This window comes from Aminobacter sp. UC22_36 (assembly GCF_044056035.1).
In the GTDB taxonomy this organism is placed as follows: Bacteria; Pseudomonadota; Alphaproteobacteria; order Rhizobiales; family Rhizobiaceae; genus Aminobacter.
Window position 1 is genome coordinate 5,102,242 of sequence record NZ_CP171996.1, and the last position, 55,835, is coordinate 5,158,076.

Below are 55,835 nucleotides of genomic sequence, written 5' to 3' on the forward strand. Positions count from 1 at the left end.
GCAGGTCGAAACCCTGCCGGGCCGGCTGCGGCTGATCTTCACCGATGGCAGCCAGCGCGAGGTGCCGTTCGACGAAACCTTCCTGCGGATCGGCGAGCCGGACTTGAAGTGATGCAGCCGCCGCCTCATTTTTGACGGGTGCGGCGGCAGAATGTCATCGAAACCATCGGGGAGATCCATGTCCGAAATCGCCCACATCGCCGCAACCCTGTTCAAGCGCGCCCACCATGCCGAGCGCTTCGTCATCGGCATCGCCGGACCGCCCGGATCGGGCAAGTCGACGCTGTCCGCCGCCCTGCACGACGTCCTGCCTGAAGGTTCGGCCGCGGTGGTGCCGATGGATGGCTTTCATTTCGACGATGCCGTGCTGGAAAAGCGGGGCCTGAGGGCACGCAAGGGCGCGCCCGAGACTTTCGACTTCGCCGGCTTCGAAGTGCTGCTCAAGCGCCTGCGCGCCGCCGAACCCGACATCGCCATCCCGGTCTTCGACCGCAGCATCGAGCTGTCGCGGGCGGCAGCCGACATCGTCAGCGCCGACGTCAAGTTCATCCTCGTCGAGGGCAACTACCTGTTGCTCGACGAGGAGCCCTGGCAACGGCTGCATCCGCTTTTCGACTTCACCATCTTCGTCGACGTGCCGCGCGAGGAACTGGAGCGGCGGCTGGTCGAGCGCTGGCGCGAGCATGGCCGCTCGGATGCCGACGCGCGCAACTGGATCGACAGCAACGACATGCCCAATATCGATCGCGTGCTCGCGGCGCGGCGCAAGGCCGATCTGGTGATCTGACCACAAGCGGAACCGAACCGCGGCATGCCCGTTGTCTCGCAGCGGACGATTCGCAAATGCGCGTCCAGCAATTCACGAAACAGCGAGGCGACAGCAATGGCGACCAAGGCGAAGAAAGCTGCCCCGAAGACGGGCAAGGCACTTCAATCGAAGGCGGGCGCCGGCCCGGCGTTGGCCGAACGGTCCAAGGACGCAGCTAAGCCGGCATTCGGCAAGAGCGCGCCAAAGAAGGTGACGCCTGCGGCTGAAAAACCGGTCAAGGCCGCAAGTCCGAAAAAGGCCACGGCCGAGAAGCGGCCGTCGGTGGCCACTCGGATGATACGCAAGGTCAAGGGTGTAGCAACCGGCGTCGCCGGCTTTGCCGCCTCCGTCGTGACGCGCGACGGCGCCAAGGCGAAAGCCAAGGCCAGCACCAAGTAACTTGACCCTGGCTTGTTGGTTACGAACGCGCCGGAATGTTCAACCCAGCCTGCACCGCCGGACGCGCCAGGCCGCGCTCCAGCCATGCCGCGACATTCTCGAAGCTCTTGAAGCCGACGAGATCACCGGCGTCGTAGAAGCCTATCAGGTTACGCACCCAGCCAAGCAGCGAGATGTCGGCAATGGTGTAGTCGTCGTCCATGATCCACTTGCGGCCCTCGAGCCGCTTGTCGAGCACGCCAAGCAGGCGGCGCGACTCGTCGCGGTAACGCTCCAGCGGACGCTTGTCCGCGATCTCGCGGCCGGCGAATTTGTGGAAGAAGCCGAGCTGGCCGAACATCGGGCCGACCGACGCCATCTGGAAGAACACCCACTGCACGGTCTCGTAATGACGGGCGCGGTCGGCGGGGATCAGGCGGCCGGTCTTTTCGGCGAGATAGATCAGGATGGCACCCGACTCGAACAGCGCCAGCGGCTTGCCGCCGGGGCCGTTGGGATCGATGATCGCCGGGATCTTGCCATTCGGGTTCAGCGCCAGGAATTCCGGCGTCCAGCTTTCGTTCTTGCCGATGTTGATGGCGTGCGCCTCGTAAGGCAGGTCGAGCTCTTCCAGCGCGATCGACACCTTCACGCCGTTTGGCGTCGGGAAGGAATAGAGCTGGATGCGGTCGGGGTGCTGCGCCGGCCAGCGGGCAGCAATCGGAAATGGAGTGAGATCGCTCATCGTCGGTTCCTCGTGGGGTGGCCCGGCGTGAAGCGCACTGGCCAGAATGGTGGGGGCACGCAAGAGTTAGTCATGCAGACGCGCCGCATCAATATGCATGCGCGCTGTTTTATCCCGATGACAATTTAAGCCGAAGCCGGCGCGGTCAGACCGCCTTCACCGCAACGACCGCATTGGTGCCGCCAAAGGCAAAGCCGTTGCTGATCGCCACGCGCACCGGGCGCTGCCTGGCGACATTGGGGGTGATGTCGAGATCGCAATCGGCGTCGGCCTCGCGATAGTTGGCGGTCGGCGGCACCAGGCCTTCGCGCACGGCGTTGACGCAGGCGATCATCTCGAGCGCGCCCGAGGCGCCGAGGCAATGGGCGTGCATCGACTTTGTCGACGACACCGACAGCTTGTCGGCATGGGCGCCAAAGACGCGGCGGATGGCGGCGGTCTCGATCTGGTCGTTGGCCTTGGTGCCGGTGCCGTGCGCGTTGATGTAGTCGACCTCTTCCGGCGCCAGCCCGGCATCGGCAAGGCAGGCGCGCATCGCCGCGGTCGGGCCTTCGACGGTCGGCGCCACGATGTCGGAGGCGTCGCCGGACATGCCGGTTCCGGCAAGCTCCGCCAGGATCGTCGCGCCACGCGCTGTGGCGTGTTCCCAGGTTTCGAGCACGACCATACCCGCACCCTCGCCGAGCACGAGCCCCTGACGATCGGCGGAGAACGGACGGCAGGTGTCGGGCGCAACGACGCGCAAGGCTTCCCAGCCCTTGATCACGCCCCACACCAGTGGCGCATCGGTGCCGCCGGCAACGATCGCGTCGGCGCGGCCGAGCAGCAGCTGGTCCATGGCGGTTGCAAAGGCGTGGTTTGACGACGAGCAGGCGGAAGTGACGCCGAACACCGGGCCGCGCAGGCCAAGGCTCATGCTGACCTGGCCGGCGGCAGCACCGGGCATGACCTTCGGCACGGTGAAGATGCCGGCGCGGTTCTTGCCTTCCAGCAGGATGGCGCGATAGTTTTCCTCGATCGCGTCCCAGCCGCAAACACCGACGCCGACGATGGTGCCGACCCGGTGGGTGTTTTTGTCATCGACGACCAGGCCGGACTGCCGCACCGCTTCCTTGGCCGCGATCACGGCGAGAAGGCTGAAGCGGTCCATCGAAACGAGTTGCTTGCGCTCGATGCCATGTTCGGGAAGCTGCTTGATCTCGGCGCCAATGCGAATCTTGAGATCGTGCAGTTCGCCATTGGTCAGTGGCCCGATGGCCGGACGGCCGGCGCGCATGGCGTCCCAGATGGCCGGAGCGTCGGTGCCGAGCCCGCACAGCCCGCCGATTCCGGTAATGACGATGCGGGGACGCTTCATCTCAGGCAGATTTTGCAATCAGGACGCGCACGGCTTCAACCATGTCGCTGACATTCTTGAGGCTGCTCCAGGCGTCGACGGTGTTCATCTCGATCTCGATGCCGTACTCTTCCTCGAGGTCGAAGATGATCTCGGTGAGTTCGAGCGAGTGGATGCCAAGCGAGGTCAGCTCGGTGTCGAGCGTGATCTCTTCGCCGCTTTCCTCAGCATGCGCCTTGATCTTGGCGATGATGTCCGTTGCCAACTGGTCGGCCATAAGTACCCTTCCCCAGAACTCTCAAATTTGTCACGCCCGTGCCGCGCAGTTCCTGCGCCGGGCGCGAGCCAGACCTTTTAGACGATATCGCCCCCGAATTGAGCCAAAAAGGCATCCCTGTATAGAAACCGAAACGTCAGGAGGCAACAAGCTTGTATATCGACAAAAGCGCCAGTGTGGCTAACCCTTGGGCACCATGACATCAGGCACATCATCGTCCGCTCAGGCGGATGCGGCAGCGATTTCCTCGCAACGCGTCGCGGCACGCGCCCGCATCGAGGTCGAGCGCCGTGCCGGCCGCAGCCGCCTCGCCCGCCTCTACCAGGATGGCGCGGCCAAGATCAGGCTGCCCGACACCGACGCCGATCCGCTGGAAGCGGTGCTGATCAACATGGCCGGCGGGCTGACCGGCGGCGACAGGCTTGGCTGGGAGGTCTCCGTCGGCGAGGGCGCGCGCGCGGTCATCACGACCCAAGCCTGCGAGAAGGTCTATCGCGCGCTTTCTGGCCATGCCGAAGTCGACGTTCGCCTGTCGGTCGGTGGCGGTGGCTGGCTCGGCTGGCTGCCGCAGGAAACCATCGTTTACGACCGTTCGGCCTTTTCACGCACGCTCGACGCCGACCTCGCAGCGGGCGCCGAAGCACTGATCGTCGAAGCCACCGTCTTTGGCCGCAGCGCCATGGGCGAACGCGTGGAAAACGGCACGTTCCGCGACCGCTGGCGCGTCAGGCGCGAGGGCCGACTGGTCCATGGCGAGGATTTCGCCGTTGGCCCCGACATCGAAGCGACACTCGCCAGAGCGGCATCGGCGGGCGGCCGGGTCGCCATGGCGACGCTGCTGCTGGTTTCCGACCGCGGCGAAACTCTGCTGAAGCCGGCGCGCAAGATCATCGGCGACGATGGCGGCGCCAGCCTGTGGACGGTCGCCGGAACTGGCAAGCTTCTTGCGAGGCTCCATGCCGAGGACGGCTATTCGCTGCGCAAACGACTCGCCCCGCTGGTCGAACTGCTCAACGGGCAGGCAGGCCTGCCCAGACTTTGGTCACTCTAGGATTTTTGGTACCGGCATGAACCTGACGCCACGGGAAAAAGACAAGCTTTTGATAGCCATGGCGGCGATGGTGGCGCGCAAGCGGCTCGACCGCGGCGTCAGGCTCAACCATCCCGAGGCAATCGCGCTGATCTCCGACTTCATCGTCGAGGGCGCGCGCGATGGTCGCCCCGTTGCCGAGCTGATGGAGGCTGGCGCACATGTCGTTACCCGCGCCCACGTCATGGACGGCATCGCCGAGATGATCCACGACGTCCAGGTCGAGGCCACTTTCCCCGACGGCACCAAGCTTGTCACCGTGCACGAACCGATCCGCTGAGGCTTTGCCCATGCTCGAACTGCGCCCGAACTGCGAATGCTGCGACCGCGACCTGCCGCCTGAGGCGACCAACGCCGTGATCTGCACCTTCGAATGCACCTTCTGCACCGACTGCGCGACAGGCGTGCTCGCCGGCACCTGCCCCAATTGCGGCGGCAATTTTTCCACCCGGCCGATCCGGCCGGCGGCGATGCTTTTGAAGTATCCAGCCTCGACCAGGCGCGTGCTGAAAGCCGAAGGCTGCGCACCGAAGTCCGCCGCCTGATTGTCTCAAACCGAAGGTATCCGCAAATGCTCAAGCGTCTCGCCCTCGCCGTCTCCTTGCTGTCGCTCTCGGTTGCACCAGCCTTGGCCCATCTCAATCCGGAAGAGCATGGCTCGCTGCTCGCCGGCGTGTCGCACCCGCTGTTTGGCGCCGACCACATCCTCGCCATGGTCGCGGTCGGCCTGTGGGCCGCACTGCTTGGCGGCCGCGCGCTGTGGCAGGTGCCTGGCGCCTTCGTTGCCACCATGACGGTCGGCTTTGCTGCAGCCCTTTTCGGTGCCCCGCTGCCCTTCGTCGAACCGGTGATCCTCGCTTCAGTGGTGGTGATCGGCCTCGCCGCCGCGGTTGCGCTCAAGGTGCCGACCTGGGCCGGCATGGTCATGGTGGGCTTCTTTGCCTTCTTCCACGGCCACGCCCATGGCGGTGAGCTCGGTTCCGCCGGAGCGCTGTCCTTCGGCATCGGCTTTGCCCTGTCGACGGCGCTGCTGCATGCCACAGGCGTCGGCCTCGGTCTCGGCATTGGCAAGGTCTTCGGCGGCGACACCGGCCGGCTGGTGACGCGCATCGCCGGCGGTGCGACAGCGCTCGGCGGCCTGTGGCTGGCGCTCGGAGCGTGAGACCCGTGATCCCCGGCGAATTCATCACCGCCCATGGCTCGATCGAGCTCAACAAGGGCCAGCCGACCGTCACGCTCAAGGTCGCCAACATTGGCGACCGGCCGATCCAGGTCGGCAGCCACTATCATTTCTACGAGACCAACAGCGGCCTTCGCTTCGACCGCGAACAGGCGCGCGGCATGCGGCTCGACATCGCCGCCGGCACAGCCGTGCGTTTCGAGCCAGGCCAGGAGCGCGACGTGACGCTGGTGCCCTATGGCGGCAAGCGCGAGGTCTACGGCTTCCAGAAAAAGGTGATGGGAAAACTCTGATGCCGGCACAAATCTCCCGCGCCGCCTATGCCAGGATGTTCGGCCCGACGGTCGGCGACAAGGTTCGGCTTGCCGACACCGAGCTGTTCATCGAGGTCGAGAACGACTTCACCTGTTATGGCGAAGAGGTGAAGTTCGGCGGCGGCAAAGTCATCCGCGACGGCATGGGCCAGAGCCAGCTCAGCCGCGCCCAAGGTTCCATGGACTGCGTCATCACCAATGCGCTGGTTCTCGATCACACCGGCATTTACAAGGCCGATGTCGGTCTCAGGGACGGGCGCATCGCTGCCATCGGCAAGGCAGGCAATCCGGACACCCAGCCCGGCGTCACCGTCGTCATCGGTCCTGGCACCGAAATCATCGCCGGCGAAGGCAAGATCCTGACCGCCGGCGGCATCGACACGCATATCCACTTCATCTCGCCGCAGCAGGTCGACGCGGCGCTGAATTCGGGCGTCACCTGCATGGTCGGCGGCGGTACCGGCCCGGCGCACGGCACGCTCGCCACCACGTGTACGCCCGGACCGTGGAACATCGCCCGCATCATCCAGGCCTTCGATGGCCTGCCCATGAACGTCGGCGTGTCCGGCAAGGGCAACGCCTCGCTGCCGGGCGCGCTGGAGGAGCAGGTGCTGGCCGGCGCCTGCGTGCTCAAGCTGCATGAAGACTGGGGCACGACGCCGGCGGCCATCGACACCTGCCTGTCGGTCGCCGACGCCTACGACGTCCAGGTGGCTCTTCACTCCGATACGCTCAACGAAGGCGGCTTCGTCGAGGACACGGTCGCTGCTTTCAGCGGCCGCACCGTCCACTCCTTCCACACCGAAGGTGCCGGCGGCGGCCATGCCCCTGATATCATCAAGATCTGCCAGTATCCGAACGTCATCCCGGGCTCGACCAATCCGACGCGGCCCTACACGGTCAACACCGTCGCCGAGCACCTCGACATGCTGATGGTCTGCCATCATCTGTCGCCGTCGATCCCCGAGGACATCGCCTTTGCCGAAAGCCGCATCCGCAAGGAGACGATCGCCGCCGAGGACATCCTGCACGACCTCGGCGCGTTCTCGGTGATTTCGTCCGACAGCCAGGCCATGGGCCGCGTCGGCGAGATGATCATCCGAACATGGCAGACCGCCGACAAGATGAAGCGCCAGCGCGGCGCCCTGGCTGCTGAAACAGGCGACAACGATAATTTCCGCGCCCGCCGCTACATCGCCAAATACACCATCAACCCAGCCATTGCGCATGGCATGTCGCGCGAGATCGGCTCGATCGAAATCGGCAAGCGCGCTGACCTCGTTTTGTGGAACCCGGCCTTCTTCGGCGTGAAGCCCGACATGGTATTGCTCGGCGGCTGGATAGCCACCGCCCCCATGGGCGACCCCAACGGCTCGATCCCGACGCCGCAGCCGAGCCATTTCAGGCCGATGTTTGGTTCATTCGGCAAGGCACTGACCAACAGCTCGATCACCTTCGTCTCGAGGGCCGGGCTGGAGAGCAGCCTGCGCGAACGCATCGGCGTAGACAAGCAGATGGTGGCCGTCGAAAACACCCGTGGCGGCATCGGCAAGCGCTCGATGATCCTCAACGACGCCATGCCTGAGATGGAGGTCGACCCGGAGACCTACGAAGTGCGCGCCGACGGCGAGCTTCTGACCTGCGAGCCGGCGACGGTTCTGCCGATGGCGCAGCGCTACTTCCTGTTTTGACCGCGACCTGATGCCACGCCGGCAACGCTGGAACCGCTCCCGGCCAATTGTTATCTAGCCCCTGCTAGCAAAAATATCCGGCAGGACTCCCGAGCCCAAGATCGGGGGCTCCCGCTATCTTGGAAATGGAGTTCTACATGTTCGGGAAAAAAGTTCCTGCCGTCACCTTCCGCACCCGCGTGCGCGACGAAGCCGTTGGCGGCCCCAATCCCTTCCGCTGGGAAGACAAGACCTCGGCCGATTATTTCGACGGCAAGCGCGTCGTGCTGTTTTCGCTGCCGGGCGCCTTCACCCCGACCTGCTCGACCTACCAGCTGCCCGATTTCGAGAAGCTGTTCGGCGAATTCCAGGCTGAGGGTATCGACGAGATCTACTGCGTGTCGGTCAACGACGCCTTCGTCATGAACGCCTGGGGCAAGTCGCAGAACCTCGACAAGGTCAAGTTGATCCCGGATGGTTCGGGCGAGTTCACCCGCAAGATGGGCATGCTGGTTGCCAAGGACAATGTCGGCTTCGGCATGCGCTCGTGGCGCTACGCTGCCGTCATCAACAACGGCCGCATCGAAAAGTGGTTCGAGGAAGAAGGCTTCGCCGACAATTGCGACAGCGATCCCTACGGTGTCTCCTCGCCGCAGAACATTCTTGAAGCGCTCAAGAACGACGACGTCGCCGAAGCCGCGTAAGGCTCGCGCACCTTCGCCAAATCGAAGCCCCGGCCGCATCCGCGCGCCGGGGTTTTTTGTACCCCAGGCCATACACGGCCTGCTCACGGCAAATTCTATTGGCTCGAAATCCCTTTCAGCGCAGGATGCCCGCCTAGCATCCGCCATCTCGAATTTCTCCCGGAACAGCCGACCATGCCCGCATGTGATCTCAGGGGCGCCCGATGACGCCCGAACCGGCGGCTGCCGAAATCTTCCCGCATATCCGCATCGTCATGGGCATGATCATCGGCCTGGGCATGGCTCGGCTTTTGTCCGGCGTGGCCCGCATCGTCCAGCATCCCGACCAGTACAGGCTCTATCCGGTGCACCTCGCCTGGGTGGCGTCGCTGCTTTTGACGCTGGTGCATTTCTGGTGGTGGGAGTTTGGCCTCTATGCCGTCGAGAGCTGGACCTTCGGCACCTACCTGTTCATCCTCGGCTATGCGATCACGCTGTTTTTGCTGTGCGCCCTGCTCTTCCCCGACTCGATGCAGGACTACAAAAGCTACGAGGATTTCTTCTATTCGCGCCGCGCCTGGTTCTTCGGCCTTCTGGCCATGACCTATCTGCTCGACATCATCGACACATTGATCAAGGGCGAGGCGCATTTTGCCCATTTCGGCGGCGAGTACTTGATCCGCACACCGATCCTGGTGGCACTTTGCCTCATCGCCATCGCCACCGCCTCGAAGCGATTTCATCTGGCCTTTGTCAGTGCGACTCTGCTCTATCAGGTGTCGTGGATCTGGAGGCTGTTCGATACAATCGTCTGACGGATCAAACCCCATCGCCTGCTCGCAAAGGAAGAGCCCCAATGCTGCGCGCCACCGATTTCATCCGCGCCGAAACCGCTTCGACCAGCGCGCGGCCCTTCGATGTCGCCGTTCTCGCCCATGACGAACGCCATGTCAGGCGCCGCACCATCGAGCTGTCGCAAGGCGAGCGCGTTCTCGTCGACCTGCCCGAACCGGTGGTGCTCGAAACCGGCGATCTCCTTGCTCTCGACGATGGCCGCCACGCCGGCATCGTCGCCGCCGAGGAAGCGCTCTACGATATTCGCGCCCGCGACGCAGTCCACCTGACGCAGCTTGCCTGGCACATCGGCAATCGCCACCTTGCGGCAGCGGTCGAAGCCGGGCGCATCCTGATCTTGCGTGACCACGTCATCAAGGCAATGCTGGAGGGGCTTGGCGCCACCGTCACCGACATTCTTGCACCCTTCGAGCCGGTGCGCGGCGCCTATTCCGGTCAGGGCCACGACCACGGACATGGCCATTCTCATGGTCGTCACGGCCACCATGACCATCATCACGACGGTCACCACCATCACCATGACTGAGTCGGCACCGGGAAACGCCTCGCTGCTGCGCCTGATGGCCTGGCTGTCGCCGGCCTTCCCGGTCGGCGGCTTCTCCTACAGCCACGGCCTCGAACGCGCGGTGCATGACGGGCTCGTCGCCAGCCGCGACGATGTTGCCGGCTGGTTGGCAACGCTGGCCGTGTCAGGCTCCGGCTGGAACGACGCGGTGCTGTTTGCCGAGGCATGGCGGCGCGCCCGCGATGGTGGCGACCTCGCCGAGACCGCCGAACTTGCCGAGGCACTGGCCGGCTCGCGCGAACGCCACATGGAAACGATGCTGCAGGGACAGGCCTTCCTTGCCGCCGCAGCCGCCTGGCCGCATCCGGTGCTGGAACGACTTCCGCCCGACTGCCCCTATTGTATCGCCGTTGGAGCTGCCGCCGGCGCGCATGGCATTCCCCTTGAAGATGCGCTTGCGGCTTACCTGCAGGCCTTTGCCAGCAACCTGATCCAGGCAGCGATCCGGCTTGGCGTCATCGGCCAGACCGCCGCTACCGGCATCGTCGCGGCATTCGAGCACACCGCCCTTTCGACCGCCGTGCGTGCGGCAGTATCGACACTCGACGATCTGGGGTCCGCCGCCCTAACCTCCGACATCATGGCGATGCGCCACGAGACCCAACATACGAGACTGTTCCGCTCATGACCGTGCTCGCCTTCGCCCTCGCCGCCGTGCTTTATCTCATTGCCTCGATCCATGCCTATTGGGGCCTCGGCGGCGTCTGGCCGGGCACCGACGAGGCATCCTGCGCCCGCGCCGTCGTCGGCGCGCGCGGCATCGAGACAATGCCCACGCCCTTCGCCAGCTTCGCCGTCACCGCCTGTCTTATCGTTGCGACGCTGTGGCCGCTGGCGCTTGTCGGCGTCTTTGCCACGCCATTCCCCAGGGCGGGCCTGGCCGCCTCGGCACTGATGGTCGCGCTGGTGTTCCTCGGGCGCGGCATTGCCGGCTTTACCCCTGCATGGCGCCGGCTGACGCCCGAGATGCCCTTTGCCAGGCTCGACCGCCAGTATTATTCGCCGCTGTGCCTGCTCATCGGCACGGGTTTCGTCATCCTCGCCATCTCAGGATTCCAGTCATGACCTCGAAAAACGGCCCGCTTCGCATTGGCATCGGCGGCCCGGTCGGCTCGGGCAAGACGACGCTGACCGAAAAGCTGTGCAAGGCACTGCGCGAGGAATTCTCCATCGCTGTGGTCACCAACGACATCTACACCAAGGAAGACGCGATGATGCTGGCGCGCCTGCAGGCGCTGCCGGAAGAACGCATCATGGGCGTGGAAACCGGCGGCTGCCCGCATACCGCCATCCGCGAGGATGCCTCGATCAATCTCCAGGCGATCGCCGAGATGAACAGGAAGTTCCCGGACCTCGACATCGTCTTCATCGAATCGGGCGGCGACAATCTCGCAGCGACCTTCTCGCCCGACCTCGCCGACCTGACGCTCTACGTCATCTCCGTCTGCCAGGGCGAGGAAATCCCGCGCAAGGGCGGGCCCGGCATCACCCGCTCCGACTTCCTGGTCATCAACAAGAGCGACCTCGCACCTTATGTGAACGTCAATCTCGAGGTCATGGAAGGCGACGCCGCCCGCCAGCGCGGCAAGCGTCCGTTCGGCTTCACCGATCTTTCGCGCGGCAAGGGGCTGGAAGCGGTCATCGACTTCATCGTCGACAATGGCGGGCTGGTCGCGTCTCGTCCGACCGCGTAAATCAGCGTTGTAGCCCCGGCAGACGTGGCCCTAGCCAAATGTAAGCGATGCGAAAAGTCGCGCCGAAAGCCGCTCCAAGTGCTGCCCCGAAAGCCGGCCAGATCCACCCTACTACTCCCGGCGGGGAAAAGTAGTCGTCACCGTGGTCGAGCCAGACCATCAACAAGGTTGATCCCGTCGCACCGAGCAGCGCATAGATCGTGACATCCCTGATCGCAGGCAGCTTCGGCCCATAGCGGGCATGATAAATGGCTGTCGCAGCAGCCGCAGGCGCTATGACCACCAAACTCACAGTGTAGAATATCATGAAGTCCAAAACGCCGAAGCTTCTGCCCATTGCCATGCCGGCGATACAAAAAACCAACGTAAGCACGACCGGAAACACAGCTATATTGGAAAACATCAGGATAGGGCCGGATAATCTTCTCATTCGCTCATAAGATGCAATTTCCAGGGACCATTCAAGAATAATCGAGATAACTCCTGAGTGGCTTTGCGGCCGAGGTTGCAGCGCGGAACGACACGCGGCATTCTCCCTCCAGCCAGCGCGGGAGGAACAACATGGCCGTCACCCAGCTCAAGCAGACCAACCTCCCGTTCTACGAAGAGCGCGTCGACCTCGCCTGTGCCTTCCGCTGGACGGCCAGGCTCAACATGCATGAGGCGGTGGCCAACCATTTCTCGCTTGCCGTCAACGACGACGGCTCGAAGTTCCTGATGAACCCCAACCAGGTGCATTTCTCGCGCATCAAGGCGAGCGACCTGCTTTTGATCGACGCCAACGACCCCGAGACGATGAGCGGCCCCAACGCGCCCGACCCCACGGCCTGGGGCCTGCACAGTGCGGTGCACCGCAACTGCGCCCATGCGCGCTGCGTCATGCATGTCCATTCGATCCACGCCACGGTGCTGGCCTCGCTGGCCGATTCCACCCTGCCGCCGATCGACCAGAACACGGCGATCTTCTTCCGCCGCCATGTCGTCGACGGCCATTATGGCGGGCTCGCCTTCGAGGAAGAGGGCGAACGCTGCTCGCAGTTGCTCGCCGACCCCAAGGTCAAGGTGATGATCATGGGCAATCACGGCGTCATGGTCATCGGCGACAGCGTCGCCGACACCTTCAACCGGCTCTATTATTTCGAGCGCGCCTGCGAGACTTACATCAAGGCTCTGTGGACCCGCCGTCCTCTGCGCACGCTATCCGACGAGATCGCCGAAAAGGCAGCGCTCGAGCAGGAAGACTATCCCGGCCAGGCCGAGCGCCATCTCGCCGAGCTCAAGGCGATCCTCGACGAGCAGGAACCAGCGTACCGGAACTGACGTACCGCCTTACCAGCAAGTAGCCCCTCATCCGCCTGCCGGCACCTTCTCCCCGTAACGACGGGGGAGAAGGACGAAGCTTCAACGTCGACGCCCCCGGGGTAAGGGTGAGGGGCAATCTTCGGGAAAGGCGTCTCAGTCCAGCCCGAGCAGCGCCCGCACTTCCTCTGCACTATGCGCCACCAGCGCGCCGGCAGGACCCTCGATCTTGTCCTGCGGCCAGAAGATGGTGCGCATGCCGGCGGCAACGCCGGCGGCAGCACCGGTCACGCTATCCTCCATCACCATGGTGTCGGCGGGGGCGATGCCGGTCAAATAAGCGGCGCGCAGATAGGGTTCGGGATCGGGCTTGCCGAGACGCACGTCGTTGCGGCTGATCGTTTTCATCGTCGGCTCGTGCACGCCGACGGCCTGCAGATTGGCCTCGACCACCATGCGGTCCGAATTGGAGACGATCGCCTGGACCACACCCTTTGCCTTCAGGTCGCGAAAAATCTCCATCGCGCCCTCGCGCGGAAGGAGATCCGGCGCACGGCCCATATAGTGATCGTATTTGAGGGCGATCCAGTCGTCGAATTCGAGGGCGAGACCGAATTGGTCACGCAGCACTTCATAGACCGGCCGCGCCGCCTGGCCGACGACACGCGCATGCAGATCGGCGGGCGGCTCGATGCCGACGCTGCGCAGCGCCGAAACAAGCGATTCCTCGTGCAGCGGCTCGCTGTCGATCAGCGTGCCGTCCATGTCCCAATACACTGCCTTCGGCGTCATATGACCGGTCCCTGTTCACCCCATTGCTCATAGGAGCTTTGGCAGCGGAAATGAACCGTTGATATGACAGCAGGGAACACATGCGCGTGCGGAGGCTCAAACCCGCCGGCCGCAAGGGTCCTTGCCGTCGATGTAGCCGACGTCGCGCTGGAGGTGATCCGGCAGGTCGCGGAAGTCCAGTACGCGTTTGCGCGAACGCAGCCCGAAGGCTGCAGCCAGACGTGCGGTCCAGCCGATCTGCTCGCAATGGAAAAGGCTTGCCTGTGCCGTGGCCATGATCGTCATCCTTTTGAGATGCTTGAAATGTGCTGATGTCTTGACCTAGATATTGGTCTGGAATGATTGACTTTTCCAATTGAACGTCGATCACGACCCATTAAATGGCCTTATGTATCGGAGTGCGTGAAATGCCGCTTCAGCTTCCTCCTTTGACCGCAATCAGGGTGTTCGAAGCCGCCGCCCGGCAGGGCAGTTTCACCAAGGCCGCGGCCGAGCTCGGCATGACCCAGGCCGCCGTCAGCTACCAGATCAAGCTGCTGGAAGAGCGCGTCGGTGCACCACTGTTCCTGCGCAAACCGCGCCAGGTTGTGCTGACCGAGGTCGGCAGCCGCATGGTGCCGATGGTGACTGAGGCATTCGGCCTGTTGAGCGAGGCCTATCAGGTGGCGCGTGCCGGCTCCGGCGGCACGCTCGGCATTTCGACGGTCCACACCTTCGCGTCGAACTGGCTGGCCCCCCGCATCGGCTCGTTCCAGCTGCGCCACCCCAACATCGCCGTCCGCCTCGACACCTCGAGCTACCTCGTCGATTTCTCGCGCGAGGAGATGGATATCGGCATCCGCTCCGGCTCAGGCAAATGGCCCGGGCTTGCCACCCATTTTTTGCTGCGCTCGCAATTTTCGCCCATGCTCAGCCCGCGCCTTGCCGAAAGCATCGGCGGGATCAAGGAGCCGGCGGACCTGCTCAAGCTCAGAATCCTCAACCCCGCCGACATCTGGTGGAAGGACTGGTTCGCAAAGGCCAATGTGCCGGCGGACGCACTCGACAGGATGCCCGATACCAGCCTGGGTTCGCAGGCCGCCGAGGCCAATGCCGCCATAGCCGGCCAGGGCGTGACGGTTCTGACCACGGCGCTGTTCACCGCGGAACTGGCCGAGGGCCGGCTGATCCAGCCGTTCGAACTCACCGCCCATGGCGGCGACTACTGGCTGGTCTATCCCGAGGGGCGCCGCAACGTGCCCAAGATCCGGGCTTTCCGCGAATGGATCATGGCCGAGCTCGAATTGCCCCACGGATGCGACAGGCGACTGACAGCACAGGCCAGCCCGCCTCTGCTGGCATAATCCTTGGTCTTCGTGACAGCTTGCCACAACTGACACTTTCGGTCACAAACGGCGCCACGACGCGCCAAAAGGGCGGATTCCGTCGTCAAAACTTGCGATATCGACGCCAATGAGCCGCGATATCGCCACCGAAAGACGAAAACCATGTCTGCGATCGCAACCGGCGCGCAATCACCGGCCACTCCTTGGCGCGACGAACTTCGCGCCATGCTGGCGCTTGCCTGGCCGATGATCCTCACCAATCTCGCCCAGACGGCGATGACGGCGACCGACGTGATGATGCTCGGCCGGCTGGGTCCCGATGCGCTTGCCGCCGGCGCGCTCGGCTCCAACCTCTATTTCGCGCCGCTGATCTTCGGCCTCGGCCTGATGTATGCAACCTCGCCGATGATGGCGGCCGAGCTTGGCCGCAAGCGCCATTCGGTGCGCGACGTCCGCCGCACCGTGCGCCAGGGCCTGTGGCTCGCCGTCCTCATCTCGATCCCGATCTGGACCCTGTTGTGGTACGCCGAGGACATCCTGCTCGCCATGGGCCAGGAACCCAAGCTCGCCGAGCAGGCCGGCATCTACGTCCACCACCTGCAATGGGCGGCCTTGCCGTTCTTCGGCTACATCGTGCTGCGCTCGTTCATCTCGGCGCTGGAGCGCCCCGGCTGGGCGCTCGTCATCATGGCGATCGCGGTGGCGGCCAACGCGCTCGGCAACTGGCTTCTGGTGTTCGGTAAATGGGGCTTCCCCGAGATGGGCATCGCCGGCTCCGGCCTTGCCACCAGCATCGCCAGCGGCATGATGTTCGTCGGCATGGCGGCCGTCGTGATGATGGAAAAGAAGTTCCGCCGCTACCACCTGTTCGGTCGCTTCTGGCGCGCCGACTGGCCGCGCTTCAGGGCGCTGCTCAAGCTCGGCTTGCCGATCTCCGGCATCCTCGCCTTCGAGGTGACGATCTTCAACGCCGCGGCATTCCTGATGGGGCTGATCAGCTCGTCCTCACTCGCCGCGCACGCCATCGCACTGCAGATCTGCTCGGTCACCTTCATGATCCCGCTCGGTCTCGGCCAAGCGGTCACTGTGCGCGTCGGGCTGGCTTACGGCGCCAAGGACCGCGACGGCATCACGCGTGCCGGCTGGACGGCCTATGTACTCGGCGTCGGCTTCATGGCGTTGATGGCGCTGGTGATGGTGTTCTGGCCGCATCTGCTGATCTCGGCCTTCATCGACACAAGCGACCCGGCGAACGCGCAGGTGATCGGTCTTGCGGTCAGTTTCCTGGTCTTCGCAGCACTGTTCCAGGTCGTCGACGGCGCCCAGGCGGTGTCGGCCGGCCAGCTGCGCGGGCTGCAGGATACGAAGGTGCCGATGATCCTCGCTGCCATCGGCTACTGGGGCATCGGCCTGCCGCTTGGCGTGCTGCTCGCCTTCCACTTCGGCTTCGAGGGCCGTGGCATCTGGATCGGCCTGTTCTCCGGCCTCGCCGTGGTGTCTGTGCTGCTGCTGTGGCGCTGGCTAAGGCGCGACAGGCTCGGCCTGATGGACAAGCCAGTGATGTGACGAAAAGGGCCGCGTTTCTGCGGCCCTTTTTTACGTCAGCTTTCCGAGGACATCGCCCCGAGCAGCCGCCTGATGTCGCCGAACCTAGCGATCAGCCCAAACACCAGGGCCGCCACCGCAACGAAGAACACCGACACCGAGGCCATTGTTGGCGTGTAGCCGTAGCGCAAGGCGTTGAAGATCTTGATCGGCAGCGTTTCGAGCGTGAAGCCGATCGTCATGTAGGCGACGATGTATTCGTTGAGCGACAGCACGAAGGCAAAGGCATAGCCCGAAACGAGGTAGGGCCGGATCAGCGGCAGCACCACCGTCTTCAGCACCGTGCGGTCGTCCGCACCCATCGTCGCCGCCGCCTCGACCAGCGAACGGTCGATGGAGGCAAAGCCGAGCGACAGCGTTACCAGCGGCAAGGTGACGAAGAAGATCGCGTGGCTGATGACAGCCGTCCAGGGTTGGCCGTAGAAACCTGTCGTCGCCCAGAAGGTCAGCATGCCGAGCGCGGTGATGACGGGCGGCAGGATAAAGGGTGCGAGGCCGAGGATCTGGAACACGTTGGCCCAAGGCGCGATGCGCCGCCACAGGAACCAGGCCAGTGGCAGCGCGATCGCGACAGCAAGGGCGGCGGCGGTGACGGCCAGCGACAGCGAGGCGATCAGCGCCTTGCGCCATTCCGGATCGGCGAAGATCTGTGCGTACCAGGCGAGCGAAAAGCCTTTCGGCGGAAAGGCCAGGTCCTGCTTTTCGTTGACCGAAACGCCGGCAACGACGATCAGGGGTGCTGCGAGGAACAGGGCTACGGCTGCGAAATAGAGCCGGCGAAGGAATGTCTGTTTCACAGCGCGTTCTCCCTGCGTCCGACGAGCAACGTAAGCCCCACCAACGCCAGCGACATCAGCACCAAAAACACCGCCATCGCCGCGGCAAATGGCATGTTGGACTGGTAGATGGCCTGGTCGGTGATCAGCACCGACAATGTCCAATGCGACGGCCGGCCAAGGATCTGCGGCAACAGATACGAGCCGAGCGCGAAGACGAAGACCATGATCAGCGTCGCAACGATGGTGTTGCGCAACGCCGGCACGACGACGTTCATGAACGCCCTGACCGGCGAGGCGCCCAGCGTGCGGGCTGCTTCAAGAAGCGTCGGGTCGAGGCGGACCAAAGCGGGATAAAGCACTAGGATGGTATAGGGCAGCGCCTGGTAGACCATGCCGGTCAGCACCGCCCAGAAGCTCGGCAACAGCGCCACCGGTTCCTTCATCAGGCCAATCGCCACCAACAAATTGGTGATGCCGGCAGTGCGCGAAAACAGCGTCGACCAGGCAAAGCCGATGATGACCTCAGACAGCGACAGCACCGACAGCAGGCAGACAAGCCAGATGGTCTGCACCTTGCGCGGCCGCTTGGTCAGAAGGAAGGTAAAAGGGAAGGCGATGACGACGCAGCAGATCGCCACCATCACCGCCAGCATCAGTGAGAAGCCGAGTACCTTGGCGAAAAACAGGCTGAGGAAACGGGCATAATTGTCGAAGACGAAGTCGGGCGTATAGAAGCCCGAGGGATCACGCTGGAAGAAGCTGACGGCGATCATCGTCGAGAACGGCACGACGAAAAAGACGATCAGCATCAGCCCGGGAAAAAACAGCGGGCTGTAATCGGCAAGCGATTTCGGTACCTCGCGTTTCATGACTTGAGCACCACGCAGGCTTCCGCCGGCAGGATCACGCCGACCTGCTGGCCGGCCACGACCTCGGGGCGTTCACGCGGCGTGGCGACAGCGACGATCGTCTTGCCGCCGGCCTCGACGAAGGTCTCGATAGTGCCGCCAAGATCGCGCACGAAAGTCACCGTGCCTGATATCGCGTCGCCGCCGACAGGGCCGAGATGCACGTCCTCGGGACGGATCGAAACGGAGGCCTTGGTCAGGCCTTCGGGCATCGTCAGATTGGGAATGGCCTGGCCGAGCACCGAGACGCGGCCAAGCCGGTCGGCGGTCGCGTCGAGCAGGTTGGTCATGCCGATGAAGTCGGCGACGAAGGCGTCGGCCGGCTTGCGGTAGATTTCGATCGGCGGTGCGGCCTGCAGGATCTTGCCGTTGCCCATGACGACAACGAGGTCGGCCATGGTCATCGCTTCGCGCTGGTCGTGGGTGACGACGAAGGTGGTGATGCCGAGGCGCTGCTGCAGCTGGCGCAACTCGACCTGCATCGCCTCGCGCAGCTTGGCGTCGAGTGCTGAAAGCGGCTCGTCGAGCAGGAACAGTTTTGGCGACAGGGCCAATGCGCGGGCGATGGCGACGCGCTGGCGCTGGCCGCCGGAAAGCTTGGCCACGGGGCGGTCGGAAAAACCCTGCAAATGGATCAGCTTGAGCAGCTCGTCCGAGCGCTTCTTCTGGTCCTCGCGCGAGGCGCCGCGAATGCGCAGCGGATAGGCGATGTTGTCGCCGACCGACAGATGCGGAAACAGGGCGAGCGACTGGAACACCATGCCGAGATTGCGCTTGTGCGTCGGCATCGGCGTGATGTCAGTGCCGTCGAGCAGAATCTGCCCGCTGGTCGGGTCCTCGAGCCCGGCGATCATGCGCAGAAGTGTTGTCTTGCCACATCCGGACGGGCCGAGCAGGCAGACGAACTTGCCATGCGGCACCGACAGATTGGCTGTGTCGACAGCCATGAAATTGCCGAATGACTTGGTGATGTCCTTAAGCACGAGTCCGGACATGCGAGGTCCTCAGAAGTGTTGTCGGGACTGTCGGGGTTTGGCCGGGCAGTCGCCAGTTGGAAAGTGGAGCGGCGCTGCGGAAGCCTCTCTTCTCCCCGTTTACGGGGAGAAGATGCCGGCAGGCAGATGAGGGGCGGCGCAATGTTCGAAAGTGGGCGTTGCCCCTCATCCGGCCGAGCTTCGCTTGGCCACCTTCTCCCCGCGAGCGGGGAGAAGGAAAAAGGCAGATCAGCCGACGATCAGCTCGGTCCATTTCTGGTTAATCCAGTCGGCCTTGGTGGTGTAGAGGTCGTAGCGCGGGATGATCGGCGGGATGTCGGACGACACGCCGGCGAACTGTTCCGGCGTCAGGTCGAGCAGCTCGCGCTTGACCGTCGGCGCGGTCCCGACCTTGCGTGACATCAACGACTGCACGGCGGGCTGGCACATGTGGTCGATGAAGGCATGCGCCTCCTCGGTCTTCTTCGAGGCGCGCGACAGCACCCATGAACCAGAATCCTGGATGCCGCCTTCCTTCGGGAAGGTCGAGCGCACCGGCTGGCCTTCGGCGGCGGCAAGGCCGGTGACGTCGTGGTAGTACTGGCCCATCGGGATTTCGCCCGACTTCAGCGCCTGTTCGAACTGCGCCTCGTCGCGATACCACAGCCGGACATTCGGCTTGACCTCGGCGAGCTTCTCCAGTGCCTTCTGGATGCCCTCTTCGGTATCGAGCGCCTTGGTGCCGCCCATGAAGGTGGTAGCCGTCACCTCAAGCAGGAACGAGTTGGAGGCGAGCGCCAAAAGGCCGAGCTTGTCGGCGTTGGCCGGATCCCAGAACGCCGCCCAGCTGTCGGGTGCGGTCGGGAAGACGTTGGTGTTGGTGACCAGCGTGATGTACCAGGCCACCGCGCCAATGCCGGCGACGCGGCCATCCGGGTACTTGTTGACGAAGTGGTCGATCAGGTTCGCGCTGTTCTTGATCTTGGCGAGGTCGAGTGGCGCCCACAACTCGGTCGACTGGCCCTTCAGCATCGAAGTCTGCGACATCATCGAAAGGTCGGCCGGGGCCTGGCCAGCCTTGGCCGCCTGTTCGAGCTGCACCAGCCAGGCTTCGCCAGTCGGCTCGGCGACCGATTCCACCGCTATGCCGGTCGACTTGGTGAATTCGGGGAAGATGTGCTCGTCGAACGACTTCTTGAAGTAGCCGCCATAGACGCCGATCTTGATCGACTTGTCCTGGGCGCGCAGGATCGACGGCATGGCGAGCAGGCTCGCCGACGCGACGCCGGCACCCAGCACGGCGCGCCGGCTGATCGGATGGTTCAGGATCTTGGTCATTGTCATTCTCCTCATTTATTGCCGGCTTTGTGCCGGCTGTTCCCTTGGATTTTTATGACGGAGTGTCGTTCAGCGTGCTGCGGCGCGGGCCTCCAATGAACGGGAATATTGGGTCAGCGGGTAACAGAGCACGAAGAAGATCAGCGCCACCAGCCCGTAGACGGTGAACGGTTCGAACGTCGCGTTGTTGATGGCGTTCGAGGTCCTGAGCAGCTCCTCGAAGCCAATGATCGAGGTCAGTGCGGTTGCCTTGATCAGCTGGACGAGGAAGCCGACGACCGGCGCACGGGTGATGGCGAAGGCCTGCGGCAGGATGATCAGGCGCAGCTCCTGGACATAGTGCAGGCCAAGGCTGGCACCGGCATCCCACTGGCCGCGCGGCAAGGCATCGACGCCACTGCGCCATATCTCGGCAAGATAGGCGCTGGCAAAGAAGGTCAGGCCGAGCACTGCGGCCGTCCACGGCTCGATGCGGAAACCGAGCATCGGCAGGCCGAAAAACATCAAGAAAAGCTGCATCAGCAAGGGCGTGCCCTGGAACAGCGCGATGTAGCCACTGGCGAAGCGGCGTGCCCACTTGGCCTTGGAGATGCGCAAAAACAGGATGGCAATGCCGACGACGCCACCGCCGACGAAGGCCGCGATCGACAACAGCACGGTCCAGCGCGTCGCGAAGATCAGGTTGCGCAGGATATCCCAGAAGGTGAACTCGATCATGACACACCCGCCGAAAGCGTGCGGCGACCAATGCCGACGAGAAGACGGCGCAGAATGATCGACAGGCCGAGATAGATCATCGCCACGACGAAATAGGTCTCGAACGGACGGAAGGTCCGCGCCTGCAGCATATCGGCTTCGTAGGTGAGTTCACTCACTGCGATCTGCGACACGACTGAAGACTCGAGCATCATGATCACGATCTGGCTGGTCAGCGCCGGGAAGATGACCTTCAGCGCCTGCGGCAAGACGATCTTGACGAAGACCTGGCGTGGCCGCAAGCCCAAAGCAAAGGCAGCTTCGCGCTGGCCTCTCGGCACCGCGTCGAGACCGGCGCCAACGATCTCGGTGGTGTAGGCGGCCATGTTGAGCGTCATCGCCAAGATAGCGGCGACGATCGGGTCGAGCCGGATGCCCAGGCTCGGCAGGCCGAAGAAGATGAAGAACAGCTGCACCAGGAACGGCGTATTCCTGATCACCTCGACATAGACCGTGATCGCACGCTTCAGCCATGGCGGGCCATTACGGCGTCCAGCGGCGGCCAGCACGGAGATCACCGTGCCGGCAATCGTCGTGATGACGATCAACAAGACCGTCATGGCGGCACCGCGGGCAATCGCGCCCGCAGCCCCTTCAAGCCAGCCGAAGTCGAGGCTGTAGCTCACCGCCTAGTCCTTGAGGTTTTCGGGGTTAAGCGGAACCTTGAGCCATGCCTCGGACGATTTGCTGAGACGGCCGTCGGAGAGCATCGCCGCCACCGTGTCGTTGATGACCTTCTTGAGGCCGTCCTCGTTCTTGTTGAGGCCGATATGCGACGGCGAGGTCAAAAGCTGGAACTTTTGCTCCGGCTTCAGCGCTTCCTGGCGTGCCAGCACCTGGGCGCCAACGTCGTTGCCGACAACCATCAGCTGGGTCTGGCCCGAGATGAAGGCCTGGATGACCGCGTTGTAGTTGTCGAAGCGCTTGATGTCGGCGCCGTCGCCTACGGCCTCGCTCAGCGAGGTGTCTTCGAGCGTGCCACGATTGACCGCGATCGACTTGTCGGCGAGGTCTTCCTTGCCGGTGACCTTGAGTTCGGCGGGGCCGATCACTGCGATGTAGTAAGGTGCATAAGCGGCGGCGAAGTCGATGACCTGCTCGCGCTCCTTGGAGTAGCCGACGCTCATCAGCAGATCGACGCGATGATCGGTCAGGTAGGGAATGCGGTTCTGGCCGGTTACCGGCACCGGGTTGAGCTTGACCTTGAGCGCGTCGGCGATCGCCTGCGCCACGTCCATGTCATAACCCTTGAGGCTCATGTCGGCGCTGGCCGAGGAGAAGGGCGGGAAATCGGCGAAGACGCCGACATTGATCTGGCCGGCCTTGGCGATGTCTTCGAGCGCGTCGGCATTGGCCGGCTGCACCGCGAAGATGGCGGTGCCTGCGACGAGCAGGGCCGCTGCCGTCGATTGCAGGAGCGTCTTGATGTTCATGTCGGTTCCCTCTGGAATGTTTGTTGTTGAACAGTCGCGTTAGCATCTGGCCGCCGCTTCCCAAACAGCGGCCAGTCGAAATTGCTGTTGGTTAAGCACCCTTGTTGGTGACGAAGGGGCTGAACAGCATCAGGCTCAGGATCTCGAACAGCACCTGGGCGCCGGCATGTGCCGTGTTGGTGGTCGAATCATATTGGGGCGCGACCTCGACGACGTCGCCACCGACAAGGTTGAGGCCCTTGAGGCCGCGCACGATCTCCAGCACCTCGCGCGTCGTCAGCCCGCCCACTTCGGGCGTGCCGGTGCCGGGCGCGAAGGACGGGTCGAGGCTGTCGATGTCGAAAGACAGATAGGTCGGGCCGTCGCCGACGATCTTCCTGGCCTTTTCGATGACGGCCGGGATGCCCATGCCACTGACCTCTTCGGCGTGGATGATGGTCATGCCGGATTCGTAGGAGAACTCCCACAGATATTCGGCCGAGCCACGGATGCCGATCTGGATGACGCGGCTGGGGTCGAGCACGCCGTCGAGCACCGCGTTGCGGAACGGGCCGCCATGGTGGAACTTGGTCAGGTCGTAGGCGCCGCCGGTGTCGCAATGCGCGTCGATGTGGATCATGCCGACCGGGCGGTTCTTGCCGACCGCCTTGAGGATCGGATGGGTGATCGAGTGGTCGCCGCCGACCGACAGCGGCACCACGCCGGCATCGACGATCTGGCCGATGCGGCGCTCGATGTCCTCATGGCTGAGCTCGAGCCGGTAGCGGCTGCGGAACGGCACGTCGCCGATGTCGGCCACGCGCAGCTCCTGCACCGGGGCGCAATCGAGCACGTGGTTGTAGGGTCCGATGCGCTCGATGGTGCGCAGCGCACGCGGGCCGAAGCGCGAGCCCGGACGGTTGGTGACGCCGAGATCCATCGGCACGCCGATCATTGCCACCTGCAAATCGCCGAAATCGGGATTGTCGTTGTCGACCTCGCGGTAAGGCGCCGTCAGGAAGGTCGGGATGCCCGAATAGGGCGCGAGGCGGGTGCCGGCCTTGTTGAAGATCTTGTCGGCGACACGACGAAACTTCGGGTCGAACAGATCGCCGCCATGGCCCTCGCCATATTTCTTGCGTAGCTCGTCGAGCTTTTTGACGTCGAAACCCATGGTGTCCTCCTGTGGTCCGAGATGGCAATGCGGGACGATCGCCTGCGGCCGTCCGCTCCCGGCGGCCAGCCTGATACCTCGTGTTCCCCGCATGCTTTTTGGTTGTTATGGGGCAAGTTTCCGGCAGCACCGTTGAAATAGCAATTGATAATGTTAAGGTCTGTGCTGTGAGAATTTCTCACAGTCGAGCTCTCTCCCAGGCGGAGTTTCCATGTCCCGGCGCCTGCCCCCGCTCAACCCGTTGCGCGCCTTCGAGGCGACCGCCCGCCATGGTTCGCTGACCAAGGCGGCGGGCGAGCTCAATGTCACCCATGGCGCCATCAGCCACCAGATCCGGGCGCTTGAAGCCACATTGAAGGTCAAGCTGCTGGAGCGCAGTGGCTCACGCTTGAAGCTCACCCCGCAAGGCGCCGAGCTGCTGCCGGCGGTGACAGGCGCCTTCGAAAGCATCGCCGCGGCCACAGCGCGCATGACGCGGCCGACCAGTTCGGGCAAGCTCACCGTCAGCTGCGTCCCAGCACTGCTGTCCTTGTGGCTGGTGCCGCGCATCGGCGGCTTCACCGCGCAATATCCCGGCATCAGCCTCAGCCTCAACGCCTCCAACGACCCGCGCGACATCCACGCGCCCGACGTCGATGTCTGCATGCTCTATGGCGACGGCAGCTGGACCGATTGCTGGCTGAAGAAGTGGTCGACCCTGGAGCTGTTTCCCGTGGTCAGCCCGACGCTCATCAACAACCGGCCGATCCGCAGTGTGCGCGACCTGTCCGACCACATCCTTTTGCACGCCGACGATGGCCGCGAATGGCACACCTGGCTTGCCGCCGCCGACGCGCTCGACGTCAGGCCGGTGCAGCAGCATCGCATGTCAGGCGCTAGCCTGACCACCGAAGCCGCGGTCCACGGCCACGGGCTGGCGCTGGGCGACAGCGTCACCGCGTCGGGCATGCTCGCCAAGGGCCAGCTGGTCACACCGTTCAACCTGTCGGTGCCGGCGGTCGACGCCTTCTACATCGTCTGCCGCAACGAGGTGAAATCGGCGCCCATCGCCCAGGTCTTCATCGACTGGCTGTTTGCCGAGCGCGAGGAGCTTCCCGCCCGCACCGAACAGGCCGTCACCGGCCAGATCAGCATCCGCAAGCGCCGCAGCCAGAAAGCGGCCGCCACCGGCTAGTCTTCGTGCCTACCTTGTTTAGCCGATGCAACCATAGGGCCAGGGTTGCTTTTTTCGCGTCTTAAGCTTGATCGCCCGGGCGCTATATCCCAATGCTGTCAACGTGGGTGCGTCCGGCGGCGGCACGCCAGGGAGGAATGAAGCGGCATGGCCAGGACCGACATTGCACGGCGGGTGTACAACCACACCTGGAAGCTCGATCCGATCGTGCGGTCGCTGCTCGACACGGACTTCTACAAGCTTTTGATGCTGCAGATGATCTGGGGCATGCACCCCAAGGTCGACGCCACCTTCTCGCTGATCAACCGCGCCACCTCGGTCAAGCTCGCCGAAGAGATCGACGAGGGCGAATTGCGCGAGCAGCTCGACCATGCCCGCACGCTGCGCTTCTCCAAAAAGGAAATGATCTGGCTTGGCGGCAACAATTTCTATGGTCGCAAGCAGATTTTCGAGCCGGAGTTCCTGGCCTGGCTCGAGAATTTCCAGCTGCCGCCCTATCACCTGGAAAAGCGCGACGGCCAGTACGAGCTGACCTTTGCCGGACCGTGGGTGCTGACCTCGATGTGGGAAATCCCCGCGCTCGCCATCATCAACGAGCTGCGCTCGCGCTCGGCGATGAAGGTGTTCGGCCCGTTCGCGCTTGACGTGCTCTACGCACGCGCCAAGGCCAAGATGTGGGACAAGACCGAGCGGCTGAAGATGCTGCCCGACATCAAGATCTCCGATTTCGGCACCCGCCGCCGCCACTCCTTCCTGTGGCAGCGCTGGTGCGTCGAAGCACTCAAGGAAGGCATCGGCGACGCCTTCACCGGCACCTCCAACGTGCTTCTGGCCATGGACACCGATCTCGAAGCGCTCGGCACCAACGCGCATGAGCTGCCGATGGTCTATGCGGCACTCGCCAACAGCGAGGACGAACTCAAGCAGTCGCCCTACAAGGTGCTGCGCGACTGGCAGCGCTATTATGGCGGCAACCTGCTGATCGTCCTGCCCGATGCCTTCGGCACCGCCGCATTCCTGCGCGACGCGCCCGACTGGGTCGCCGACTGGACCGGCTTCCGCCCCGACAGCGCCCCGCCAATCGAGGGCGGCGAGCGCATCATCGAGTGGTGGCGCAAGAAGGGCCAGGACCCCAGGTCCAAGCTGCTGATCTTCTCCGATGGCCTCGACGTCGACACCATCATCGAGACCTACCGGCATTTCGAAGGCAAGGTGCGCATGTCGTTCGGCTGGGGCACCAATTTGACCAACGACTTCGAGGGCTGCGCGCCCATCGAGAACGACCGGCTCAACGCCATTTCGCTCGTCTGCAAGGTCACCGAGACCAATGGCCGCCCGGCGGTCAAGCTTTCGGACAACCCGGCCAAGGCCACCGGCGACAAAAAGGAGATCGCGCGTTACCTCCGCATCTTCGGCGAAAAGGACCGCGTCGAGCAGTTGGTGAAGGTGTAGGGCGGCTGCGGGCTGAGGAATGGTCCATGCAGCGTGGAAAAGGTTTTCCGCGCCTTGGCGTTACCCTGTGGCATTTTCCCTGTTGAGCGAAAGCCGCAGGGGTTCTCGTAGAATCTCGTCGGTCGCGATCCTTCGCACCCCCCTCTGGCCTGCCGGCCATCTCCCCCACAAGGAGGGAGATTAGTCACGTCGCCGGCGGCGAACGTCCTGTAGAATTGCAGCGATTATCCTTGAGCATCAGTGGTTGTGCGAGGCCGATGAAGGCGTGATCTCCCTCCTTTTGGGGGAGATGGCCGGCAGGCCAGAGGGGGTGTGAAGGATCGCGAAGTTGAAAGTCGGCTTTGCAGCGACGCCGGCGCCTACACCGGGAAGCGGGGTGCGCGCCCACTTCCCGCAACCTCAACCATATGGCACACCGAAAGCGTGATACGGGGACATCGAACCAGCACAGCCAGAACCATCTTGCGCGCCGCGGCGACAGTGCTTGCCGCATGCAGCGCAACCGCATGGCAAACACTGCCCGCTTTCGCCCACGCCTCCGACCGCGGCCATGTCCTGCTTCTCCCAACCGGCCATTACATAGCCGGCGCGGCAATGGCCGTAGCCGCAAGTTTCCTGGTGCTTGCTATCCTGCCGCCAGAGCGGCTGGTCTCCTTGTGGCGCACGCGTTTGCCGCTCGGTTCGATCCCCGATCTGCGGCTACCTGTCAGCCTCGCGTCTTTCGCCGCCTTCGCCGCCCTAATCCCCGCCGGTTTCATCGGCTCGCGCGATCCGCTGTCCAACCCGCTGCCGCTGACGGTCTGGACGCTGCTCTGGGTCGGGCTGACCCTGGCCCAGGGCCTGTTCGGCAATCTCTGGGCATGGCTCAACCCATGGTACGGACCTTGTCGCCTGGTCAGCCGCGCCCTCGGCTCGAAGGCGGATGGCAATGGCCCGCTGCGCCTGCCCGAATGGGTCGGCTACTGGCCCGCCCTCATCCTGTTCCTCGCCTTCGCCTGGTTCGAGCTGATCGACCCGGCTCCCGACGATCCGGCACGGCTCGCCATCGCCGCCGGCACCTATTGGCTGTTTTCGTTCGTTGCCATGCTGGCATTCGGCTTCGAGCGCTGGAGCCGGCAGGGTGAATTCCTGTCGGCATTCTTCGCCATGATCGGGCGCTTCGGTGTTGTCGAGGGCGAACGACAGGGCAATAGGCTGAAGCTGGCCTTGTGCTGGCCCGGCGCCAAGCTCAGCGACGTCGAGCCGCCGCCACCGTCGGGGGCGCTGTTTCTGCTCGCGACACTCGCTTCGGTCTCGTTCGACGGCTTTTCGAAAACCTTCTTCTGGCTTGGCCTCAACGGCATCAATCCGCTTGAACTGCCCGGGCGCACCGCGCTGATCGGCACCAACAGCCTCGGCCTGATGGCGGTTTTCGCAGCGCTCGCCGCCGTCGGACTGTTCGCGGTCCTGATCGGCCAAAGGCTGGTCCGCAGCACCGTGCCGCTGACAAAGGCCGCCGGACTGTTCGTCTGGTCGATCGTGCCAATCGCGCTTGCCTATCACTTCTCACACTACCTCACGGCATTGCTGGTCAACGGCCAATACGCGCTGGTGGCGCTGTCGGACCCGTTCGCCAGGGGCTGGAACCTGTTCGGCACTGCCCACATGCCGGTCGAGGCCGGCATCGCCATGGGCGCAGAATCTGCCTGGCTGATCTGGAACCTGCAGGCGGCGGCCATCGTCGGCGGGCACGTGCTGGCGGTGCTTGTCGCCCACCTGCTCGCCTGGCGGCTGCACCCCAGTGCTGCCAGCGCCTCACTCAGCCAGTTGCCGCTCACCGTGCTGATGATCGGCTACACCGTTTTCGGCCTCTGGCTGCTCTCGACAGCCACGGCGGGATAGTGCAAATGCAGCTGGATTTGACCTTGCGGAAGCAACTATTGCCACCTCCAGGGATTGGTGATCTAGTTTGTATACATGCAATTTTTCGCCATTTCTTGAGTTCCGGGCGGAACAGCCGCCAATCCGCACCACAGCTGGTCAAAAGGCACGGCAAGGGGACAGGGCATGACTGACAGCAAACGTTTCTTCGACCTCGGCAAATCAGGCCTCAGCCGCCGCACGGCGCTCAAGGGCATTGCCGCTGGTGCAGGCCTGATGGCCGCGCCCGGCTTCGTGCGCTATTCGCAAGCGCAGTCGTCGGCACCGATCAAGATCGGTTTCCAGGCCCACCGCACCGGCATCGGTGCTGCCTATGGCCGCTGGTATGAAAAGACCACCAACGCCGCGGTCAAGCTGATCAACGATGCCGGCGGCATCAACGGTCGCCCGGTCGAGATTGTCGTCGAGGACGATGGCACCGATCCCAAGCGTGGCGCCGAGGTGGTTGCCAAGTTCGCCTCCCAGCACAAGACCGACATCGTCTTCGGCACGCTGTTTTCCCATGTCGTCGTCGGCTCGGCCCCGACCGCCGGCGAGCTCAAGATCCCCTACTACGTCGTCAGCGAGGGCTATCACGTCGCCTCGGGCAAGCTGAACCGCTGGGTCTTCCAACCCGGCATCACCGACGTGCGTTCGCAGGTCACCTCGGTCGCGCCATGGGTCGCGGCCAACCTCGGCAAGAAGGTGACGATGATCTATCCCGACTACGCGTTCGGCTACGATCATCGTGACTATTTCGCACCCGCCATCAAGGCGCAGGGCGGCGAAGTGGTGGCACAGATCCCGATCCCGCCGACCGAAAGCTCGTTCACCAAATACCTGCCCCAGATCCCGGCCGATACCGAGGTGCTGTACCACGTCATGGTCGGCCCCGGCGTTCTCACCTTCGTCAAGGAACTCGGCGAGTTCTATGGTTCGAAAAAGCCGCAGCTGTTTGGCTTCATCGACTCGCTCGAAGCCGTCGACATCAACAGCCCGGGCCTCGAATTCCTCGACGGCAGCCATTTCTGGGAAGGTTCGCCGCGCTACGCCCAAGCCAATGACAGCGAGGCCCAGAAGGCCTACCGCACTGCCGTCGGCATCGACGACAACGGCGCTTCGACAACGGATGCCAAGGACGTCTCGACCGCGGCCCACATGTTCGGCTGCTGGGAAACGCTCTACGTCATCAAGAAGGCGATGGAGGATTCAGGCTACAAGGGTCCGGAGGACCGCGCCAAGCTTGTCGAGGCGACCGAGGCGCTGACCGAGTTCAAGGAAGGCCCCGAGCACCCGCAGGGCGACAAGACGTTCAACGGCAAGATCCACCAGGTCTTCGGCCACCAAAACATCTCCAAGGTCGAAGGCGGCAAGCTCAACGTCGTCCACCGGACCTCGATCGAGGACGGCATGTACGAGCCTGAAGCGGACTACACAACGCAGCCGCTGTGAGGGTACGGCGATAGACTGGCCTGTAATGCGCTTGACGTTGCCCCCCTCTGGCCGGCAGGCCCGAGGGGGGTGGGACAGAGCACAACTGGGGTGGCCTTTTTTAGTGGCCTTTTTCCCGCATCTCTTGCTCGCCACGCTCGAAGGGCTGGTCACCTCTGCGGTGCTGGCGCTGACGGCACTCGGGCTGTCGCTGGTGTTCGGCGTCATGCGCATCGTCAATGTCGCGCATGGCGAGTTTTTCATGCTGGGTGCGGTGCTTGCCTGGGCGATCACCACCACACTGAGCGGCCATCCGGCGCTCGGCTTCGCCGTCGCTTTGGTGCTGTCGCCGCTGATCGTCGGCGCCATTGCCTGGATCGCCGAACGGCTGGTGCTGCGCCGCATCGAATACAACCCGGAAGCGACAATCGTCGCCACCATCGGCCTGCTCTACATCATCCAGCAACTGGCGCTGACCTTCTACGGCCCCGAGGCGCGGCCGGTCACGCCGCCGTTCAACTACCGCATCCAGCTGCCGTGGTTTGGCTACTCCGGCTACAAGCTGTCGATCATCGCGGCCTCGGCGCTCCTGCTGCTCGCCACCTGGTTCGTGCTGACCCGCACCCGGATCGGGCTGATCATGCGGGCAACGCAATATGACCGCGAGACAGCACTTGCCTTCGGCATCCCGGTCGGGCGCGTCTATGGCGCGGTCTTCGCGCTCGGCGCCATGCTTGCTGCCATCGCCGCCGTGCTGATCGTACCGATCCAGCAAGCGCACTATCTGATGGGGCTCGACCCGCTGCTGCTGTCGTTCATCGTCGTCATCATCGGCGGGCTCGGCTCTCTGCGCGGCACGGTCATCGCGGCCCTTCTGATCGGCGTCTCCGACGGCATCATCTCGGTGTTCTTCTCGCCGACACTGGCCAAGATCATCGCCACGCTCGTCGTTGCCATGGTGCTGGTGTTCCGGCCGCAGGGCCTGTTCGGGACGGCGTCGAAATGAGCGGCGACGGGACGACGGCAAAGGTCTACGCGCTGCATGGGGCGGTCATAGCCCTGCTCGTGGTGCTCAACTTCATCCTGCCCGAATACCATCACGGCGTGCTGGCGCGGGTGCTGGTGCTCGCCGTCTTCGCCATGGGTTACAATTTGCTGTTCGGTTATGTCGGCCTGCTCAGCCTCGGTCACGCCATGTTCTTCTCAGCTGGGCTCTATGGCGCTGGCCTGCCGCTCTATCATCTCGGCTGGGGCGTCGTGCCGGCCTTTGCCGGAGGTATTGGCGCCGGCTTCGCCGTGTCACTGGTCATCGGCCTTCTGGCTCTGCGCACATCGGGCGTTGCCTTCATGATCGTGACCATGATGTTCGCCCAGGTGTTTTACCTGACCACGCTCTATTTCGGTGAATGGACACGCGGCGATGAAGGGCTGGTGCTGCAGCAGCAAGCGCGGCAGATCGCGCTGGGCACGGGGACGCTCGATCTGACCAACCCGGCGACGCGCTATTTGCTGGCGGTGGCACTTTTTGCGGCAACACTCTTCGCCACGCTCGCCATCGTCCGCTCGCGCCACGGCCGCGTGCTCGTCGCGATCCGCGAAAACGAGGAGCGGACGAAGATGCTCGGCTACGACACCTTCGCCAACAAGCTGGTGGCGGTGGTGACGTCGGGCGTCATCTGTGCTGCTGCCGGGGCGGCTTATGCCTTGCTGTTCGGCTATGTCGGCTCGACCTTTGCCTCGGTGCAGTATTCGATCCTGCCGCTGCTGTGGGTGTTGCTCGGCGGTGCCGCGACCACGCTCGGGCCGCTGCTCGGCACGCTGTTCATGTATTACGTCGTCGACATCACCAGCGGCTACACCTCGGCCTACATGCTGGTGGTCGGCGCCATGCTGATCCTTTTGGTGCTCTGGTTCCGCAAAGGTGTGCTCGGCACGGTGCGCGAGCGCTGGTTCAGGTGGCTGCCATGACGGCGCTTTTGACCACCAAACGCCTGTCGCGTCATTTCGGCGGCCTGCGCGCCGTCGACGATGTCGATTTCTCGCTCGAGCCGGGCGAGATCCGGGCGGTGATTGGCCCCAATGGCGCTGGCAAGACGACTTTCGTCAGCCTTGTCTGCGGCCGCTACGCGCCAAGCTCGGGCAACATCGTCTTCGACGGCGAGGACATCACCGACATGCCGGCGCATCTCCGCGTCAGGCGCGGCATTGCCTACACGTTCCAGATCACCAGCGTCTTTGCCAACCTCAGCGCCTACGAAAACGTCGCCCTGCCGGTGCAGCGTACCTTGACCGATGGGCGTTCGCGCGGGGCCGTGCGGCAGGGCGCGATGGCGGCGCTGGAGCGTGTCGGGCTCGCCAGCCGGGCGCATGAACAGGCCGGTGCCCTGGCCTACGGCCACCAGCGGCTGCTCGAGGTAGCAATGGGACTGGCACTCAAGCCGCGACTGCTGATCCTCGACGAGCCGACACAGGGCCTCTCGGACGGCGAAATCGAAAACTTCATCACCCTGGTGCGCGAGATCGTCCGGGACGCAACAGTGCTGCTGATCGAGCACAACATGCCTGTCGTCATGGAACTGGCCCAGCGCATCACCGTGTTGAATGCCGGCAAGATCCTGGCAGAGGGCAGCCCGACCGATATCCGCGCCAACGCCGCCGTGCAGCAAGCCTATCTCGGCACCGCGCAGGAGGCTGGCGCATGAGTGTCGCGCTGGCAATCAACGGCCTCGACTGCTTTTACGGCGAAGTGCAGGTCCTGCATGGCCTGGAGCTTGAGCTGCGCAAGGGCGAGGTTCTTTGCCTGCTCGGCCGCAACGGCGCCGGCAAGACCACCACGCTGAAGGCGATCATGGGGCTGGTGCCGGCCCGCGCCGGCTCGATCAAGCTGGGCACGCGTGAATTGACCGAACTGCCAGCGCATGAGGTGCCAAGGGCGGGCGTCGCCTATGTGCCGCAGGGCCGCCGGTTGTTTGCAGAACTGACCGTCGCCGAAAACATCGAGATCGGCCTGATGACACGCAACAAGGGCAAGGCGATGCGGGAAAGCGTGCTCGACCTGTTCCCGTTGCTGCGCGACCGGCTGAAGCAGCGCTCCGGCACGTTGTCGGGCGGCGAGCAGCAGATGCTGGCCATGGCGCGTGCGTTATGCGTCGAACCGGAAGTCTTGCTGCTCGACGAGCCGACCGAAGGCTTGATGCCGTCGATGATCGCGAAAATCCGCGCGACCGTGGCAGGCTTACGCGAACGCGGGGTTTCGACCATCCTAGTCGAACAGCGCGTCGATGCCGTTCTCTCGGTCGCCGACCGCGTTGCCTTCATCGAGAACGGCCGCAACCGTGAAACCGTCGACGTCGCGCGACTGCGCGAAGACCCCGCGCTGGTCAGGCGCTATGTCGGCGTGGGCTAGCCGAAGAAGACAAAGCCCGCGATCAGGAAGGTCGGGATCAACACCGCGCCCGACCACAGCATGTAGCCGAAGAAACCGGGCATCCTGACCCCGCTCTCGCGAGCGATAGCATAGACCATGAAGTTGGGTGCGTTGCCGATGTAGGTGTTGGCGCCCATGAACACGGCACCTGCCGAGATCGCCACTAGCGTCGTGGCAAAACTCGTCATCAGCGCCTGCGGGTCGCCGCCGGCCAGTTCGAAGAACACCAGATAGGTCGGCGCATTGTCGAGGAACGACGACAGCGCCCCGGTGAGCCAGAAATAGGCAAGATCGTTGGGTGCGCCGTCAGGCCCGGTGACCAGCGCGACCAGGGGCGCAAAAGCGCCGTCGAGGCCGGCGCGCAGGATGGCGATGACCGGCACGATGCAGATGAAGATGCCGGCAAACAGCTTTGCCACCTCAACGATCGGACCCCAGGAAAAGCCGTTGGCAGCACGGTATTCCTTGCGCGTAACAGCCAGCGAGACGAAGGCCAGCACCAGAATGATGGCGTCGCGGACGAGGTTCTGCAGCTCGACCGCCACGCCCTGGATGGTGAAGGTGACACCTGGCTTCCACGACGCCGACAGCAGGATAGCAGCGATGACGCCAGCCAGAAGGGCGATGTTGGCGACGCCGCGAATGCGAACCTTGGAATGCGGCGTCGGGTCCTTGACCTTGGGTTGTCCCTGCTCGCGACTGTGAAAATGCCAGTCGACTGCAAGGAAGGCGGCAAGCACGAGACCACCGACAAAAAACGCCTCGCGCCACAGATTGGCGGTGGTCCAGAAAAATTCGACGCCGCGCAGGAAACCGACGAACAGTGGTGGATCGCCCAACGGGGTCAGCGATCCCCCGATGTTGGACACCAGGAAGATGAAGAAGACAACGACATGAGCGTTGAACGGCCGGTTGTCGTTGGCGCGGATCACTGGCCGGATCATGATCATCGAGGCCCCGGTGGTGCCGACGACCGAGGCGAGCAGGGCGCCGATCAGCAAAAGCCCGGCATTCACCAGCGGCGTGCCCTGGATGTTGCCGGCCACCAGCAGGCCGCCTGATATGGTGAACAGCCCGAACAGCAGGATGATGAAGGACATGTATTCGAGCAGCAGCGTGTGCAGCACGGCGCCCGACGAGACATCCGGGCCGAAGAACATGGCCATCGGCACGATGACCAGCGCCGCCCAGCCGCCAGCGATCTTGCCGTAATGATGTTCCCAGACATGTGGATAGAGCAGCGGCCCGGTGGCTATCGACAGCAGCAAGCCGGCAAAGGGCAGTGCCCACCACAGCGACATGGCCGCACCGGGCAACTCATGCGCCTCAGTGGCCATGGCCGAACCGCTCAGCAACACACCCGCCAGCGCCACAGGCACTGCCGCAAGACCCGACACGTTCATTCCGCCCCCTTCACACCGGCGCCGAAGCGACAATTCAGCCGTTGATTGCCGTTCAGACCAGCTTCACGCCGGCGTCGCGCATCTTGGAGATCATTACGTCGAGCGAGCCGCCCAGGTCTATCGCGCGGCACGCATCGAGGCGCACCGTGGTGGCGAAACCATGCTTGACCGCGTCGAGCGCCGAATAGGCGACGCAAAAATCGGTGGCGAGGCCGACAAGGGTGATGGAGGCGACATCGCGTTCGCGCAGGTATCCGGCAAGACCTGTCGGGGTGAAGCGGTCGTTCTCGAAGAACGCCGAATAGCTGTCGATGTGCGGGCGAAAGCCCTTGCGGATGACGAGTTCGGCCTTGGACCAGGCAAGCCCGGAGTGGAAATCGGCCCCCCGGCTGCCCTGGATGCAATGATCCGGCCACAGTGTCTGTGGGCCATAGGACATGCGGACGCTTTCGAACGGCTGCTTGCCGGGATGGCTGGAGGCAAAGCTCGAATGACCGGCCGGGTGCCAGTCCTGGGTCAGCATGACGTGCTCGGCGTTGCGGATGAGGTCGTTGACCAGCGGAATGATCCCGTCGCCGCCATTCACGGCAAGCGCGCCGCCTGGGCAGAAGTCGTTTTGCAGATCGACGACGACGAGCGCGTCCGTGGCCATGGTGCCCCCATGCTGGTTTCGGTACCGCCTCGGTGGCGGGCCGCCGAAATTCGTCCAGAAGGCGCCTTGCGTCAACCATCAACTTGGCAAGGCGCCATCCCCACCGGGAAGTGATCCGACGAAGTAAAGCCAGGCTTTGACAAAAGATCGCGGCAGGTTATCACTTGTGTACGAATGAAAATGTCCGGCTGCTGCCGGGAGGCATTGCGTGACCCGTTACGCGAAACCCAAGTCGCTCGACGAAGCGCTGGCGCTGCTCAGCGAAGGTTCGTGGCGAATTCTGGCGGGCGCAACCGACTTCTATCCCGCCCTAGGCAACCGCCCGTTGCAGCACGATGTAATCGATATCAATGGTATCGACGCCCTGCGCGGCATGACCGAAAGCGATAGCCATTTCGTCATCGGGGCGCGGACAAGCTGGACCGAGGTGCTGAAAGCACCACTGCCATCAGCCTTCGACGCGCTGAAGCAGGCGGCGCGCGAGGTCGGCTCGCTCCAGATCCAGAACGTCGCGTCGGTAGCCGGCAACATATGCAATGCGTCGCCGGCGGCGGATGGCGTGCCGGCCCTGATGGTCGTCGATGCCGAAGTGGAGCTGCGGGCGCGGCACGGGGTGCGGATACTGCCGCTCAGTGAATTCATCGTCGGCAACCGCCATACAAAGCTGCACCAAGATGAACTGGTGACGGCGCTGCGCATTCCCAAGACGTCGGCTGTCGGGGGGTCGGCCTTCGTCAAACTGGGCGCACGGCGTTACCTCGTCATCTCGATCGCCATGGCGGCGGCGCGGATCGTGCTCGACGGCCAAGGGCGGATCGCCAGCGCGGCGATTTCAGTGGGTTCCTGCTCCGCGGTGGCGCAACGGCTGCGTGCATTGGAGGCCGCGCTTGCCGGCCAGCGGCCGGAAGCGATCACGGAGATCGTCCAATCCGCCGAACTGGGCGAGTTGTCGCCGATCGACGACGTGCGCGGCAGTGGCGGATACAGGCGAAGTGCGGCACGAGAGATCGTTGAGCGCGCGTTGCTGCAGGCGGCCGGCGGCTCGCAGAAACGGGCGGCGGCATGAAAACCGACCGGGCGCCGATCAGCTTCACAGTCAACGGCGCCAATGTGTCGGTAACCGCCGCACCGATGCGGCGCCTGTCGTCTGTCCTGCGCGACGAGCTGGCATTGACCGGCACCAAAGTCGGCTGTGACGCCGGCGACTGCGGTGCCTGCACCGTTCTGCTTGACGGCGAGCCGGTCTGCGCCTGCCTGCTGCCGATGGCGTCGGCCGAAGGCGCTTCGGTCCGCACCGTGGAGGGATTGGGAAACGGCGGCCTTTCAGCGCTGCAAGCCTCGTTCCTGGCGCATGGCGCAGCGCAATGCGGTTTCTGCACGCCGGGGCTACTGGTGACCGCTACAGCTCTGCTGGAGCGCAGCCCGCAACCAAGCGAACAGCAGGTGCAGGACGCGCTCGGCGGGGTTTTGTGCCGCTGCACCGGCTATCGCAAGATTATCGAAGCCGTTGTGGAGGCGTGGCGCTGGAACGAGGGCGCCGCCACCGCCCATCCGCCTGCCGGCACCTTCTCCCGCACGCGGGGAGAAGCGAGATGGCCGGAACGCTGACGCCTCCCTCGCCCCGTTTACGGGGAGAGGGTAAGGGTGAGGGGCAATTCACGCTGCCCCCCTCAGGTGCCGCCGTAGGCAGTTCGCCCGTCAGGCTCGACGGCATGCCGAAGGTGACAGGCGCCGAAAGATTCGGCGGCGATTCATTTCCTGCTGACGCCTTGTCGGTGCTGGTGATCCGCGCGCCGCATCATCGCGCAGCATTTTCGTTCGGCGATCTCGACGGATTTGCTGCGGATAACGCCGGGGTGGTTGCAGTCTTCACCGCCAAGGACATACCGGGCATCAACAGCTTCGGTGTGATCCCGCCTTTTGCCGACCAGCCGGCGCTGGCCGAAAGCGAGGTACGCTTTCGTGGCGAGGCAGTTGCGCTTGTTGCCTGTGAAGGCTTGGCGGCACGTGACCTGGATATCGCGGCATTCCCCATCACATGGCGGGAACTGCCGGCAACGCTGGAACCAGTCGACGCCCAGGCGGAAGAGGCGGCACTCGTCCATGCCAACCGGCCCGGCAATCTTCTGGTGCGAGGACTGGTCGAGTGCGGCGAGCCGGAAAGCGCCTTGGCACAGGCCGCTTGCCAGGTCTCTGGCAGCCTGCAAACCTCCTATGTCGAGCACGCCTATATCGAACCGGAAGCCGGCTATGCATTTGTCGACGGCGACACGCTGACGATTGCCGCCTGCACCCAGGCGCCGCACATGGATCGCGACGATACCGCCCGCATCCTCGCGCTCGCACCGGACAAGGTGCGCATCGTGCCGACAGCAACCGGCGGCGGTTTCGGCTCGAAGATCGACATTTCGCTGCAGCCGCTGATCGGCCTGGTGGCATTGAAGACCGGGCGCCCGGCGGCACTTGCTTACAGCCGCACGGAATCGATGGCCTCGACCACCAAGCGCCATCCCGCATCGATGCAGGCGACGATCGGCGCCGATGCCGACGGGACCATCCGCGGCATGGTATTCTCAGGCGAGTTCAACACCGGCGCCTATGCCAGCTTCGGCCCGACCGTCGCCAACCGGGTGCCGGTGCACGCCTCGGGTCCTTATGTCACGCCGAACTACCGCGCCATCGCCCGCGCCATCCACACCAACGGTCCAGTTTCAGGCGCCTTCCGAGGTTTCGGCGTGCCACAGGCGACGCTGATGCAGGAAACGCTGTTCGATGAGCTGGCCAACAAGCTCGGCATCGACCGGCTACAGATACGCTTGCGCAATGCACTTCGGAACGGCTCCGAAACAGTAACCGGACAGCGGCTCGAAAAGGGCGTTGGCATCAGCACGTGCCTTGAGGCGCTGAATTCGCACTGGACGCGCGCGCTGGCCGAAGCGGATGCCTTCAACATGGCCAACTCCAAGGCGAAGCGCGGGGTCGGCATCGCTTCGTGCTGGTATGGCTGCGGCAACACCTCGCTGCCCAACCCGTCGACCATCAAGCTGGGCATCTCGCCTGAAGGCAAGGTGGTTCTGCACCAGGGCGCGGTCGACATCGGCCAGGGCTCGAACACGGTCATCGCCCAGATCGCCGCCGATGCGCTCGGCTTGCCGCTCGGCGATTTCGTGCTGAAAGGCGCCGACACCGCAATCACCCCCGACGCCGGCAAGACCTCGGCATCACGCCAGACCTTTGTCTCGGGAAAGGCAGCGGAAAAGGCGGCAAGGGCACTGCGCGACAAAATCCTGCGCTTCGCCAACGTCTCGAGCGAGGCATCGCTGCAATTGCTGCAAGGCGGCTTGCTGCTCGTACATGAGGGCGGCGAGCGGCGGCGCATCGACCTGACGCTGCTTGAGCCTGACAATGAGGGCCTCGTCTTTGCGACCGAGGAAAGTTACGACCCGCCGACCACGCCGCTCGACGCCAAGGGCCAAGGCAAACCCTACGCGGTCTATGGCTACGGCGCCCAGATCGCTGAACTCGAAGTCGATCTTTCGCTCGGCACAGTGAGATTGATCAAGATCACCGCAGCGCACGACGTCGGCAAGGCGATCAACCCGCTTCTCGCCGAGGGCCAGATCGAAGGCGGCATCGCCCAGGGCATCGGCATGGCGCTGATGGAGGAATACATCCCCGGCCGGACGGAGAACCTGCACGACTACCTGATCCCGACGATCGGCGACGTGCCGCCGATCGAAACCATCCTGATTGAGGTTCCGGACCCGGAAGGACCCTTTGGCGCCAAGGGCCTGGGCGAACATGTACTGATCCCGACGGCACCGGCGATCCTCAATGCCATCCGTCATGCCACCGGCGTGCTGGTGACCAAGGTGCCGGCGACGCCGTCGCGGATACTGGCGGCAATCGAGGGGGCACGTCGATGAACGAGCTTTCCGAACGCTTCGAGACGCATCAAGCCGGCGACAGGCAAACGGGCGAAAAGCTGCGCTGCGACGCCTGTCCTGTCATGTGCTACATCGCCGAGGGCCGCACCGGCGCCTGCGACCGCTACGGCAATTTCGGCGGCAGGATCGTGCGGGCAGATCCTGTCCGCGTGCTCGATTTTGCTGTCGAAAGTGGCGCCGCCGTGGTGCCTTTCGGCGGCGAAGCGTGGGACGGCGCGCTGGTCAATACCGGCCGGCGCTTCGTCACCGCGATCGGTGCCGGCACGACCTATCCCGACTACAAGCCGGCACCGTTCATCGTCAGCCAAGAGGTCGAAGGCGTCGCCTTGGTCACCGTCGTCACCGAGGGCATCTTCTCCTACTGCGGCGTCAAGGTGAAGATCGACACCGACCGCCACCTCGGCCCGGAGACGGCGACCGTGCGCGCCCAGGGCGAGGCGGTTGGCCATGTGACGACGGGCGAATATGGCTCGCAGATGCTGTCACTCGGCGGCGTGCATCACCTGACCGGAGGCTCCAAGTCGGAAGGCCGGGTGACGTGCGCAGCACTGCTCGAGCTGTGCAATCGCAAGCCGGTCGAGCTCGCCATCGACGGCGGCGCAACCGTCATCGTCGAGGCCGGCAAGCCGCCGGTCATCGACGGCACTGTTGAACATCGGATGCGTGTCGGTTGCGGCTCGGCGACAATCGGCATGTTCGCCACGCAATGGCGCGGGCTGGTCGACGAGGTGGTGGTGGTCGACGACCACATCACCGGCGTCGTTTCCGAACACCAGGCCGGCAAGGTGCTGGGCTGGAAGGATACCGGGATCAAGATTCTCGGCCGGCGTTCGACGCCGGGTCGCTATTTCAAGGTTTCGGAGCCCGGCCTTGGCTGGGGCGGCACCAGCATCTCCGATCCGCTTGCGATCCTCGGCGAGTGGAATGCCAAGAAAGGAGCCCGGCCAGGTCTCTCGCTGCTGATGGTTTCGACCACCGGCGAGCAGTTCGCCTATTACGAACTGGACGACGATCTGAAGCCGGTCGAAAAGCCGTTTCCCGAGCGGCTGCGCAAATCGGTCGGGCTGATCGAGGAGAATTGTGAGCCGGCTTTGTGTACTGTGCTGTTCGTCGGCGGCGCCGGCGGCAGTTTGCGGGCCGGCGTAACCGAGAACCCGGTCAACCTGACCCGCTCGGTGCAGGGCCTGAGAACCTACGTGACGGTAGGCGGCGCGCCGGTCTATGTCTGGCCCGGTGGCGGCATCACGCTGATGGTCGACGTCACCCGCGTACCTGACAACGCCTTTGGCTATGTGCCGACGCCGGCGCTGGTGGCGCCGATCGAATTCACGCTACGCCGCGACGATTATCTGGCGCTCGGCGGCTACGAGGCCGAGATCAGGAGCATCGACGACGTGCTGCAGCGCGGCGGTGAATATTTCAACGAGCGCGCGACTGCGACGGCCAGCGCAGACAATCCCTGGCCACCCTTGGCGCAATTGCGCCTGATGGCGCCGGGCGGGTTGCCATGAATGGACCGCAGGCAAGCTGGCTGCCCGACGGGCGCCGCCTCCACCTCAACCACGGCCCGATCGACCTGATCGTCGAGGCCTTCGGCGAGACCGATGAGGTACGCACCGCCTACGGCCAGGCGACAGAGCGCTTCCGGACCATCCTTGGCGAACTCGTCGAAGAGCTTGTCGAGCTGCGCCGCCCGGCGTCGCCAACGCTCCGAGACTTCGTAGGGTCGACAGCGCGACGCATGGAGGCTGCCGTCGCGCCGCTGTCCCGGGAATTCATCACGCCGATGGCGGCCGTCGCCGGTTCGGTCGCCGACGAGATGATGGCGGCTATGGTCGCCGGGCGCAGGCTCGAGCGCGCCTATGTCAACAATGGCGGCGACATTGCGCTGCACATCGCGCCGGGCCAACAGCTTTCCGTGGCAATTGCCGGCACCGGCCACGGTTTGACCGACCGGCTGACGATCCGGGCGGACGACACGGTTCGCGGCATCGCCACCAGCGGCTGGCGCGGGCGCAGCTTTTCGCTCGGCATCGCCGATGCGGCGACGGTGCTCGCCTCAAGCAGTGCGGCGGCCGACGCAGCAGCGACACTGATCGCCAACGCCGTCGACCTGCCCGGGCATCCGGCAATCCAACGCAAGGCGGCACGCGAACTGGCTCCCGACAGCGACCTTGGCGACCGTCTGGTCACCACCAGCGTTGGCCCGCTTGCCCCAGCCGAGATCGAGATGGCGCTCGACGCGGGCCGCGAAGTCGCCGACGCGTTGCGGCGGCAAGGGTCAATCCAGACTGCAGCTCTATACCTAGGAGGCCGAAACCGCATAAGCGGCACGCATGAGCTTGCCGTAACCGGTGGTGTGACAAGGGGGGTTCCTGTCCATGCCTAATTTTCCGATCCGCAAGATTGCCGTAACAGTCGAGGAGATCCTTCACGACGGCGGGCCACCCGCGCAGAACCCGCGACGGCGCGCAGCAGCGCTTGCGGTGGTGAACAACCCGTTCGCCGGCCGCTATGTCGAAGATCTGCAAAGCGCGATGGAGGACCTGAAGCCGCTCGGGCTGATGTTGTCCGACCGGCTGATTGCGGCGCTGGGCGGCGACGCAAAGGCTATCGACGGCTATGGCAAGGGCGCGATCGTCGGCAGTGCCGGAGAGCTCGAACACGGAGCGCTGTGGCACGTGCCGGGCGGCTACGCCATGCGTGAACGTCTCGGCGAAGCCAAGGCGATAGTGCCCTCGGCCAAGAAGCTTGGCGCCTTCGGCGCGCGGCTCGACGTACCGATCGGACACGTCAACGCTGCCTATGTGCGCAGCCATTTCGACGCCATGGAGGTCGGCATGCCGGACGGACCGCGCCCCGACGAAATCGTCTTTGCGCTGGTCATGACTTGCGGGCCACGCGTCCACGACCGCATGGGTGGATTGAAGGCCTCGGACATCGAGGCCTGGGACGGCCTGCGATGAGCCCGGCCCCAGCTGAAAGCGACTATCAGGTCCAGGGACAGATCGGTTTTGTCCTGCGCAAGGCGAACCAGCGCCATGTCGCGATCTTCGCCGCACATATCGCCGACCTGACGCCGCCGCAATTCGCGGCACTCGCCAAGCTCCGCGATGTCGGCGAGACCTCGCAGAACCAGCTTGGCGGACTGATCGCCATGGATGCGGCGACGGTCAAGGGCGTGATCGACAGGCTGCACGCGCGCGGGCTGGTGCAACTGGCCAAGCACGAGGTCGACAAGCGGCGCCTCATGGTCAAACTGACCGATGAGGGCCGACACGCGATAGAGCAGCTTTTGCCACTGGCGCGGACGATCACCGAGGAAACTTTGTCGCCGCTGTCGGCGAAGGACGCCGAAACGCTGCTGCAACTGCTGACGAAGATAAGTTAGGGCAGTAGGAGAGTAGGGCAGTAGAAAAGCATACTGCCTTATTCTCCTACTGCCCTAATCCCTTACTGCCTCAATCCCCGTATGGGACCCATACGTTCTTGACCTCGATGGCGCGGCGGAGGAAGGGCTCGCCCTGGGCGGTCGGCCAGTCGAGGCTGCGGCCGTGGCCGGTCCAGACGCGCTTGAGATTGCCCGTCGATTCAGCTTCCGCCTTGGCGCAGATGTCAGCCTCGGCGACGACCCAGAGACCGTCGACGTCGTCGTGCTTGGCGAGCACCGCAGTGAGTTCGGCGGTGTGGCCGGTGACGATGTTGATCGCCCCTGCCGGAACGTCGGAATATTCGATCACCTGGTAGAGATCGGTGGCGACCAGCGGCGCAGTCGTGGACGGCACCAGCACCACGGTGTTGCCCATGGCAAGTGCCGGGGCGATCAGCGAGACCAGTCCGAGCAGCGGGGCCTCGTCAGGAGCGATGATGCCGATGACACCGACAGGTTCGTGCAGCGCAAGCGTGACCGCACGTGCCGGCGGCTGGTGTACCCGGCCCTCGAACTTGTCGGCCATGCCGGCATAATAGAACAGCCGCTCGATCGAGGCTTCCACCTCGGCTTTGGCAGCCTTGTGGCTCGCGCCGGTCAGCTCGACGATGCGGGCAGCGAACTCCTCAGTGCGGCCCGACAGGTTCTCGGCGAGGTAATAGAGCACCTGGGCGCGGTTGTAGGCGGTGGCTTCGGGCCAGGCCTTGCAGGCGCGCGCCGCCGAGACCGCATCGCGGATATCCTTGCGGCTGCCCAGACCGATCTCGCCCACAAGCTTGCCCTTGGGTGCGAGAACAGGGAGCGAATAGTTGCCGTCGGGGCGGACCTGCTTGCCTGCGATGAACAGCTTGGCGGTGCGGTCGATGCCGTGGCTCTCGCCATTGTCACGCACGGCTGCCTTGGGTGCCGAAGCCTGTTTGATGACAGGGCCATGTGGCTCGCTTGGCGCCAGATATTCCTCCAGCCCTTCCCTGCCACCCTCGCGGCCGAAGCCACTCTCGCGGTAGCCGCCGAAGCCGCAAGATGCGTCAAACATGTTGGTGCCGTTGACCCAGACCACGCCGGCCTTGAGCTGCGGGGCGACATGCAGCGCCAGATTGACGTTTTCGCTCCACACCGAGGCGGCAAGGCCATAACGGGTGTTGTTGGCGAGTTCGACCGCTTCTTCGGTATTGCGGAAACTCATGGTGGCGAGCACCGGGCCGAACACCTCCTCCTGGGCGAGGATGTTGGCGGGTGCCACACCCGTGGCCAGCGTCGGCAGGTGATAATAGCCGGTCTCAGGCACGTCCTGGTCGGGCTGCCAGCACGTGGCGCCTTGCCTGGCGCCCTCCTCGACCAGTCGCCTGACACGGTCGAGCTGGCTGCGGTCGACGAGCGGGCCGATGTCGGTGTTCTTGTCCAGAGGAGAACCGACCCGCAGCCGGCTCATCCGTGTCTTGACCTTGGCGATGAAGGCGTCGGCGACGCTCTCCTGCACCAGCAGCCGCGAGCCGGCGCAACAGACCTGACCCTGGTTGAACCAGATGCCGTCGACAAGCCCTTCGACGGCACTGTCGAGATCGGCGTCCTCGAAGACGATGAAGGCCGACTTGCCACCAAGTTCCAGCGACAGCTTCTTGCCCGAGCCGGCGGTCGCCTTGCGGATGATCTTGCCGACCTCGGACGAGCCGGTGAAGGCGATCTTGTCGATGCCGGGATGGTTGACGATCGCAGCCCCTGCCTCGGGTCCGCCCTGGACGATGTTGACCACGCCCCTGGGCACGCCGGCGCGTTCGCAGATCTCGGCAAACAGGATCGCCGTCAGCGGCGTGAACTCGGCCGGCTTCAAGACCACCGTGCAGCCGGTGGCCAGAGCAGGTGCGATCTTCCAGGCCAGCATCAAAAGCGGAAAGTTCCACGGGATGATCTGGCCGACGATACCGGCTGGCTTGCGGCCGGGAAACTCACGGTCGAGCGACTGGGCCCAGCCGGCATGATGGATGAAGTGGCGGATCGCCAGCGGCACATCGATGTCGCGGCTCTCACGGATCGGCTTGCCGTTGTCGAGGCTTTCCAGCACCGCAAACAGGCGCTGATGGCGCTGCATGGCGCGGCCGATGGCATAAAGCACTTTGGCGCGCTCGTAGCCTGAGGCAGTGCTCCACTTGGGCAGCGCCTTGCGTGCGGCGGCCACCGCCGTCTCGATGTCGGCGGCAGAGGCATCGGAGACCTTGGCGAGCAGCTTGCCGGTCGACGGATCTTCAGTGTCGAAGGTCTTGTCACCGACAGCGGCGCGCCAGTCGCCTGATATGAACAGCGACCTGGAGAAATCGCGGGCGGCAAGCCAGGCATCGGCCTCGCTGCGGGCCTCGGGGGCTGGGGCGTAATCCATGGCGTGGTATCGTTCGAGGATGTTCATGAGAGGCTCCGGACTTTGCGGCGCGAGGATCGGGTGGGGAGCACTCTCCGTCGCCAAATTGAGATGCTGTCGGTTCAGAATAATCAGAGTCGGTGCTGCCGAAAGGCCGCCGGTCGCCGATCTGCCGATCTCCCCCCTTGTGGGGGAGATGGCCGGCAGGCCAGAGGGGGGCGCGAAGGAACGCGGCATGGCCAGGTCTCGCCCCTCACGCCATGGCGTGACGGTGGTTGGCCGAGTAGCGGCCACTGACATGATGCTCGAGCTGGCGTTCGATGTCGGTCAAAAGGCTCGATGCGCCGAAGCGGAACAGCTCCGGTTCGAGCCAGGGCCGGCCGAGCTCTTCCTTCATCAGCACCAGCCAGTCGAGCGAGACCTTGGCCGTCGAGATGCCGCCCGCCGGCTTGAAGCCGATGAGGTAACCGGTCTGCTCGTGATAGGCGCGGATCGCGCGCACCATGGCGAGGCCGACCGGCAGCGTCGCGTTGACGCTTTCCTTGCCGGTCGAGGTCTTGATGAAGTCGGCACCAGCCATCATCGCCACCATCGAGGCCAGCGTAACGTTGCGCAGCGTGGCGAGATCGCCGGTGCCCAGGATGACCTTGAGATGGGCCTCGCCGCAGGCAGCGCGAAACGCCTTGATCTCGTCATAGAGCTCCTGCCACCTGGCACCAAACACCAGCCCGCGCGGAATGACGACGTCGATCTCGTCGGCACCGTCGGCAACCGACGCCTCGATCTCGGCAAGGCGCGTCGCAAGCGGCGCCAAGCCGTGCGGGAAAGCTGTCGATACCGCAGCGACATGGATGCCCGAACCCTTCACAGCCTCGACGGCAGTGGCAACAAACGGATGGTAGACGCAGACCGCTGCCGGGCGGATCACCGTCTCGCCGAGGCCGAGCGCTTCGACCAGGTCGCGCCGCAGCGGGTTCAGCGCCTTGGCGCAGAGCCGGCGCACACGCTCGTCGGTGTCGTTGGAGTTGAGCGTCGTCAGGTCCATCAGCGAGATCGACCGCAACAGCCATGCCGCCTGGTTGTCGGCCTTGATCGAGCGGCGCTTGGTCAGCGTGCCGACCCGGCGCTCAAGTGCCGAGCGGTTGACGCTGCGCATCGATTCGACAAAGCCAAGGTCCAGCGCCATGCCGGGGTTGCGCACGATACCATGGCCCTCCGCTGCATTCGCAGCCAGGCGCGAAGGCAATGGCATAACCGTGGCTGAGGGGTGCATTTCGGCTTCGCGCAGCTTGCCGCTCATCTGACTGCCTTTCCTCCGGACGCCTTGTATTCGGCGCGATATCTCAGGAGCCGTCGAGGAAGCAGTGCGCTTTCACCACGGCACAAACAAGAATAGCCCGTGTAGCTATGCTCCACGAGTCCTCGAAGACGGAAGATAGACGAAAATTAAAATCGGCGAAGCGTTATTTTGACCGGATGGTCAAAACGCCGGACCGATGGGCGATCCGGCGCAATCAGGAGGCGTCAGCCGACGAAGGCGCGCTCGACGACGAAGGTGCCCGGCTCGTGCAGCGAGCCCTCGACGAAGCCAAGGCTCTCGGCGAGTTCCTTGACGTCCTTGAGCATGTGCATCGAGCCGCAGATCATGATGCGGTCGGTTTCCGGATCGAGCTTGTCGATGCCGAGATCGCTGTAGAATTTGCCCGACGAGATGAGCGCGGTGATGCGGCCCATGCGCTCGGATTCCTCACGCGTCGTCGAATTGTAGAGCGTGACGCGGCCATGGGTCAGCTCACCGATCAGCGGATCGCTTTCGAGGTTGGCGACCAGTTCCTGGCCGTAGGTCAGCTCGGCGACGTCGCGGCAAGTGTGGGTCAGCACGACGTGTTCGTAGCGCTCATAGGTGTCGGGATCGCGCAGCAGGCTGGCGAAAGGCGCGATGCCGGTGCCGGTCGAGATCATGAACAGGCGCTTGCCCGGGGTCAGCGCGTCGAGCACCAGCGTGCCGGTCGACTTCTGGCGCATCAGCACGGTATCGCCGGGTTCGATCTTCTGCAGCTCGGAGGTCAGCGGACCATCCGGCACCTTGATCGAGAAGAACTCGATCTCGTCGTCCCAGGACGGGCTCGCCACCGAATAGGCGCGGTAGACCGGCTTTTCGGCATTGGGCAGGCCGATCATGACGAACTCGCCCGAACGGAAGCGCAGCGACTGCGGCCGGGTGATGCGGAAGGCAAAAAGACAATCCGTATAATGCTTCACCGAAACCACTGTTTCGGCGTAGACATTGGCAGGGATTGGGAACTGAAGCGGCTTGGCTTCGGCCGTCTTCAGCGCTGCTGCGGTGTTCATCAATCAAACCTCTCGCCCGGCGCGGGCGGCATTTCGAAACCGGCGCGCTGCGGAAATACAGGCAAATAGTGGGGCCTTGTTCGGGTTATTAATTAGTATACAAATGATATCAGCGTCAAGATTGTGGCATAAAACGCCTTTCTAAACTGGCACAGGAACGTAGTCCGGGCTTTTCGGGATTAGTCCATGGACGAGAATATTCCCGCAGAGGCGGGAAATGTCGTGGCAGGAATCGATGTCGGCGGGACCTTCACCGACCTGCTGCTGATCGACGGCAAGGATGGCGGGACGGTCCGCATCGCCAAGACGCCGACGACGGTCGAAAACCAGGCGCATGGCGTAATCGCAGCGCTCGCCGAAACCGGGTTCCCCATCGCCGAGATCGACCTCATCGTCCACGGCACGACGACCACCACCAATGCCGTGCTGGAGCGGCGACTGGCCAGAACCGGTATGATCACCACGCGCGGCTTTCGTGACGTGATCGAGCTCGGCCGGCGGACCCGGCCGCAGCCCTACGGCATGACCGGTGTGTTCGTGCCCGTCATTCCGCGTAATCTCAGGCTGGAAGTCACCGAGCGGGTCGAGGCCTCGGGCCAGGTGCGCGAGCCGCTCGACGAGGACGGCATGCGGGCTGCGGTGGCCGAGCTTGTCGCGGCAGATTGCGAGGCTCTGGTGATCCATTTCCTGCATTCCTACGCCAACCCCTGGCATGAGCGCCGTGCCGCCGAGATCGCCGCCGAGACATGGCCGAACGGGCACATCACGACAGGTCATTCGCTGTTGTCGGAAGCGCGCGAATTCGAGCGCGGGGTGACGGCCTCGGTCAATGCCGCGGTACAGCCGATCCTCGAACGCTACGTGGCAAGGCTGCGCGATGAGCTCGCCACGCGCGGCTACCGCAGCGACTTCCTGATCATGAACGGCAATGGCGGCATGATCTCGGCCCGCTTCGTCACCCGGGAGGCGGCAAAAACCGTCATGTCGGGCCCGGCCTCGGGCGTCATCGCCGCCGCCTATACCGGTCGGCGCGCCGGCTTCGAGAACCTCGTCACCTACGACATGGGCGGCACCTCGACAGACGTGGCGCTGATCCTCAACGCCGAACCGGCGGTTTCGAACGAGATCGAGATCGAATATGCGATGCCGATCCATGTGCCGATGGTCGCCGTGCATACGGTGGGCGCCGGTGGCGGCTCGATCGCCCGCGTCGATGCTTCCGGGCTGATCCAGGTCGGGCCGGAAAGTGCCGGCGCCAATCCTGGGCCGATCTGTTATGGCCGTGGCGGCACCGAGCCGACGATCACCGACGCCAACCTAGTGCTCGGCCGGCTCGACCCCAAGAAACTGCTCGCGGTCGACAATCCTGTGACCGTCGAGGCCGTGCGGAAAATCTTTGAAGACAGGATCGGCAAGGCGACCGGCCTCGACGGCGTCGCCGCCGCAGGTGCCGTGCTACGGCTTGGCAACATCAAGATGGCGGGTGCCATCCGCATGGTGTCAGTGTCGCGCGGCCATGACCCACGGGACTTCACATTGTTTGCCTTCGGCGGCGCCGGGCCGCTGCATGCCTCGGCGCTGGCCCGCGAACTCGGCCTGCCCAGGGTGCTGGTGCCGGCGCGGCCGGGCATCACCAATGCGCTCGGCTGCGTCGTCGCCGACCTCCGCCACGACTTCGTCAACACGATCAACCAGCCGGTGGCGATGCTCGACGAGCAGCGCGTCCGCGACGTGCTGGCGCGCCACCGGGCCGAGGGCGAGGCGCTGATCGCCAAGGAGGCGGTCCGGCCCCAGAGCATCCGCGTCAGCCATTCCGCCGACATGCAGTTTGTCGGGCAGACGCATCTCGTCAACGTGCCGCTGCCGTCGGCGCACGTTGACCGCCCCACGCTGCAGGGGCTGTTCGAAAAAGCCTATTTCGCCCGCTTCCAGGTCGAGTTGCCGGAGATCAGGGCCAATCTCGTCAATCTCAACACCTCGGTGACGGGCGTTCGGCCAGACATCGACCTCAGCCGGCTGATCGATCCGGCCGGGCGCATGGCGACGCTGGAAGGCGCGCTGCGCGAAGTAAGACCGGTGTGGTTCGACGGCGGCTGGCGCGACACTGCTGTCTACGAGCGGGAAAGGCTGCCGCTCGATGCCGCCATCGAAGGCCCGGCAATCCTTGAGCAAATGGACGCGACGACGGTGCTGGAACCGGGCGACCGGGCTCGATCGGACCGCGATGGCAATATGATCGTTGAGGTGGGAGCGCCATGACCCTCGACGCCATCACGCTTTCCGTCATCCAGGCAGCACTGCAGCAGACCTGCGACGAGATGGACCTGACGTTTTCGCGCGCGGCTTTCTCGCCCGTCATCGCCGAAGCCAACGACCGCTCCGACGGCATCTATTCGGCCGTTGACGGTGCGCTGATCGCGCAGGGCTCGCAGGGCCTGCCGGTGTTCGTCGGCATCATGCAGCACTCGACCAAGACCATCATCGAGATGATATCGGACGGACGCGTCCTGCCGCCCGAACAAGGCGACATCTACATCGTCAACGACCCCTATCTCGGCGGCACACATTTGATGGATGTGCGTTTCGCCATGCCGGTGTGGCGTCGAGGCAAGATCTTCTGCTGGCTGTCGAACACCGGCCACTGGCCCGACATCGGCGGCTCGGTGCCCGGCGGCTTTTCGGCTTCCGCGACGGCGGTGGAACAGGAAGGCCTGCGGCTGCCGCCGGTCAAGCTGTTCAAGAAAGGGGTGATGGACCGCGAGATCTACGCCATCATCTGCTCCAACATCCGCGTCGCCGACCAGCGTATCGGCGACATCCGCGCGCAGGCGGCAGCGCTTCACATAGGGCGGGACCGGCTGTTTACGATCCTCGATCGTTACGGCGACGAAACCGTTGTCGCGGCGATCGCCGAGTTGCGCCGGCGCGCCGCGGAGCAGATGCGGGCGCATATCGCGGCCCTGCCCGATGGTATCTACACATCGAAGGCGTTCGTCGATTCCGACGGCGTTGTCGATGCGCCGCTGACGATTGCGCTGTCGGTCGAAAAGGCAGGCAGCACCCTGACCTTCGACTTTTCCGGCTCGTCGGCGCCCTGTGCGGGACCGATGAACAGCGTGCTGGCGACGACCTTGTCGTCGGTCTATCTCGCCATGCGCCACATCTTTCCAGACGTGCCGATCAGCGCCGGCGCCTTCGAACCGCTTGACATCAAGCGGCCGGAAGGCACATTCCTCGATGCGAAATACCCGCGCCCCGTTTCGGGCTGCGCGGCAGAGGTGTCGCAGCGCATCGCGGAAGCCGTCTTCGCCGCCATGGTGCAGGCCGCACCTGAGAAGGTGACGGCGTCACCAGCCGGATCGAGCGGCAATTTCGCGCTTGGCGGCAACGATCCGGCGCGCGGCCGCGACTATGTCATGTACCAGATCTCGGGCGGCGGCTATGGCGGCAACTCAGGCCATGACGGGCTGTCGAACGGCTGCTCGACCATCGGCATTTCGAAATCGCCGCCGGTCGAGATCATGGAACAGGCCTATCCGGTGCTCTACCGGCAATACGCCTTGCGTGAGGGTTCCGGCGGCGCCGGCAAACAGCGTGGCGGCTTCGGCCTCGCCTACGAGATCGAACTGTTGCGAGGCGAGGCGCGCGCATCCTTCGTCATGGACCATGGCCGGTTTGGCCCGCAGGGCGCGCTTGGCGGCAAGGATGGCGCGGTGAATACCGTCACCGTGTTTCGCGACGGGCAGGCGCATGTGCCAAAGCATCTGTCGAAAGAGCAGGACATTCCACTGAAAGCCGGCGACCGGGTGTCGGTCGGCACGCCGGGCGGCGGCGGTTATGGCGATCCGCTCGAGCGTGATCCCGCACTGGTGCTGCGCGATGTCGGACTCGGCTACTATTCACGCGAGCAGGCGGCCGAGATGTTCGGCGTGGTAATTGGGGATGGCGGTGTGGATGCCGCGGCGACGGAGCCCCTGAGGCGGCGTTGAAATTGCCCCCTCACCCTTATCCTCTCCCCGCGCGCGGGGAGAGGGAGGGGTCAACGTTGAAGCTGCATCCTTCTCCCCGCCTGCGAGGAGAAGGTCCCGGCAGGGGGATGAGGGGCGGCAAGCCCGCTGTCAGCCGATCGCCTTGCCGTCAGCGTCGAAGCGATAGGTCCGGGCCGGGTCGGGCGTGGCATAAAGCGTGGCACCGGGACCGGTCTGATATTCGCCGAACAGGCGAATGGTGATGAGGCCGGCCTTTTCCGTTTCAAGGAAGACGTTGGTGTCGGCGCCGAGATGCTCGGCGTGGATGACGGTGCCCTTCCAGATGCCAGCGGTGTCGCTGACGGCGATATGCTCGGGACGGACGCCAACGGTCTTGGCGGTTTCACCGAGGCGAGCGCCATCGATGAAGTTCATCTTGGGCGAGCCGATGAAGCCGGCGACAAACAGGTTGGCCGGCTTGTTGTAGAGTTCCATCGGCGCACCGACCTGCTCGACACGGCCGGCGTTGAGCACCACGATGCGGTCGGCCAGCGTCATGGCCTCGACCTGGTCGTGGGTGACGTAGACCATCGTCGCCTTGAGCCGGTTGTGCAGCTGGGCGATCTCGAGACGGGTGTTGACGCGAAGTGCCGCATCGAGGTTCGACAGCGGCTCGTCGAAAAGGAACAGTTTCGGCTCGCGCACCAGGGCGCGGCCAATGGCAACACGCTGGCGCTGGCCACCGGACAGTTCGGCCGGGCGGCGCTTGAGGTAGGGTTCGAGCGACAGCATCGCCGAGGACGCCGCGATGCGCTGGTCGATCTCGGCGGTAGGTGTTCCCGCCTGCTTGAGGCCGAGGCTCATATTGTCGCGCACGGTGAGGTGCGGATAAAGCGCGTAGGTCTGGAACACCATGGCGATGCCGCGCTTGGACGGCGGCGCATTGGTGACCTTGGCGCCGTCGATCAGCACGTCGCCCGACGTCGCATCCTCAAGGCCGGCGATGATGCGCAACAGCGTCGACTTTCCGCAGCCCGACGGGCCGACGAAAACGACGAACTCGCCGTCCTTGACTTCGAGGTCGATGCCTTTCAGCACGTCGACCGGACCGAAGGACTTCTTGACGTTTTCGATCTTGAGAGATCCCACGAACTCTTCCTCTCGTTTTCCTGACGCAAAACCTGTCCGAAAAATCAGCGACTTTTCGGGGTCATGCTCCTAAAGCTTGACGGCGAGACCGGTGCGGACGCTTTCGTCCGCGGCCAGGCACACGCGCAGTGATTTGACGGCGTCGTCCATGTGACGGGTAAGGTCGATGTTCTCGCGGATGGCTTTCAGCACGAAGGCCTGCTCGCGATCGCAAAGTCCCTGGTGGCCGGGCTCATCCTTCATCGACAGGTCCTCGTCGGCATGAAGGAAGTTGCCATCGGCGCCGAGATCGGCGCGGTGAACGCGGATCATGCTGGTCTTGGTGTGGGAATCGACGTCGTCGGACTTGGTGGTGGCTTCGTTGACGACGATCGAGACGCTGCCCTTGGGCGAAATCACGTCCTTCACGAAAAAGGCCGTCTCCGACATCATCGGGCCCCAGCCGGCTTCGTACCAGCCGACCGAACCGTCGGCGAACAGCACCTGGAGATGACCGTAATTGTACATCGCCGGATCGATCTCGTCGGTCATGCGCAGGCCCATGCCGCGCACCTCGACCGGGTCGGCGTCGGTGATCTGGCACATGACGTCGAGATAGTGCACGCCGCAGTCGACGATCGGCGAGGTCGTCTTCATCAGCTGCTTGTGGGTGTCCCACTTGTGGGCTGAAGACTGCTGGTTGAGATTCATGCGGAAGACATAGGGACCGCCGAGCGCGCGCGCCTCGCCGATCAGCCGCATCCATGACGGATGATGGCGCAGGATGTAGCCGATCACCAGCTTGCGGCCGTTGGCCTTGGCGCATGCTACGACGCGCTCGGCGTCGGCGACTGTGGTTGCCAGCGGCTTTTCCAGGAACACGTGGCAGCCCGCCTCGAGCGCCATGACGGCATAGTCGGCATGGCTGTCGGAGTAGGTGTTGATCGAGGCGACGTCAGGCTTGTGCTCGCGGAGCGCACCTTCGAAGGAGCGCTGGATGCCGTAGCCTTCCATGCCCGCCGGCAGCGGCACGTCGGAACGGTTGACCAGCGAGGCGATCTCGAAGCCGGGGTTGTTGTGATAGGCGAGCGCGTGGCTGCGGCCCATATTGCCGAGGCCGGCGACGACGACGCGAAGGGGCTTTTCTGTAGTCACTTGACGGCTCCGGAAGTGATGCCGCGGATCAGCTGCCGCGAGAAGAAGAAGTAGAGGATCAGCACCGGCAGGATGGCGAGCGAGAGCGCTGCCAAAACGGCGTTCCAGTTGGTGACGAACTGGCCAATGAACACCTGGGCGCCAAGCGTGACGGTCTTGGTCGCTTCCGATGGCGCCAGGATCAGCGGGAACCATAGGTCGTTCCAGATCGGGATCATGGTGAAGACGGCGACCGTCGCCATCGCCGGGCGAACCAGCGGCAGCACCAGGCGGAAGAAGATGCGGTATTCCGAAAGCCCGTCGATGCGGCCGGCGTTTTTCAGATCGTCCGACACCTGCTTCATGAACTCGGACAGGATGAAGACGGCGAGCGGCAGGCCCTGTGCGGTGTAGACCAGGACAAGCGCTGTCAGCGTGTTGACCAGCCCGCTCGCCACCATCAACTGCAGGATGGCGACCGTGCCAAGGCGGATCGGGATCATGATGCCGAGGGCGAGATACAGGCCCATCATGGTGTTGCCCTTGAAGCGGTATTCCGACAGGGCGAACGCCGCCATGGCGCCAAACAGCAGCACGAAAAACAGTGACGCGACGGTGACGGTGAGGCTGTTCTGGAAATACTGGACGAAATCACCCTGGGCCATCACGGTCTGGTAGCCGATCAGGTCGAAGGTTTCCGATGTCGGCAGCGACAGCGGCGAACGGAAGATGGCATTGCGCGACTTGAACGAGTTGACGACGATGACCAGCACCGGAAACAGCGCAATGACCGTATAGGTCAGCAGCACCGCATGCGCGCCGATGCTGCGTGGCAGGGATGTGGCAGCCTTGCTCATGACGCCCTCAGAACTGGTAGCGGCGCAGCCGCGTCTGGATAAGGAACAGGTACAGGCACACGCCGGCGAGGATGATGAAGAACATCATCGAGGCGATGGTGGCGCCCATGTTCGGATCGCCGATCTGCAGCTGGAAGCCGAAGAAGGTGCGGTAGAGGAATGTGCCCAGGATGTCGGTGGCGTAGTTCGGCCCGGCTAGCGCGCCCTGTGCCGAATAGATCAGGTCGAAGGCGTTGAAATTGCCGACAAAGGTGAGGATCGAGATGATGCCGATGGAGGGCAGGATCAACGGCAGCTTGATCTTCCAGAACTGCGAGAAGCCGGTGACGCCGTCGCATTCGGCCGCTTCGATCACCTCTTCGGGGATCGACAGCATGGCGGCATAGATCAGCATCATCGGGATGCCGACGAACTGCCACACCGAGATCAGGCTAAGCGTGGTCAGCGCGTATTCTTCCTTGCCGAGCCACGGCACGAACAGGCTCTTGAGGCCGACAAGGTCGAGCAGATTGGGCGCCACACCCCACAGCGGACTGAGGATCAGCTTCCAGGCGAAACCGACGATGACGAAGGACAGGATCGTCGGGATGAAGATCGCCGTGCGGTAGAAGGCGGAAAAGCGCAGCTTGGGGCTCGACAGCAGGGCGGCGAGCACGACACCGATCGGGTTCTGCACCAGCATATGGATGATGAAGAACCAGGTGTTGTTGCCGAGCGCGTTCCAGAACGACGCCGACCAGCGCGGATCGCCGAACAATGTGCGGAAATTGTCGAAGCCGGTGAACACCTGCGCATTGTCGATGCTGCGGAACAATGACAACTGCAAGGTGCCGAACAGCGGCAGGATCATCACCGCGGTGTAGACCAGCAGCGCCGGCGCCAGAAAAACGGCGATGTGCCAGCGCGTCGGTCTCTTGTCTTGGCTATGCTCTAGGCTTTGCTCCGACATCTCAAAAGTCCTTGGTCCGGCCGCGTGGGGCCGTTGTTCATAACAGCGAGGATGGACCTCTGCGGGCTTCCCGCCAATGGCTGTCGGAAGCAGTAGCGCATCTTTGCGCGCCAGCGTTCAACCCCTCATTTCGATTCCGCGAGGTTCGAATTCGCCGAGGGGACGGAGAGCGCCGCCAAGGCGCCGCCCTCCTGAGCGAGCATCAAGCCCGCCGCATTTTACTTTGCCGGCTTGTACCAGCTGTCGAGGCCCTTCTGCAGTTCGGCAGAAGCGGCTTCCGGGGTCTCGGTGCCATTGATGACGTTGGCCGACTTGACCCAGG

General features: G+C 64.1%; 57 protein-coding genes and 1 pseudogene (2 of these 58 only partly in view). 34 read left to right on the forward strand and 24 right to left on the reverse strand.

Annotation, left to right across the window (positions count from 1 at the left end; all coding sequences use genetic code 11):
* The 3 genes from ACHMW7_RS28560 to ACHMW7_RS28570 all read left to right on the forward strand — a co-directional run.
* Nucleotides 1-112 carry the final stretch of a hypothetical protein gene (locus tag ACHMW7_RS28560; RefSeq protein ID WP_395448710.1) on the forward strand. It extends 980 nt beyond the left edge of the window, so 112 of the gene's 1,092 nt are visible here — the last part of the coding sequence; its start codon lies off the left edge, out of view; its stop codon occupies nucleotides 110-112.
* A gap of 66 nt (nucleotides 113-178) precedes the next feature.
* Complete coding sequence (locus ACHMW7_RS28565; RefSeq protein WP_395448711.1) at nucleotides 179-787, forward strand: nucleoside triphosphate hydrolase; 609 nt, start codon at nucleotides 179-181, stop codon at nucleotides 785-787.
* Nucleotides 788-883: 96 nt separating this feature from the next.
* Nucleotides 884-1,207, forward strand: a complete 324-nt coding sequence (locus ACHMW7_RS28570; RefSeq protein ID WP_395448712.1) for a hypothetical protein — start codon at nucleotides 884-886, stop codon at nucleotides 1,205-1,207.
* Between the two features lie 19 nt (nucleotides 1,208-1,226).
* Here ACHMW7_RS28570 and ACHMW7_RS28575 read toward each other — a convergent pair whose 3' ends face one another.
* From ACHMW7_RS28575 to ACHMW7_RS28585, 3 genes are all read right to left on the reverse strand, one after another.
* A complete protein-coding gene (locus tag ACHMW7_RS28575; protein WP_395448713.1) occupies nucleotides 1,227-1,931 on the reverse strand; it encodes a glutathione S-transferase N-terminal domain-containing protein in 705 nt (234 codons plus the stop codon).
* A gap of 145 nt (nucleotides 1,932-2,076) precedes the next feature.
* A complete protein-coding gene (locus tag ACHMW7_RS28580) occupies nucleotides 2,077-3,288 on the reverse strand; it encodes a beta-ketoacyl-[acyl-carrier-protein] synthase family protein (protein WP_395448714.1) in 1,212 nt (403 codons plus the stop codon).
* Nucleotide 3,289: 1 nt separating this feature from the next.
* Complete coding sequence (locus ACHMW7_RS28585) at nucleotides 3,290-3,544, reverse strand: acyl carrier protein (RefSeq protein WP_395448715.1); 255 nt, start codon at nucleotides 3,542-3,544, stop codon at nucleotides 3,290-3,292.
* Nucleotides 3,545-3,740: 196 nt separating this feature from the next.
* Here ACHMW7_RS28585 and ACHMW7_RS28590 point away from each other — a divergent pair, with 196 nt between their 5' ends.
* The 12 genes from ACHMW7_RS28590 to ureG all read left to right on the forward strand — a co-directional run bounded on the left by ACHMW7_RS28590 (nucleotide 3,741) and on the right by ureG (nucleotide 11,595).
* On the forward strand, nucleotides 3,741-4,595 hold the full coding sequence (locus tag ACHMW7_RS28590; RefSeq protein ID WP_395451469.1) for an urease accessory protein UreD: 855 nt from the start codon (nucleotides 3,741-3,743) through the stop codon (nucleotides 4,593-4,595).
* Nucleotides 4,596-4,611: 16 nt separating this feature from the next.
* Entirely contained in the window at nucleotides 4,612-4,914 is a 303-nt protein-coding gene (locus ACHMW7_RS28595) for an urease subunit gamma (protein WP_395448716.1), read from the forward strand.
* A 10-nt stretch (nucleotides 4,915-4,924) separates the two neighbouring features.
* Entirely contained in the window at nucleotides 4,925-5,179 is a 255-nt protein-coding gene (locus tag ACHMW7_RS28600) for a DUF1272 domain-containing protein (RefSeq protein ID WP_395448717.1), read from the forward strand.
* A gap of 26 nt (nucleotides 5,180-5,205) precedes the next feature.
* Nucleotides 5,206-5,796, forward strand: coding sequence for a HupE/UreJ family protein (locus ACHMW7_RS28605; protein ID WP_395448718.1), 591 nt, complete (start codon nucleotides 5,206-5,208; stop codon nucleotides 5,794-5,796).
* A 5-nt stretch (nucleotides 5,797-5,801) separates the two neighbouring features.
* Entirely contained in the window at nucleotides 5,802-6,107 is a 306-nt protein-coding gene (locus tag ACHMW7_RS28610) for an urease subunit beta (RefSeq protein WP_395451470.1), read from the forward strand.
* Entirely contained in the window at nucleotides 6,107-7,819 is a 1,713-nt protein-coding gene (ureC, locus tag ACHMW7_RS28615) for an urease subunit alpha (RefSeq protein WP_395448719.1), read from the forward strand. The genes ACHMW7_RS28610 and ureC overlap by 1 nt, the downstream gene beginning before the upstream one ends.
* Before the next feature lie 137 nt (nucleotides 7,820-7,956).
* Complete coding sequence (locus tag ACHMW7_RS28620; protein ID WP_395448720.1) at nucleotides 7,957-8,502, forward strand: peroxiredoxin; 546 nt, start codon at nucleotides 7,957-7,959, stop codon at nucleotides 8,500-8,502.
* A 203-nt stretch (nucleotides 8,503-8,705) separates the two neighbouring features.
* The gene (locus ACHMW7_RS28625) at nucleotides 8,706-9,296 is read left to right on the forward strand and encodes a hypothetical protein (protein WP_395448721.1); all 591 of its coding nucleotides are present in this window, start codon (nucleotides 8,706-8,708) and stop codon (nucleotides 9,294-9,296) included.
* Between the two features lie 41 nt (nucleotides 9,297-9,337).
* Nucleotides 9,338-9,862 (forward strand): urease accessory protein UreE, encoded by a 525-nt coding sequence (locus ACHMW7_RS28630; RefSeq protein WP_395448722.1) that lies wholly within the window; start codon nucleotides 9,338-9,340, stop codon nucleotides 9,860-9,862.
* Entirely contained in the window at nucleotides 9,855-10,529 is a 675-nt protein-coding gene (locus ACHMW7_RS28635) for an urease accessory protein UreF (protein WP_395451471.1), read from the forward strand. The genes ACHMW7_RS28630 and ACHMW7_RS28635 overlap by 8 nt, the downstream gene beginning before the upstream one ends.
* Complete coding sequence (locus ACHMW7_RS28640; protein ID WP_395448723.1) at nucleotides 10,526-10,966, forward strand: DUF3995 domain-containing protein; 441 nt, start codon at nucleotides 10,526-10,528, stop codon at nucleotides 10,964-10,966. The genes ACHMW7_RS28635 and ACHMW7_RS28640 overlap by 4 nt, the downstream gene beginning before the upstream one ends.
* Nucleotides 10,963-11,595 (forward strand): urease accessory protein UreG, encoded by a 633-nt coding sequence (ureG, locus tag ACHMW7_RS28645; RefSeq protein ID WP_395448724.1) that lies wholly within the window; start codon nucleotides 10,963-10,965, stop codon nucleotides 11,593-11,595. Before ACHMW7_RS28640 ends, ureG begins: the two co-directional genes overlap by 4 nt.
* 1 nt (nucleotide 11,596) lies before the next feature.
* Here the strand turns inward: ureG and ACHMW7_RS28650 are convergent, their stop codons facing one another.
* Entirely contained in the window at nucleotides 11,597-11,998 is a 402-nt protein-coding gene (locus tag ACHMW7_RS28650) for a hypothetical protein (protein WP_395448725.1), read from the reverse strand.
* A gap of 158 nt (nucleotides 11,999-12,156) precedes the next feature.
* On the opposite strand from ACHMW7_RS28650, the gene ACHMW7_RS28655 reads away from it, so the two are divergent.
* The gene (locus ACHMW7_RS28655) at nucleotides 12,157-12,915 is read left to right on the forward strand and encodes a class II aldolase and adducin N-terminal domain-containing protein (protein ID WP_395448726.1); all 759 of its coding nucleotides are present in this window, start codon (nucleotides 12,157-12,159) and stop codon (nucleotides 12,913-12,915) included.
* 135 nt (nucleotides 12,916-13,050) lie between these two features.
* Here the strand turns inward: ACHMW7_RS28655 and ACHMW7_RS28660 are convergent, their stop codons facing one another.
* Nucleotides 13,051-13,686 (reverse strand): HAD family hydrolase, encoded by a 636-nt coding sequence (locus tag ACHMW7_RS28660; protein WP_395448727.1) that lies wholly within the window; start codon nucleotides 13,684-13,686, stop codon nucleotides 13,051-13,053.
* A 96-nt stretch (nucleotides 13,687-13,782) separates the two neighbouring features.
* Nucleotides 13,783-13,962: a hypothetical protein gene (locus ACHMW7_RS28665; protein WP_067965807.1), complete on the reverse strand. Its 180-nt coding sequence runs from the start codon at nucleotides 13,960-13,962 to the stop codon at nucleotides 13,783-13,785.
* Nucleotides 13,963-14,093: 131 nt separating this feature from the next.
* Here ACHMW7_RS28665 and ACHMW7_RS28670 point away from each other — a divergent pair, with 131 nt between their 5' ends.
* On the forward strand, nucleotides 14,094-15,029 hold the full coding sequence (locus tag ACHMW7_RS28670) for a LysR substrate-binding domain-containing protein (RefSeq protein WP_395448728.1): 936 nt from the start codon (nucleotides 14,094-14,096) through the stop codon (nucleotides 15,027-15,029).
* A gap of 144 nt (nucleotides 15,030-15,173) precedes the next feature.
* Complete coding sequence (locus ACHMW7_RS28675; protein ID WP_395448729.1) at nucleotides 15,174-16,577, forward strand: MATE family efflux transporter; 1,404 nt, start codon at nucleotides 15,174-15,176, stop codon at nucleotides 16,575-16,577.
* A 35-nt stretch (nucleotides 16,578-16,612) separates the two neighbouring features.
* On the opposite strand, the gene ACHMW7_RS28680 is transcribed toward ACHMW7_RS28675, so the two are convergent.
* The 8 genes from ACHMW7_RS28680 to speB form a co-directional block, all read right to left on the reverse strand.
* Nucleotides 16,613-17,413 (reverse strand): ABC transporter permease, encoded by an 801-nt coding sequence (locus ACHMW7_RS28680; protein WP_108605750.1) that lies wholly within the window; start codon nucleotides 17,411-17,413, stop codon nucleotides 16,613-16,615.
* A complete protein-coding gene (locus ACHMW7_RS28685) occupies nucleotides 17,410-18,264 on the reverse strand; it encodes an ABC transporter permease (protein ID WP_395448730.1) in 855 nt (284 codons plus the stop codon). The genes ACHMW7_RS28680 and ACHMW7_RS28685 overlap by 4 nt, the downstream gene beginning before the upstream one ends.
* Complete coding sequence (locus ACHMW7_RS28690; protein WP_395448731.1) at nucleotides 18,261-19,298, reverse strand: ABC transporter ATP-binding protein; 1,038 nt, start codon at nucleotides 19,296-19,298, stop codon at nucleotides 18,261-18,263. The genes ACHMW7_RS28685 and ACHMW7_RS28690 overlap by 4 nt, the downstream gene beginning before the upstream one ends.
* A gap of 228 nt (nucleotides 19,299-19,526) precedes the next feature.
* Nucleotides 19,527-20,615, reverse strand: a complete 1,089-nt coding sequence (locus ACHMW7_RS28695; protein WP_395448732.1) for a PotD/PotF family extracellular solute-binding protein — start codon at nucleotides 20,613-20,615, stop codon at nucleotides 19,527-19,529.
* Between the two features lie 69 nt (nucleotides 20,616-20,684).
* Nucleotides 20,685-21,332: an amino acid ABC transporter permease gene (locus ACHMW7_RS28700; protein WP_395448733.1), complete on the reverse strand. Its 648-nt coding sequence runs from the start codon at nucleotides 21,330-21,332 to the stop codon at nucleotides 20,685-20,687.
* Nucleotides 21,329-21,997, reverse strand: a complete 669-nt coding sequence (locus ACHMW7_RS28705) for an amino acid ABC transporter permease (protein ID WP_395448734.1) — start codon at nucleotides 21,995-21,997, stop codon at nucleotides 21,329-21,331. The genes ACHMW7_RS28700 and ACHMW7_RS28705 overlap by 4 nt, the downstream gene beginning before the upstream one ends.
* Nucleotides 21,998-22,000: 3 nt before the next feature.
* Nucleotides 22,001-22,804, reverse strand: a complete 804-nt coding sequence (locus ACHMW7_RS28710) for a transporter substrate-binding domain-containing protein (RefSeq protein WP_395448735.1) — start codon at nucleotides 22,802-22,804, stop codon at nucleotides 22,001-22,003.
* 91 nt (nucleotides 22,805-22,895) lie between these two features.
* Nucleotides 22,896-23,957, reverse strand: a complete 1,062-nt coding sequence (speB, locus tag ACHMW7_RS28715; protein WP_395448736.1) for an agmatinase — start codon at nucleotides 23,955-23,957, stop codon at nucleotides 22,896-22,898.
* Between the two features lie 211 nt (nucleotides 23,958-24,168).
* Between speB and gcvA the strand changes: the two genes are divergently transcribed.
* From gcvA to ACHMW7_RS28755, 8 genes are all read left to right on the forward strand, one after another.
* Entirely contained in the window at nucleotides 24,169-25,131 is a 963-nt protein-coding gene (gcvA, locus tag ACHMW7_RS28720; protein ID WP_395448737.1) for a transcriptional regulator GcvA, read from the forward strand.
* Between the two features lie 147 nt (nucleotides 25,132-25,278).
* Nucleotides 25,279-26,583 (forward strand): nicotinate phosphoribosyltransferase, encoded by a 1,305-nt coding sequence (pncB, locus tag ACHMW7_RS28725; protein ID WP_395448738.1) that lies wholly within the window; start codon nucleotides 25,279-25,281, stop codon nucleotides 26,581-26,583.
* Nucleotides 26,584-27,045: 462 nt separating this feature from the next.
* Nucleotides 27,046-28,464, forward strand: coding sequence for a hypothetical protein (locus tag ACHMW7_RS28730; RefSeq protein WP_395448739.1), 1,419 nt, complete (start codon nucleotides 27,046-27,048; stop codon nucleotides 28,462-28,464).
* A 165-nt stretch (nucleotides 28,465-28,629) separates the two neighbouring features.
* Nucleotides 28,630-29,934, forward strand: a complete 1,305-nt coding sequence (locus tag ACHMW7_RS28735) for an ABC transporter substrate-binding protein (protein ID WP_395448740.1) — start codon at nucleotides 28,630-28,632, stop codon at nucleotides 29,932-29,934.
* Nucleotides 29,935-30,037: 103 nt separating this feature from the next.
* On the forward strand, nucleotides 30,038-30,919 hold the full coding sequence (locus ACHMW7_RS28740; protein ID WP_395448741.1) for a branched-chain amino acid ABC transporter permease: 882 nt from the start codon (nucleotides 30,038-30,040) through the stop codon (nucleotides 30,917-30,919).
* Entirely contained in the window at nucleotides 30,916-31,881 is a 966-nt protein-coding gene (locus tag ACHMW7_RS28745) for a branched-chain amino acid ABC transporter permease (RefSeq protein ID WP_395448742.1), read from the forward strand. Before ACHMW7_RS28740 ends, ACHMW7_RS28745 begins: the two co-directional genes overlap by 4 nt.
* Entirely contained in the window at nucleotides 31,878-32,615 is a 738-nt protein-coding gene (locus tag ACHMW7_RS28750; RefSeq protein WP_395448743.1) for an ABC transporter ATP-binding protein, read from the forward strand. Before ACHMW7_RS28745 ends, ACHMW7_RS28750 begins: the two co-directional genes overlap by 4 nt.
* Entirely contained in the window at nucleotides 32,612-33,319 is a 708-nt protein-coding gene (locus ACHMW7_RS28755; RefSeq protein ID WP_395448744.1) for an ABC transporter ATP-binding protein, read from the forward strand. Before ACHMW7_RS28750 ends, ACHMW7_RS28755 begins: the two co-directional genes overlap by 4 nt.
* Here ACHMW7_RS28755 and ACHMW7_RS28760 read toward each other — a convergent pair.
* Together ACHMW7_RS28760 and pncA are read right to left on the reverse strand one after the other, a co-directional pair.
* Nucleotides 33,316-34,743, reverse strand: a complete 1,428-nt coding sequence (locus ACHMW7_RS28760; protein WP_395448745.1) for a sodium:proton antiporter — start codon at nucleotides 34,741-34,743, stop codon at nucleotides 33,316-33,318. The genes ACHMW7_RS28755 and ACHMW7_RS28760 overlap by 4 nt on opposite strands.
* A 52-nt stretch (nucleotides 34,744-34,795) precedes the next feature.
* Nucleotides 34,796-35,395, reverse strand: a complete 600-nt coding sequence (pncA, locus tag ACHMW7_RS28765; protein WP_395448746.1) for a bifunctional nicotinamidase/pyrazinamidase — start codon at nucleotides 35,393-35,395, stop codon at nucleotides 34,796-34,798.
* Nucleotides 35,396-35,603: 208 nt separating this feature from the next.
* Between pncA and ACHMW7_RS28770 the strand changes: the two genes are divergently transcribed.
* The 6 genes and pseudogenes from ACHMW7_RS28770 (at nucleotide 35,604) to ACHMW7_RS28795 (ending at nucleotide 42,733) form a co-directional block, all read left to right on the forward strand.
* Nucleotides 35,604-36,461, forward strand: a complete 858-nt coding sequence (locus ACHMW7_RS28770; RefSeq protein ID WP_395448747.1) for an FAD binding domain-containing protein — start codon at nucleotides 35,604-35,606, stop codon at nucleotides 36,459-36,461.
* Nucleotides 36,458-39,321 (forward strand): annotated as a pseudogene (locus ACHMW7_RS28775) (molybdopterin-dependent oxidoreductase). Before ACHMW7_RS28770 ends, ACHMW7_RS28775 begins: the two are co-directional and overlap by 4 nt.
* The gene (locus ACHMW7_RS28780; protein WP_395448748.1) at nucleotides 39,318-40,853 is read left to right on the forward strand and encodes a 6-hydroxynicotinate reductase; all 1,536 of its coding nucleotides are present in this window, start codon (nucleotides 39,318-39,320) and stop codon (nucleotides 40,851-40,853) included. Before ACHMW7_RS28775 ends, ACHMW7_RS28780 begins: the two are co-directional and overlap by 4 nt.
* A complete protein-coding gene (locus ACHMW7_RS28785; protein ID WP_395448749.1) occupies nucleotides 40,850-41,731 on the forward strand; it encodes a UPF0280 family protein in 882 nt (293 codons plus the stop codon). The genes ACHMW7_RS28780 and ACHMW7_RS28785 overlap by 4 nt, the downstream gene beginning before the upstream one ends.
* Nucleotides 41,724-42,308 carry an amino acid synthesis family protein gene (locus ACHMW7_RS28790; RefSeq protein WP_395448750.1) on the forward strand — a complete coding sequence of 195 codons (585 nt, stop codon included), beginning with the start codon at nucleotides 41,724-41,726 and terminating at the stop codon, nucleotides 42,306-42,308. The genes ACHMW7_RS28785 and ACHMW7_RS28790 overlap by 8 nt, the downstream gene beginning before the upstream one ends.
* Nucleotides 42,305-42,733: a MarR family winged helix-turn-helix transcriptional regulator gene (locus tag ACHMW7_RS28795; RefSeq protein WP_395448751.1), complete on the forward strand. Its 429-nt coding sequence runs from the start codon at nucleotides 42,305-42,307 to the stop codon at nucleotides 42,731-42,733. The genes ACHMW7_RS28790 and ACHMW7_RS28795 overlap by 4 nt, the downstream gene beginning before the upstream one ends.
* A 70-nt stretch (nucleotides 42,734-42,803) precedes the next feature.
* Here the strand turns inward: ACHMW7_RS28795 and ACHMW7_RS28800 are convergent, their stop codons facing one another.
* The 3 genes from ACHMW7_RS28800 to ACHMW7_RS28810 all read right to left on the reverse strand — a co-directional run bounded on the left by ACHMW7_RS28800 (nucleotide 42,804) and on the right by ACHMW7_RS28810 (nucleotide 47,477).
* Nucleotides 42,804-45,173, reverse strand: coding sequence for an aldehyde dehydrogenase family protein (locus ACHMW7_RS28800; protein WP_395448752.1), 2,370 nt, complete (start codon nucleotides 45,171-45,173; stop codon nucleotides 42,804-42,806).
* 205 nt (nucleotides 45,174-45,378) lie between these two features.
* The gene (gene deoC / locus ACHMW7_RS28805) at nucleotides 45,379-46,425 is read right to left on the reverse strand and encodes a deoxyribose-phosphate aldolase (protein ID WP_395448753.1); all 1,047 of its coding nucleotides are present in this window, start codon (nucleotides 46,423-46,425) and stop codon (nucleotides 45,379-45,381) included.
* A 224-nt stretch (nucleotides 46,426-46,649) separates the two neighbouring features.
* A complete protein-coding gene (locus tag ACHMW7_RS28810) occupies nucleotides 46,650-47,477 on the reverse strand; it encodes a ferredoxin--NADP reductase (protein ID WP_395448754.1) in 828 nt (275 codons plus the stop codon).
* A gap of 186 nt (nucleotides 47,478-47,663) precedes the next feature.
* On the opposite strand from ACHMW7_RS28810, the gene ACHMW7_RS28815 reads away from it, so the two are divergent.
* A complete protein-coding gene (locus ACHMW7_RS28815; protein ID WP_395448755.1) occupies nucleotides 47,664-49,736 on the forward strand; it encodes a hydantoinase/oxoprolinase family protein in 2,073 nt (690 codons plus the stop codon).
* Nucleotides 49,733-51,466, forward strand: coding sequence for a hydantoinase B/oxoprolinase family protein (locus tag ACHMW7_RS28820; protein WP_395448756.1), 1,734 nt, complete (start codon nucleotides 49,733-49,735; stop codon nucleotides 51,464-51,466). The genes ACHMW7_RS28815 and ACHMW7_RS28820 overlap by 4 nt, the downstream gene beginning before the upstream one ends.
* Before the next feature lie 129 nt (nucleotides 51,467-51,595).
* On the opposite strand, the gene ACHMW7_RS28825 is transcribed toward ACHMW7_RS28820, so the two are convergent.
* From ACHMW7_RS28825 to ACHMW7_RS28845, 5 genes are all read right to left on the reverse strand, one after another.
* Entirely contained in the window at nucleotides 51,596-52,594 is a 999-nt protein-coding gene (locus ACHMW7_RS28825; protein WP_395448757.1) for an ABC transporter ATP-binding protein, read from the reverse strand.
* 69 nt (nucleotides 52,595-52,663) lie between these two features.
* Nucleotides 52,664-53,728 (reverse strand): Gfo/Idh/MocA family protein, encoded by a 1,065-nt coding sequence (locus tag ACHMW7_RS28830; RefSeq protein ID WP_395448758.1) that lies wholly within the window; start codon nucleotides 53,726-53,728, stop codon nucleotides 52,664-52,666.
* A complete protein-coding gene (locus ACHMW7_RS28835) occupies nucleotides 53,725-54,564 on the reverse strand; it encodes a carbohydrate ABC transporter permease (RefSeq protein WP_395448759.1) in 840 nt (279 codons plus the stop codon). Before ACHMW7_RS28835 ends, ACHMW7_RS28830 begins: the two co-directional genes overlap by 4 nt.
* Nucleotides 54,565-54,571: 7 nt before the next feature.
* Entirely contained in the window at nucleotides 54,572-55,513 is a 942-nt protein-coding gene (locus tag ACHMW7_RS28840; protein WP_395448760.1) for a carbohydrate ABC transporter permease, read from the reverse strand.
* A 218-nt stretch (nucleotides 55,514-55,731) separates the two neighbouring features.
* A protein-coding gene (locus tag ACHMW7_RS28845) for an ABC transporter substrate-binding protein (protein WP_395448761.1) crosses the window boundary here: on the reverse strand, nucleotides 55,732-55,835 show its 3' portion. It continues 1,153 nt past the right edge of the window; the window shows 104 of its 1,257 coding nt (coding positions 1,154-1,257); its start codon lies beyond the right edge, outside the window — the gene reads right to left on this strand; its stop codon occupies nucleotides 55,732-55,734.

Coding starts and splice junctions, on each gene's coding strand:
- ACHMW7_RS28565 (WP_395448711.1), top strand. CDS start 179: ATGTCCGAAATCGCCCACATCGCCGCAACCCTGTTCAAGCGCGCCCAC.
- ACHMW7_RS28570 (WP_395448712.1), top strand. CDS start 884: ATGGCGACCAAGGCGAAGAAAGCTGCCCCGAAGACGGGCAAGGCACTT.
- ACHMW7_RS28575 (WP_395448713.1), bottom strand. CDS start 1,931: ATGAGCGATCTCACTCCATTTCCGATTGCTGCCCGCTGGCCGGCGCAG.
- ACHMW7_RS28580 (WP_395448714.1), bottom strand. CDS start 3,288: ATGAAGCGTCCCCGCATCGTCATTACCGGAATCGGCGGGCTGTGCGGG.
- ACHMW7_RS28585 (WP_395448715.1), bottom strand. CDS start 3,544: ATGGCCGACCAGTTGGCAACGGACATCATCGCCAAGATCAAGGCGCAT.
- ACHMW7_RS28590 (WP_395451469.1), top strand. CDS start 3,741: ATGACATCAGGCACATCATCGTCCGCTCAGGCGGATGCGGCAGCGATT.
- ACHMW7_RS28595 (WP_395448716.1), top strand. CDS start 4,612: ATGAACCTGACGCCACGGGAAAAAGACAAGCTTTTGATAGCCATGGCG.
- ACHMW7_RS28600 (WP_395448717.1), top strand. CDS start 4,925: ATGCTCGAACTGCGCCCGAACTGCGAATGCTGCGACCGCGACCTGCCG.
- ACHMW7_RS28605 (WP_395448718.1), top strand. CDS start 5,206: ATGCTCAAGCGTCTCGCCCTCGCCGTCTCCTTGCTGTCGCTCTCGGTT.
- ureC (WP_395448719.1), top strand. CDS start 6,107: ATGCCGGCACAAATCTCCCGCGCCGCCTATGCCAGGATGTTCGGCCCG.
- ACHMW7_RS28620 (WP_395448720.1), top strand. CDS start 7,957: ATGTTCGGGAAAAAAGTTCCTGCCGTCACCTTCCGCACCCGCGTGCGC.
- ACHMW7_RS28625 (WP_395448721.1), top strand. CDS start 8,706: ATGACGCCCGAACCGGCGGCTGCCGAAATCTTCCCGCATATCCGCATC.
- ACHMW7_RS28630 (WP_395448722.1), top strand. CDS start 9,338: ATGCTGCGCGCCACCGATTTCATCCGCGCCGAAACCGCTTCGACCAGC.
- ACHMW7_RS28635 (WP_395451471.1), top strand. CDS start 9,855: ATGACTGAGTCGGCACCGGGAAACGCCTCGCTGCTGCGCCTGATGGCC.
- ACHMW7_RS28640 (WP_395448723.1), top strand. CDS start 10,526: ATGACCGTGCTCGCCTTCGCCCTCGCCGCCGTGCTTTATCTCATTGCC.
- ureG (WP_395448724.1), top strand. CDS start 10,963: ATGACCTCGAAAAACGGCCCGCTTCGCATTGGCATCGGCGGCCCGGTC.
- ACHMW7_RS28650 (WP_395448725.1), bottom strand. CDS start 11,998: ATGTTTTCCAATATAGCTGTGTTTCCGGTCGTGCTTACGTTGGTTTTT.
- ACHMW7_RS28655 (WP_395448726.1), top strand. CDS start 12,157: ATGGCCGTCACCCAGCTCAAGCAGACCAACCTCCCGTTCTACGAAGAG.
- ACHMW7_RS28660 (WP_395448727.1), bottom strand. CDS start 13,686: ATGACGCCGAAGGCAGTGTATTGGGACATGGACGGCACGCTGATCGAC.
- ACHMW7_RS28665 (WP_067965807.1), bottom strand. CDS start 13,962: ATGGCCACGGCACAGGCAAGCCTTTTCCATTGCGAGCAGATCGGCTGG.
- ACHMW7_RS28670 (WP_395448728.1), top strand. CDS start 14,094: ATGCCGCTTCAGCTTCCTCCTTTGACCGCAATCAGGGTGTTCGAAGCC.
- ACHMW7_RS28675 (WP_395448729.1), top strand. CDS start 15,174: ATGTCTGCGATCGCAACCGGCGCGCAATCACCGGCCACTCCTTGGCGC.
- ACHMW7_RS28685 (WP_395448730.1), bottom strand. CDS start 18,264: ATGAAACGCGAGGTACCGAAATCGCTTGCCGATTACAGCCCGCTGTTT.
- ACHMW7_RS28690 (WP_395448731.1), bottom strand. CDS start 19,298: ATGTCCGGACTCGTGCTTAAGGACATCACCAAGTCATTCGGCAATTTC.
- ACHMW7_RS28695 (WP_395448732.1), bottom strand. CDS start 20,615: ATGACCAAGATCCTGAACCATCCGATCAGCCGGCGCGCCGTGCTGGGT.
- ACHMW7_RS28700 (WP_395448733.1), bottom strand. CDS start 21,332: ATGATCGAGTTCACCTTCTGGGATATCCTGCGCAACCTGATCTTCGCG.
- ACHMW7_RS28710 (WP_395448735.1), bottom strand. CDS start 22,804: ATGAACATCAAGACGCTCCTGCAATCGACGGCAGCGGCCCTGCTCGTC.
- speB (WP_395448736.1), bottom strand. CDS start 23,957: ATGGGTTTCGACGTCAAAAAGCTCGACGAGCTACGCAAGAAATATGGC.
- gcvA (WP_395448737.1), top strand. CDS start 24,169: ATGTCCCGGCGCCTGCCCCCGCTCAACCCGTTGCGCGCCTTCGAGGCG.
- pncB (WP_395448738.1), top strand. CDS start 25,279: ATGGCCAGGACCGACATTGCACGGCGGGTGTACAACCACACCTGGAAG.
- ACHMW7_RS28735 (WP_395448740.1), top strand. CDS start 28,630: ATGACTGACAGCAAACGTTTCTTCGACCTCGGCAAATCAGGCCTCAGC.
- ACHMW7_RS28745 (WP_395448742.1), top strand. CDS start 30,916: ATGAGCGGCGACGGGACGACGGCAAAGGTCTACGCGCTGCATGGGGCG.
- ACHMW7_RS28750 (WP_395448743.1), top strand. CDS start 31,878: ATGACGGCGCTTTTGACCACCAAACGCCTGTCGCGTCATTTCGGCGGC.
- ACHMW7_RS28755 (WP_395448744.1), top strand. CDS start 32,612: ATGAGTGTCGCGCTGGCAATCAACGGCCTCGACTGCTTTTACGGCGAA.
- ACHMW7_RS28760 (WP_395448745.1), bottom strand. CDS start 34,743: ATGAACGTGTCGGGTCTTGCGGCAGTGCCTGTGGCGCTGGCGGGTGTG.
- pncA (WP_395448746.1), bottom strand. CDS start 35,395: ATGGCCACGGACGCGCTCGTCGTCGTCGATCTGCAAAACGACTTCTGC.
- ACHMW7_RS28780 (WP_395448748.1), top strand. CDS start 39,318: ATGAACGAGCTTTCCGAACGCTTCGAGACGCATCAAGCCGGCGACAGG.
- ACHMW7_RS28785 (WP_395448749.1), top strand. CDS start 40,850: ATGAATGGACCGCAGGCAAGCTGGCTGCCCGACGGGCGCCGCCTCCAC.
- ACHMW7_RS28790 (WP_395448750.1), top strand. CDS start 41,724: ATGCCTAATTTTCCGATCCGCAAGATTGCCGTAACAGTCGAGGAGATC.
- ACHMW7_RS28795 (WP_395448751.1), top strand. CDS start 42,305: ATGAGCCCGGCCCCAGCTGAAAGCGACTATCAGGTCCAGGGACAGATC.
- ACHMW7_RS28800 (WP_395448752.1), bottom strand. CDS start 45,173: ATGAACATCCTCGAACGATACCACGCCATGGATTACGCCCCAGCCCCC.
- deoC (WP_395448753.1), bottom strand. CDS start 46,425: ATGAGCGGCAAGCTGCGCGAAGCCGAAATGCACCCCTCAGCCACGGTT.
- ACHMW7_RS28810 (WP_395448754.1), bottom strand. CDS start 47,477: ATGAACACCGCAGCAGCGCTGAAGACGGCCGAAGCCAAGCCGCTTCAG.
- ACHMW7_RS28815 (WP_395448755.1), top strand. CDS start 47,664: ATGGACGAGAATATTCCCGCAGAGGCGGGAAATGTCGTGGCAGGAATC.
- ACHMW7_RS28820 (WP_395448756.1), top strand. CDS start 49,733: ATGACCCTCGACGCCATCACGCTTTCCGTCATCCAGGCAGCACTGCAG.
- ACHMW7_RS28835 (WP_395448759.1), bottom strand. CDS start 54,564: ATGAGCAAGGCTGCCACATCCCTGCCACGCAGCATCGGCGCGCATGCG.
- ACHMW7_RS28840 (WP_395448760.1), bottom strand. CDS start 55,513: ATGTCGGAGCAAAGCCTAGAGCATAGCCAAGACAAGAGACCGACGCGC.